Consider the following 56766-nt stretch of genomic DNA (forward strand, 5'->3'; position numbering starts at 1 on the left):
GATGACAAACACATCGTTGTTTCCAGATGTTTTCGGCAGGTACTCGAGCACCCATCGCGCGGGGAGGAGGCTCGATAGCTGCTCGTACGCCGAGCGCACGAGCGCTTCATCGGTGGCGAGTCGTAGCGTCATGTGCCTATTGTCCTACGTTTTCTCATATATTGCAAGATAAACATGTTTGCCATCGAGTGGCAAACACCAGTAACTTGCAATGATGTGATCTTTAACACCTGTCCGAAAACGAGCTGTTTCATTCTCGACGTGTTTGCCACTGTGGTGAAACAGCGGATATCTGGCAATGTACAGGGCGGGGAGTGGAGTCTACGAATGACGCAGCCGCAGATCCCTATTTCGAGGAACCTCCTTTTCGCCAAGGAGAAGTCGACTCCCTGTGGTCGACTTGGCGAAGATCGTACGGGCTGCCTGGATCCTCACGGCCCGCTACCCCGTCTCGCACACGCGTCGTGCAAGACATGATGCCTACTCGGCGATGATCGGGGAGCTAGGTCATATCGACAAGAGTCCACCCAAGTCTATCGCCGAGGACGGCGACCATCTTCTCTACGGTCGATGCCGCAGATCGACGCCTTCCCGCAAGAGCTAGATCCAGGACATAGAAACGGACTCCGGCCGGGGTCATCTGTGGTTCGTGTCTCCGAATTGTTTCCGTGAGCGGCACACGCTTCAGCCGGTGCCGCGCAGGTTTTCAGGTTGTCTCGGGCCACAGCTACTTGAAATGGTCGAACACCTGTCGTTGCAGTGCATCGAGTGGCGCATCGAATCCCTGCGAGCGGGCGTAGGATTCCAACCCGGATCCGGGTGTTCCGGTGCTTGCGCGCACAATGATGGACGACAGCAGACATCCATCGGTCTTCCTGTTGGTTTCCATCGCGAGGCGGCCGAACGAGTTGTGGCCGACCTTCATTGAAGTGGCCTCATAGGCGGCGACGCGAAGCTCGCCGTAGGTGATCGTCTCGCCCCTCTTGGCTGCTTCGATCGTGACGACCCGTGCTGCTGTGACGGCCACGTCCCATTCGTGAGGGGTTGCGATGTGGCCGAGCGCCTTGATCGAGCTATCGAAGTTAATCCCGGAGGCTAATGCAGCGGCTTCATCGGGCGTCATATTGGCTATCCGTTCACGAAGGGCGTCCTCGGCCTCCGCCCTCTCCTTGGCGCGCTCGCCGGCCCCAGCTTTGGCACGTCGTCGAGCCTCCTGGATTCGCTGCTCCCTATTCATGATGTGGCTTCCTCCCCATATGCACGGTGATCGACGTTACTCCTCAGAGTATGCGCATCGCTCGCCACCCACAGGTTCGGTTGCGCGACCGGTGGGTATCTCGCAGTGTAGAAAATTGGAGGGGTTCCCGGCAGGACTCGATGACCAAACGGAGCGACTCACGATTAGCCTGGGACTGGGCCACGTATGATCGAATACTGCGGTTTCCTTCCTGGCCACGTATAGCGGATGTTTCAACATTCACGGCTGATGGCCGAGGTGAGAGCACAGTGAGGTCGCACCGTTTTGGCAGGGACTCTGATCGCTGAGTCGCAGGGAGCAGCGCACCGGAACATTTGTGATCGGGCGTCACCCAGATATCTGTTGCGCGTAAAGCCCTTGCACCCACTCGAGGAACGTATGAAGAAGGTCTAGGTCGGAGTCCGCGAGGGGATCCGGGCTGAAATGCATGACCTCGTTGCGGATGCGTCGCACGACGTCGAGGTTCTGAATGAAGACCTTTCGGTCAGCCGCCCAACCGAGCTGGTCGAAGTGGTCAGCATCCGAGATGAAGTATTGGATCTCGCCAAGCGTCAGGGACTCTGCCCCATGAACGGCCCTGTCGTCGTTCGGGTCAAGGGCCTCCAAGAGGTCCTCTGGGTCGAAACTGCTATCGATCGCCATCCGAATGACTATCTCAATCTCGCCGAGAAGAAGGAATGGGCGTGTGAGTAGGGTGAACTGCTCCGTGAGGTCGGCGGTTGTGATGATTCCCACGATCCGGTTGTTGTCTCTGACGAAGACGTAGCCAGCCTTTGTTACCGCAGGTACGGCTTCGAGGAGCGGTTGATCCGGACGCACAACCGCAGGATTCGGATCGATGCAATCAGCCAACGTGGCCGACGGATTGACCAGCAGGGCCTTTGCCATCGACTCCCAAGAGATGGCTCCGTTCAGCTTGTATTGAGTTTCCATCACCGCGAGTTGTGAGTAGTCGTGCGCCTGCATCTCGCTGTGGGCGACGGCGAGGTCGTCGTCCGGGTTAACGGCCTTGATCCCCCCGGTCGCCGACGGGATGTTTCCCACCACGAGGCTCCTGGATTCATGGCCGTCCACGGCGGGGACGATCGCTGTTGTCGCAGCTTCAGTGGGTTGATCGTCTGTCGTTTTGGCGATGATGGACACGGTCGAATCGAGAGAGCCGATTGCAAAGTCAGGATCCGTGGTCAGGTCTGCGCCATGTAACGACTGATTGACTCTCGCAATAACGTTTGTCCGGCGTCTACTTGCTCCCCACATCTGGATCAACTCACGTACCGTCATGTGGGCCGGATCGCCGGCAAGTGATCTGTCGCGGAACGCGTCCAACGCCGCTGCCGTCGGCTGCATTTCTTCGTACGCGTCTGCCACGGCGTTTTCGAGTTCCGCAATGGCGTCGCTGTCGGGGAGTTGGGAGATCCTCTGCCCCTCGGGTGTGGATGCCCACACGCCGTGCCCTGCTCCTTCGAGTGCGCCCACACGCTTGAGCATGCTTCTCGCCCAAGCGATACGGTGCAGTATCTTTGGTCCGGATGCCTTGGCGCTTTCGCCGTAGACCACGGCGAGCTGGTCGTCGGTTATGTCCGCCTCCGCGATGGCTTTTTCGTCGATGTCCGAGTAGGAAGCGGTCCCGCCGAGCGCCACGACCGACCGTAGGGTCGGCAGCATGAGTTGTTGGGGGAGAGGAAGGGAAGGCTCAGGCACGTGGCCAGGCTAGCGGTCGATCTCTCGGGTCCCAAGAAGTCATCTGTGTCCTGGAAGACTCCCATTGGAAGGTGTGCCGGTCGTTATCTTCCTTGCTCACCAGATACCGCATGTCGTGTTCTCCCAGTGCGTCGAGGATCCTTGCGGCATCTACGTCTTCCGTAGGCATCAGTTGCCCCTGACTCGGCGAAGTCGCGCAGCTTCAACCCGTGATCGGCTCTGGTCCGCAAGCTCAGCCTGTCTGGCAGGTGGCAGTGTCTTCATGAACGCTTTCAACGTGGCGCCGTGGTCGTCGATCGGTTCGAGACGAATGCGCATCTCCAGCCCCGCCGCTGCGAGTAGGCGTTGGAGGGTGGGGAGAGTTGGTTCCTTTCGCCCGGTCTCATATGCCGAGACGGCCTGTTGAGAGATCCCGGCGTTCGATGCAAGCTCAGCTTGGGTCATGTGCGCCTTATCCCGCGCAAGTCTGAGCAAGCCGGCTGCGAGCGTGGGAGCAGGATCGAATTTGCCCATGCATGCATCGCACACAACCTTTCGGTTGTTTACAACCCTTCGTATGTAAACAACCGAAAGGTTGTGCGCCTTCCCTGGGGTCCGGCAACCACTCTGACGAGAACTTCCCGGCGCTTGACCATCGACGGTGGTGTGTCCCGACAGTTGAGCTTTGCTCAACTCTCCCGGGATCGAACGGCGTGCCGGTGCAAGGAGTAACCGACCATGCCAACCGCTTCCCGGTGCCGCAGTTGATGCCTGGGCGGTGCTGGGCCAGCGTGTCAGTTCATGTCGACAAGAGTCCACTCAAGTCGCTTGCCGAGGACGGCGGCCATCTTCGCCACGGTCGACAATCGCACATCCACGTCCCCGCTCTCGGCCCGAGCGATCTGAGACTGCGAAGTCCCCGCGGCGGCGGCGAGTTTCGTCTGCGACAGCTCCGCTGCGATCCGAGCTTCGGCCAACTCTCGCATGAGCAGTCGTTGGTCGAGCGCTGCTTGGACCTTTTGGGGGAAGGTCGGGTCCTCCAACGTACTCTCTCTAACAATGTCATCGAGGAAATCGGACATGTTGTGTCTCCGGTAGTAGTCATACCACGAAGGGTATGTGGTATATGATATGCTGAATTAGGTATAGTCGTCAAGACCGTGAACGTGATCTCCAGTCTCGTAGACGCTGCTCGGCTAGCAGAATGTCGCGCCCAGGCACGGTTCGGGTCTTCTTCACAATGGCATGTATGGCCAGGAGAACCTGCTCGGACTTGCCCTCAGTCGCATAGAGGATGCGATACTGCCGTCGGTTTGCCCGTGCCCTGACCTCGTAAATGTCGCCTCTGAGGTGATGGGCAACCGCGTTGCCATGGACTCTCACATCCTTCATGGCCGCTGCAACGGCAGCTCTATCATCCAAAGGGAGACCCATGATGAACTCTTTGACGGGGGATCGGCCAAAACTCGTGCGATAGTCGCGCCATCGGCGTCGGGCGCGGCGTGGAGGAGTCTGCATGGTTCTTTCGGATAGGCGATGTCCTGCACCGTATCAACCGCCTGCGACGACTCCAGGATGAGTATCGGTGCTTTCTGCGCTCGGCTCCTATTGCCCGTTGTGAGATCGCGGGTCGATCGTTCAGCCCCCAGCGACATGAGTTCTCGTCCGGTACATGTTCGCGTGCGCACCCGTCTCTTACTGCCGCTCGAGTTGCCTGTCTGCATCCAACGCCAGCTCGCGGTGGGCCACCCATTTATCGACACGTCTTATTGTGCGCGGCGGGCACCATCGACAGCGAGTAGTTCGTCGCGGCTGCATGGATCGCTGGCCTCCCATCAGGTCCGAGTTAGCGGTCGGTCGCCTCTATGGCGTCCAAAGGCTCGGCTTTGGCACACTGATCGTCGTGTCGCATGTCTGCCGAGTCCGCTCGACACGGTCCGTTAGTCGGTCCACTGTGGACGCATGAGCACAGTCGATATCCGCGAGGCGAAGAACAATTTGTCACGGTTGTTGCGTAGGGTTCCGGCAGGCGAGGAGATCACAATTACACGTTCCGGCGAATCGGTAGCAAAACCTTGTCGCAGTCGTTCCAGTGACGGGTCAGCGCCAATGCGTTGCCGCGGGTGAGGTTACCGACGACTTCGACGATCCCCGATGGGGTGAGCCTGCTGATTGGGCGAGTCGGTGGAGGTCAGTCGACGAAAAGTACCTAGATAATACCTCAATATTGCGGTATAGTTCACGACGCGGTGAGGTATTGATAATGACTGATGTATTAGACGCTCGGATTGCCGGCCCCGACCGTATCGCGGTCAGGGTTGCTGAGGCGATTCGTGCCGTGCTGCCGTCCTCGGTGTCGGTACGGGCGGCGAGAACCGAGGCAACGGTAGTTAACCTCGTTGTCAACGAGCAACACCTCACCGTCCGTTGGGTACGCGAAGGGTGGTTACGGGCGATCCAAGAGGTGCTCGACACGGAAACTCCTTTGCCCGACATTGTTGTGTCACGCAGGATGGGACCCGCCTCGCGCGACGCGCTGTCAGCGGCCGGTGTCGGGTGGGTTGATGAGACGGGGGCCGCCGAAGTGGTTGTGGGTCCGCTGATCGTCTCTCGAAGCGGATCTCCTGAGCACAAGAGAACGCCCCGTTGGACACGATCGGTGCTGGCCGTTGCAGAAGCCTTGCTGTGTGGCTCAAAGGCGACGGTCACAAGCATGGGTGACGCGACAGGGTTGTCGACCGGTACGTGCACCAACGCGCTGCGCTTGCTTTCCGACCTCGAGCTCCTTGAGGCATCTTCACCTCGGGGGCGCGGCTCGGCAAGGCGCGTGAGCGACGCGACGGACCTTCTGGCGGCGTACGTTGAGGAGGCCCAGTCGCTGGTCCGGCCTGTGTCACTACAGGTCGGGGTGACATGGCAGGACTCGGTCTCCGGGTTGGCGGGCATCGGCAAAACATGGGATGTTCTCGGGACCGACTGGGTGGCCAGCGCTCAGGTGGCAGCGGCAGTGATGGCACCGCTGCTCACATCGGTGAGGATGGCCATCGTCTACGTGGATGCTGACACTGTCCCAAAGCTTGTGGCTGTTGCCGGCCAGGTCGGGCTGCGCCCTATCGAGGGTGGAAGATTGACGCTCGTCCCGTTCCCAACGGTCACCACGCAAAGGCTTTCCTCCACTGTTCAGAGCCTCCGGGTAGCGCCCTGGCCGCGGGTATTTGTGGACCTTCAGATGTCGGGTGTGCGTGGGGAAGAGGCCGCGGAGCATCTTCGCGAGGTATTCAATGGCTGACGACACTCCCCGCTCTCGGGCTTGCCGGGGCCGCGGAAACGGCGTTGGTGCGGGTCGTACATCACTATGGCGCGCGTCCGGAATTCGTTGTCCTTGGTGGTCTCGTCCCTGAGCTGTTGTGCAGCAACAGTGCGTTCCACCATGCCGGCGCCACCGACGTCGATGTGCAGGTAGACCTTGAGATTGCGTGTGGATCGGTGAACACCGTTCGTCTGGAGTCGGCCCTACGCAATGCCGACTTCGTTCCTAGCGCTGACAAGGTATGGCGTTGGCAAGCTCGCGGCGGCTCGGCGGGAGTGATCGTCAAGTTTGAACTACTGGCTGATCTCGACTACTCGCCGTCGGAAGCCACGATCGCGTTCGATGGGTGCGACGACCTCGGCGCCCTCAACCTGCGCGGCACCGGGTTCGCCGCTGAAGATGTCGTCGTTCTTTCACTCGCAGCCCACATCGACGGAGTTCGCTACGACATTGAGGTCAATGTCACCGGCCTCGCCGGATTTCTTCTGGCCAAGACCGCCGCTGCGTACTCGCGGCGTTTGCCCAAGGACTGGTACGACATTGCGTTCGTGCTTCTCCACAGCAACCGAGGTGGGCCACATGCCGCTGGGAGGGAGGTGGTCGATCGCTTTGGTGATGCTCTGCGCGGCTCCGTCCGAACGGCCCTGGGTGACCTTGTTGCGAATTTTGAGACTCCGAGCGCCCAAGGCTCGCAGGCCTACGTGTCTCAGATCGCACAAGACCACCCCGAGATAGGGGCGGCAGAGGCGGCCGCAGATGCCGTAGCTGCGGTGCGCGAGTTTCATGCGACAGTGCTTCCGGAGTGATGGCAACGTTGGCGCAGTCTCGACGGTTCGCCGCAGTCGTTTCCCGGCCTTCCGCATCTCGGACGTCTCGGGTCGGGACCTGTTGCCGCTGGTGGTCGCGTCAGAACTCGATGACTTGGCGGAGGGCTTCGCCGTCGGCGAGGCGGTCTAGGGCGGCGTTGATGTCGCCGAGTTGGATGTGGTGTGAGATCAGCTTGTCGGTGGGGAGGTGGCCCTCCCGGTGTAGTTGGATGAAGCGGGGGACATCACGTTGGGTGACACACGATCCGAGATAGCTTCCTTGGATCGTGATTCCCCTCGCAACCAGAGGAGCGAGGCCGAGGTTATGAGACACACCCGGGCCCGGCAGGCCGAGCGTCGTCACCGTGCCACCCCGGCGCACCAGGCTCACGGCAAGGTTGAAACCCTCCAACGTGCCCGACGCTTCGATGGCGTGATCGACACCGCCCGGCGCCAAGTCTGCGACACGGCCCGGGGTCGCATCATCCGCCACCACGACATCGGTGGCGCCGAGCGACATCGCCGCTGCAAGCTTGTCCTCAAGCCGGTCGATCGCGACGACGCGACCCGCACCTGCAACCTTGGCGCCGAGGATCGCCGAGAGGCCAACCGCCCCCAGACCCACGACCGCCACCGACTCGCCCTCAGTAACCCCGGCGGTGTTCAGCGCGGTCCCCGCACCACACAACACGGCGCATCCGAAGATACAGGTATCGGCCGCCGCGAGACCCGCCGGCACCCTCACCGCTGACGCCTCGGCCACCAGCGTGTACTCGGCAAATGCCGCCACGCCCATGTGATGATGGATCGGTTCACCGTCGAGCGTGAGGCGGGTACCTCCGGTGAGTAGCTCACCCTTGTTGTTCGCTGCCACCCCGACGTCGCATAACCATGCCTCGCCGCTGCGACAGCGGACACAGCTTCCGCACTGGGGGAGATACACGAGCACGACATCGTCGCCCGGTACCAGGCCCGCGACCTCCGGTCCCACGGCCGCGACGGTCCCCGCAGCCTCGTGGCCGATCACCATCGGCAGTGGCCACACCCGTGCCCCCGTCACCACCGACAGATCGGACCGGCACAGGCTCGCAGCCCCAACCTTGACGAGAACCTCCCCGAGCCCCGGATCGGGGAGTTCAAGTTCGACGATCTCCAGCGGTCGAGACTCGCCATAGGGGCGTGCCAACCCAGCCTCGCGCAGCACGGCCCCACGAAACCTGGTCATCACAGAGCCCCTGCGTTGGGTTCAACGGTCATCATCAACAGTGTGGCACATCGAACCCCACCGTTCTTGTGCCGCTTAAGGGGAATAATTCTGTCGAAGCGTCACAAGAACGGGATAGTGCCGGCGGTGGCCGGAATATGATTGCATTACGACTGTGATGCTTGCATAATGCATGCATGGCTACATCCATCACCATAAGAAACGTTCCGGACGACACCAGGGACGAACTGGCGGCCAGAGCGGCGAGGAGCGGTGCGGTCGCCTGGATCGTTGGCCGAGGATTACCTGCTCTCGTCAGTGCGTGCCAGAGCAGCACAGCAGCGGTACCAGCTGGTGGTCCGCGTCGGCTAACTGATAGCGGCTGCGAGTACAGCCATGTCTTCGTGGGTGTTGTAGAGATGGACGGAGATCCGCAATTTTCCAGCACGTATCGACGCCTTGATTCCCTCGCGGGTGAGGGCGCTCATAGCCGCTTCGGGGTCCTCTAGGTCAATCGATACGATCGGGGAGCGGTTAGGAGCGTCGAATGGAATCGTGAATCCTCTCGACTCGAGGTCATCGATCAAGACCCTACCGTGCGTTTCAATGGATTCGATCCCAACGCTTTCTATGATCCTCAGACCTTCGATGTTGACGATGGGGTCGAACCACGGGACGGAGTCATCAAGTTTGCTCGCAGTCGTCGAGAGTTCGATCGTCGGCCCGTAGAAACTCTCCATTGGTCGGGCGGCTGCTTTCCATCCCGGCGTGATCGGCACGAAGGAGTCGTGCAGCTCGGGGCGCACGTACAGATGTCCCATGCCACGCATCCCAAGGATCCACTTGTGGCTGCAGCTGAAGAGGGCGTCGATTCCGTCAATGTCGATTGCGATACTCCCAAACGCTTGGGATGCGTCGATGACAAGCCAGGCCTCCGCTTCGGCGGCCTGTGTCTTGAGGGCGGCGAGGTCGATTCGAAACCCCGTTGCCGACTGAATCAGTGAGGTCGCGATGACCGCGGTATGACTGTCGATCTTTGTGGCGAAGGCGTCGGCTGAGAGAACGCCGTCCGTGTCCTTTACGAGACGGATTTGGTACCCTCGGTCTTGAAGCAGCATCCATGGGACGAAGTTTGAAGCGAACTCGTGTTCAGGGACCACGATGTTGGCACCGTTCACCCCCGGTGGAAGTTGCGCTGCAACGGTCGAGGCACCGCCGCTCACGCCGGTTACGAACGCTATGTCGTCAGGGGAGACCTGCAACTGCGAGGCCACCAACGATCGAAGGTCCTCAGCAACACCCTCCGCCTGGACCCAGTCAAAGGCACCGGCCTGCCACCGCTCTAGTGCGGATACCAGTGCCTGAGATCCCGGGAGGTTGCCAAGCGCCATCGAAGCGGTGTTCAAGTACACACCACTAGCCGCACCCGGAAACCATGAGGCTACGTCGATCACATCGACAGGTTAATAGGCTCTTGACAGCGTTCGCATCGGGATGACACCCTGGCTGCACATCGTTGGGCGCCATAAAACCCGCATCGGACGGATGGCGCGCAGAATTCGTTTCGATGGTGCACGATGCTACGCAACGCCTCTGTACCCGCGCCCGCGGCCACATACGGGTCACGATCTTCCGGCGTCGGCTAGGGCGAAGGGGTAAACCGCTGTTGCGCCTGCTTGCAATATCAGATTGCCGATGACCGTTAGGGTCCAGCGCGACTCAACAATGTCGTCGACCAGCAGAACCGGGCCTTCCGGCACTCGGCCAACATCGAAACTATCGAGCACGTTTCTTGCCTGCTGATAGCTGTTGTGCATCTCGCTTTGAGGTGGACCCTCGGCCACACGTTTCACAACGTCAACAAACTCAATGCCCAGGCCATCTGCGAGGCGGGCAGCGAAATCGACGACCTCGTTATGCTCACCTCGGTTCGGCACGGCGGTCACCCACTGCGGGAACGGACGTGGTGACCACTTGCGGATGAGGTCAACCGCTGCAGTCACCAACTCGTCGTCGAACCGGCCGGTGTGGTTCTTGCCGACCTGGACGAGCTCGCCCCAGCCCGGGTCGCCGTATCGTGCCAGCGCATGGCCCTCCTCGATGCGATACTTCCGCAGGTTGAGGCGTGGAAACGAACCGGGGGATTGTTTGCGAGGTTCGATCACGATCGGTTGCAGACGGATGAAATCGTGAGCTACCGCAATCAGCGACCGATCAACGGTGGCATCGAGCGGATCGTCAACGCAGTTCGCACACCGACCACAGTCTTCCGCCTCGTCGTCGAGCTCCGATCTCAGAAACGCCATCAGACATTCATCGGTAGCGACATACCGGGCCATTGCCTGCTGCTCAAGCCTGCGGTTTGCGTTCACTGCCTCGACCCGCTCGCTGGGATACGCCCACTCGGTGGCCGAACGAAACCACTTGCTGCCCTCGCGGTGCACCGCCATCTCGATCTCAAGAAGCTTGAGCGTTGCATCCATGCGACTCGGCTGCATGTTCACCTGCTGCGCCAGCGCACCTCGTGTGGTGCCATTCGCCTCTGCAAGCGTCTCAAGGATTGTTGTTGTGATCTCCTCAGAAGGAAACGCCGTCTCGATGAAGTAATCCTGGATACGCACGTCCTCTGCACCTGACAACGCCACGCCGTACGCCACATCGACCGCCCTCCCGGCGCGCCCAACCTGCTGGTAGTACGCAATCGGCGAACCGGGCACCTGGAAATGGATCACAAACTGGATGTGCGGGTTGTCGTACCCCATGGCAAGCGCAGACGTCGCAACCACCACTTTGAGCGTGTTCGCCGACAGGCGGTGCTCGATATCGAGCCGGTCCTCGGTCTCGCTCTGCCCCGTATACACCGCAGCGTCGACACCCTGACTCTTCAAGAAACGGGTGACACGCTTGGCGTCGGTGATGGTGAGGGCGTACACAATGCCGGCACCTGGGAGCGTTGGGATCGTCTTTGCCAACCACGCCATGCGCTCTGCCTTGTTTGGCATATCAATCACTTGGAGGCGGAGGCTGGGGCGGTCGAGCGTGCCCCGAATGACCACAAGGTCGGATCCCAACTGTTCCTCAATGTCGGCCACGACTCGGTCGTTTGCCGTTGCGGTGGTTGCCAGCACCGGTGTCGTTGGCGGGAGCGACGCAACGACACCCTGCAACCTGCGGTAGTCCGGTCGAAAGTCGTGACCCCAGTCTGAAATGCAGTGCGCTTCGTCGATGACGAGCAACCCCAGTCGGTCCAGCAAGTCTGGGAGAATGTCGCTCCTGAACGTCGGGTTGTTGAGCCTCTCGGGTGAGATCAACAGCAGGTCGATCTCGTCGTTGTCGATCGCGGCAAATACCTCTGTCCAGTCGTCCCTGTTGCTCGAATTCACCGTTTCTGCGTTGAGATCGAGTCGTGCCGCAGCCTCGACCTGGTTACGCATCAACGCCAGCAGGGGAGACACGATCACGGTGGGCCCGGTGCCGCCGGCTCGCAGAATCTTGGTCGCAATAAAGTACACCGCTGACTTCCCCCAGCCCGTGCGTTGCACCACAAGCGCCCTGCCTCCGCGTGCGGTCACGGTTTCGATCGCCTCAAGCTGACCCGGATGGAACGTCGCCGACGGGTTTGCAGTGAGGTCCCCGAGTAGTGCAACCGGGTCGAGCTGAGTGTTCATGCCCCGGACGCTAGCCCGCCTCTGTGACACCGATGCCAGGACGCCCCCGCGGCTACGGTGGCGTCGTCGATGTGTGGGCGCGGGTCTTGGCTTCGGTGTAGCCAATTTTTCGGTGCGCGAAAAGTTAGGACGCGTGGGGGTTCCCTATTGAAGTAGTGGCGCGTATGGTGAAGAGACATCGATGTGGTTGGGAGTCAAGACTTGCGTGTAGTGGGGTGGATGTTGTTCGGGATGGCGCTGGTTTTGGCTGCGTGCAGCGGCAGCAATGTCGTGCCCGCCACCGCACCACCGACGTTCGCACCAACAACGATTGTGGTCACGATCACGACGACTACGGAAGCCCCGACCATCACGACCACGACCCAGGTGACAACCACTACGGTGGACCGGGTGGCTGAGATAGAGGCGATTCTGGTCGACCTCGTGACCAGACGCACTCTTGCGCAAGTCGAGCGGGACGAAGCTGCCTACAGAGAGGTGTTCGCCAACGCCGGGTTTCTGAACGAGTCGATGATCGTTTTCGAAGCTGACCTATTCGAAGTCCTGCCCCCGCTAATCGAGGTCGACGTCTTGGCCGTGCTCAGCGACAGCCCAACGTGTATAGCGGTTTCGCGGCAGACGCGGATGGAAGGCAGGGGAGATGGAGAGTGGTTCGAGGACACGACCGTGTTAGAGCTGACGGCATTGGGGAGTTGGGGATTCTCATTCATTGGGGAAGGGTGGGTATGCGACGGACCGCATCCTTTCTCGGACTCATAGCCAGCGCTGGCTTTTTCATTCTTTTGGGCTCTATCGCTGGTGCGGCGGATCATTGCGCTTTCAGTCCAGAACTCGGCCGGATCATATGTGATGTTTCTGAGCCTCCTTCTGGGGGGCCGGTTGTTGATGATCCGGTGGTTGATCCTCCGGTTCCGCCTTCTTTGCAGTTTGTGTATACCGGGGTTGATCCGAATACGGGTGGTGATTGTTATTACTGGTCGAGCGTCCCTGGTGGCCTTGATGCGTGGGACCCGGCGAATGACCCTGCGGTGATAGCCATCACGACAAGTTTGCCGGTGTGTACTGCGGTTCCCCCAGTTGTGGTTGACGTCTTGGGGTGGGAGGTGTTCCGTTCATGGGCCTTGGGTGCGCCCGACCCGGTGTTATCACCACCAGGGTCAGGGGTAACCGGGGTTCCGACGTGGATCATTGCAACACCTGACGCAGCGATTGTCGAAGACGTGGTGTTACCTGACGGCCGGGTGTTGCAGGTGCGGGGTGAGATTGTGGTGTTGTCTGTTGATTGGGGTGACGGGGCCTTCTCCAATCATCTCCCCGGTGACTCGATCACACCTGGTGGGGTTGCTCACACATATGTGACGAAGACATGTGATGGGGAGCAGCGTTCGCGTCGTCGGGGGCATTTGTGTCACCCGTTTCTTGAGGCTTATCCGATCACGTTGGTGTATACGTGGGAGGGTGAGTACCGGGTGCTGCCTAACGTGGCATGGATCCGCCTTGGGACGTTGGATAGGGTCACGACTGTTGATTATGACGTTGACGAAATCATCGGCGTCCTCAACGGATAGAGGCATGCTGTCGACTCTGCTCCAGGGAAACATCCGTTGACTCGACACAACACAAGTTGTATGGTGTCAACACATTGAGGGTGCGACATCCCAAGAAGGAAGTCGACAAGGCCCTTGCGGACGCCCAAAATGCCGGGTGGACAGTGACCGCAACTCGATCAGGGCACCGGTGGGGAGTCATGCGTTGCGGTGAAGCCAGCCGGTCGGGGTGTCAGGTTTCGATCTGGTCAACTCCACGTAACCCGGGCAACCATGCCCGCCAGATCAGACGTGCGCTCGGGCGATGCCCGCACGAGTGGGAGACAACGGAAGTTACGAAGTGATGACTCACCAATTCACGCTCATTGTTGAAGGCCCCGACCTCCAGGCCGACGGTCGCATCGACGAATTGTCGGAAGCGGGTTGTGATGACGCGTTGGTCGGGCGCACCGACGGTGTCCAGTACCTCGACTTCGATCGAGACGCCACAAGTCTGCGAGAGGCGATCTTGTCGGCAGTCTCCGACGTGGAGCGTGTCGCCGATGTTGAGGTGGTCCGCATTGCCGATGCAGGGGTGGTGTCGATGGCTGACATCGCCAGCCGGACAGGTCGGACGCGCGAAAGCGTACGGTTGCTCGTCGCCGGCGAGCGGGGACCCGGCGGATTCCCTCCTCCACTCACCGATCCCCGCAGCCGCTACAGGTTGTGGCGTTGGTATGAGGTGGAACGGTGGTTCGCACTGCACTTCGGCTTGGCCCAACCGACTTCCGGAGCCCATGTGGTAGAAACGATCAACGCTGCCCTTGAGCTGCGCTATCACCGCCGACGTCTGGACCCGACTGACTCAGCCGACCTGAACAACCTTGTCGGACTGTGACGACGGCCGACCAACGGTCCCCGGTCTTGTCTCTGGACTTCGGCCCGCTTGTCGGTGTATTGCACGACGCTGGACCCGAACGACGGTTCTGACGACTACGGTGCCGCCGGTGAAGTCCTGAACGAAAGTACCGATAGTTTCGCCTCGGAGGCCCCGGCAGTAACAGCGTGTACTCGGCAAACGCCGCCACGCCCATGTGGTGATGGATCGGCTCCCCGTCGAACATGAGATGGGTACCTCCATTGAGCAGCGCACCCAGATTGTTCGCCGCAACCCCGATGTCGCTCATCCACGCCTCGCTATTGCGGCATCTGACACAGGTGCTGCACTGTGGGGGGATAGACGAGCAGGAAATCGTCACCCGTCCCAGATTCGTGACTGCTGGCCCCACATCCGAGACGGTCCCGGCAGCCTTTCGGCCGATCGCCTTCGGCCACACCCGTGCCCAGAGGCCGGTTTGTGGTTGCAATATGACTGTGTAGCATGCATAATGCATGCATGGCTACTTCCATCACCATAAGAAACGTCCCGGACGACACCAGGGACGAGCTGGCGGCCAGGGCGGCCAGGAGCGGTCGATCGCTTCAGGAGTACCTGCGGGGCGAGATGATCGAGCTCGCCAGAACACCCGACATTGAAACACTTGCGGCACGTGTCGAAGCACGAAAACGTGTGTCTGGCACGACGCTCTCGGCCGAGAAGATCGTCGAACTTCGAGACGCGGCTCGCAGGTGACGATCGTTGTCGATGCATCGGTAGTAGTCGCCGCGTTCGTCGACTCCGGGCCCGGTGGGCAGTGGGCTCTCGAGCAGTTGAGGCGAAGTCGCCTGGCAGCCCCCCACCTGATGCCTGTGGAAGTAGCAAGTGTGTTGCGGCGTGGAGAGTCGGCCGGTGACCTGTCGTCCGATGCGGCGGCGCTCGCCCACGCTGACGTTGTGGATCTGCCCGTGAAGCTGTTTCCCTACGAACCCTTTGCGCAGAGGATCTGGCAGCTACGCAAGACAGTCACGTCATACGATGCCTGGTACGTCGCGCTTGCCGAGGAACTCGATGCGACCCTGCTCACGCTGGATGCGCGATTGCCGGGCGCTCCCGGCCCGCGGTGCCGCATCGAGACACCACCGTCCTGACAGTCCTTGTATAACTCGGTGCCTCCGACCTTCCCTGGTCTTGTCTCTGGACTTCAGCCTGCTTGACGGAGCGTTACGCATCGTGTCTCTTGAGACGGCGAAAGGGCCGTGTCCGAAAACACGGCCCCTTTCCACGTTCCGAGAGTTGTCTGCGGCGTGAGCGTCTAGGGCAGGTCGGCGGGAACCTCGATCGGGAACAGCGCCGTGACACCCTCGGCCTCCCCGGCCTCGAACGCGACTTCGATGACATCCAACGGCACACGGAACGCCCAAATCAGTTCGATACCTTCTCCGCTCTTGAGTAGTTCGCTGGCACTGTTTATCGGTCCGATGGGCAGCCCGTCGATGACCAACCGGAACGCTGCCGTGGTCAGGACCGTCCCGCCGCAGGTCCCTCCCCCGGCAATGGCCTGCACGCGAACGCGGAGGAACCGTTCGCCAGCGACAGTCCGCATGGAGCCAGCGCCAACTATGAGCTTCCCGTTTTGGTCGACGCCGCCGTCGATGTCCCATTCCGCGTCGAGGACGTTGACGGTACCGCGCGAATCAGAGCAGCCACCCTCGTAGTCGACCTCGCCGGTACCATCGATCTGGACGCTGATCGGGTACGGATCTTCGGGTACTGGCCCATCGAGCGCAAGAACCATTGGCTCGTTGACCTCGTTGTTGTATGTCAGCACGGCCCCGGCGAGATCGATGTCGCCACCAGGGAAGGCCAGCGCGGCGGTCTTCGCGTCACCAAAGAGGAGAATCGTGCTCGAGAAATCGACTCCGTTTGCCACGATCGTCGTGCCGTCCGCAAGACGCAACGCAAACGAGGAGACCTGAAATTCCTGGCCTCTTTCGGGGAAACCCGGTTCGAAGTCCGCAACGTACCTGAGGTAGAGAAACCGCTCCTCGCCCATCTTGGGGTCATCTTCAAGATAGGTCCCGGGTTTGGCGTTGGAGAACTCCGCAGCCGTGACCTCGAAGAGAATGTGTCCGTACGTCTGCGAACGAGGCAGGTCGAGTCCGGCGTCGACCGCCGGTGGCAAGGTAGTTGTGGTCGTCGTGCTAGTCGACGTTGTCGTGGAGGTTGTCGGCGCGGTCGAAGCCGTAGGTGCTGGTGTCGCGGTGGTTGTCGTCGTGTCCGTTGTTCCGCTGCATGCCGCGACAACCAGTACGAGCACCGTGAGCATGGCCCCGATGTGCAACCGTGACTTTGATTTCTGCGACATGAACCCTCCCGATTGTGCAGACGCCGCCTGCCCACCGACACCTGCAACGCCCAAGGACACCCAGTCGGGGCTGCGCGATCCGGAAGCCGAACGCGGTCGTTAAAAAATACCACGACGCGCCCGTGCGCGTCCACCGTCGCTCGCCCACCTTCGTCGCGTTCGTGCGCGAGAAGTCGTCGGTACCGGATCCGTCACATGCGATGACGGTGATAGGGTCAGCATCATGTCAACACCTCTGAGGCTTGCGATCGTCGGTGTGGGGAGGATGGGGGAGTTCCATGCCCGCATTCTCAATGAGCTCGACCAGATTGATCTAGTCGCGATTGTCGACGGTCGGGCCGAGGTTGTCGAAAGGCTGGGGCGGGAACTTAACGTGGCGGCCCACGCCGCCATTGATGCGGTTCTCGATACGGACGATATCGAGGCTTTGCTCATCGCGACACCGACACCATCACACCCGAACATCGTGCGACAAGCGCTCGATGCGGGCAAACATGTTCTGTGCGAGAAGCCACTGGCGCTCGATCCCGTCGAAAGCACTGAGCTCGGAGATCTCGCTGCAACGTTGGGGTTGACTCTCCAAATTGGGTTCTGGCGGAGGTTCTCCCCGCCATGGGTGGCGGCAAGGCGGGCGTTGTCCGCCGGAGCGATCGGCGACCCGGTGATGATCCGGCTCAGCCAATGGGACGCCAATCCGCCGCCACCGGAATTCTGCGATCCCGCAGTCAGCGGCGGCTTAGCGATCGACTGCGGTGTTCACGAATTCGACCTTGCAGAATGGTTCACGAATTCGCAAGTCACGTCGGTGTTCGGGCGAAACCTCCGGCTCGTCGACGAGGCGGTTGGCAGCTCCGGAGACGTCGACAATCTCGTCGCGATGCTCGATCTATCAAATGGTGTTGCCGCTACCGTCGATCTCAGCCGGAACAGCCGCTACGGCGACGATGTGCGCACTGAAATTCTCGGCTCTGAGGGTGCCTTGTTGATCGATTTGCTTCCCCATGGTCAGACCCGGATCGCCACCGCATCCGGCACAAGCGTGCTTGCAGGTTCGGTCACGAACGACGCCACCGCTGCGGGTGTCGCCAACCAGGCCAAGGCGTTTGCTGCCCGGATAGCGGGCGAAGCCCTCGAAGTGCCGGGGGCTGCGGAGAGCGGCAGGGCTGTCGCGATCGGCAAGGCCGTGCAGCGTTCGGCTAGGACGGGTCTTCCCGAGGGAGTGTCAGCCTGACGGGGTGGTGCCCCTGAGCCGGTCGCGAAAACCACGCATGCCGACAATGTCGATGCCCTGGTTGGCAAGCCACTCCTGGAATGTCGCGTCGCGGAAGACCCTGTACTCGCCGATGCGCCAGGCAGCGTCTTTGGGGTGGACGGCCTCGATGTCTCCCGGCGCCGAACAGTGCAGCGACAAGTACGTGACGCCAGGCCCGACATCGGCAAGGCACTTCTTGAGCACCAATTCGTGGTCTGATCTGCCCCGGTGGATCAGCGGCATGAGAAAGGTATCGCCGACCGCGACACCATGCTTGGTCGCCCGTCTGCGGGCGGCTTCGAGTACCGCAATATCGACCTCTCCCAGCTTGACGGCCGCGAGCATGCTTGCAATGTCGCTGGCGAACAGCATCGGGAGGTTGAAATCGATAGCCAGGTCGACGGTGTGTTCGACAAATTCGGGTGCGAGCGCTGCGCCCATGTGATGGTCGAGATGCGTCACGTCGATCCCGTTGCTCATCGCCAAGTCCACCTGTCGGCGCATCTCTGCGGCAACCGCCACGGGGTCGGCCGAGTCTCGTAGCTCTCGCACGGTCGGCCACATAAATCCAGTCGGGTCGAACAACCCGGTCGCCCGGTCTGTCGTTGACACCGGTCGCCACCGTGCCGCTGCCGACTCCGAAGTCAATGTCAGGTGTACTCCAAGGTCAAGGTCCTCGGCAGATGCGATCGATGCGACGTCGGCGAACCACATTGCAGGCACCATGACAGAGCCCGATGTAACCGCCCCAGAGGCGGCGAGTTGCACCATTGCTTTGTTGGCACCACTGGCGCACCCGAGGTCATCGACGTGAGGGATCAAGACCCTCCGTCGTTCGATCACAACGGCTCAGACATTGGACGCATCCCAATCAAGAACGTCCTTGCCTTTGCGGGCTGGGTGAGGGCAAACATTACGGCGTCCGCAAGCGCACGGTCACCGTCGCCGCGACTTCTTCGATACGATCGGTGCGTCTTGTCGCCAACACCACGGTCGCCCCAGCTTCGGCCATGGTATATGCAGTGGCTCTTCCTATGCCGCTGCTTGCCCCCGTTACCACCGCTACGTTGTCGGTCAGCGTCCTGTTCATGGTGCGTCTCCGGTTTAGGTTGACCCGGCTCGAAATTTGGGATGGTCAGGGGACCTCATCTTGGCGCAGAGCAGGGGCGGGACCTGCGCCGATCACGGTTTGATCGAAATCGACAACCGCACCAGTCATCATGCCAGAGTCGTCCGAGGCAAGGAACGCAACCGCCGATGCTACTTCGTCGACTTTGAGCAATCTGCCAAATGGCGTTTTCGCCTCCGCGTCGGTCAGCCATCCGTCGTCAGCGCCGTGAAACCGCTTCTGTGTGGCGTCTTCGCCTGGTGTGTCCATCCAGCCGATCATGAGTGTGTTGATGCGGATGCGGTCCCTCGACATTGCGTATCCGACGCTTTTGGTGAACGGGATAAGCGCGCCCTTCGAGATCGAGTACGGCGTGAGTGTCGGCGGTCCCCCATAGCCAGTGACCGAGCCGATGTTGACAATGGTGCCTGGAGTCCCCTCCCGCCGCATGATCTTGATGGCGCCTTGGGTCAGGAAAAACGGCGCCCGGACATTGACGTTCATGATCGTGTCCCACAGCTCACGGTCGGTATCGATGATCGTTCCGCGCAGCGGGGTACCGGCAGAATTGACAAGAACATCGATTCGTCCAAATGCTTCATCGGTTTGTTCGATGAGCCGAAGGACGTCGTCGTGGTTGCCAAGGTCAGCGCGCACAAACACGGCGCGAGTCCCGAGCGCCTCGAGTTCCGCTACCACGGACGGTCCCCGGGTCTGGTCCCGTCCGGTGACGACGATGCCGCTGGCCCCTTCCGACGCAAATCTGCGGGCTATCGCGGCTCCGAGTCCTTGGGTGCTCCCGGTGACCAGCGCGACCTTGGTTGCGAACCTCTGTTGCAGTGCGGGAACGGGTTGGCTAGTTGTCATGGGACGCCCTTATCTATTCGATCGTGAGGTTGATCACGGATTCCCACCCGTCGGACTCCCAAGATCGGACCATCGCGTCGAGCACGCTGGCCACGGCGACTGCGTGTTGCAGACCGGGGGAGTGCTGTTCACCAGCAGCAACCGACTTGAGAAACTCAAGGGCCTCGATCACCTTCATAGCCTCAAAACCGATCGAGTTGCCTCCTCCTGGGACGAAGTTTGACTGGTGGGGAAGTCCGTCGCCTGCCAACACCTGAATGAATCCATCGGTCGGCTGTTCGTCTGGGAGGTAGAGCTTGAGTTGGTTCAGCGTCTCGTGATCCCACGATGCTGCCCCCTTCGAACCGTTCAGTTCGAACGCCATTGAGCTTTGCGGACCAAAGATGGACCGGTCAGCTTCGAGCGTTCCTCGCACACCGTTCTCGAACTCGATCAGCGCCCCGACGTAGTCTTCGTTGGTGACGGCTCCTGTAGGGTCGTCTGGCGATCCCCGGTCGTAGTGGGTGCTGTTTCCGGGCACCGGCAGTGGGCGCTCCGTTACAAAAGTATTCTTCATAGACACGACCCGCTTGATGGGGCCCGCTAGATGCAGCGCTAGGTCGACCGCATGAGACATGATGTCCATGAGAGCGCCGTATCCGGCTTCTTCTTGCAGGAACCGCCAGGACAGCACGCCGAGTCGGTCTCTGCCGTACATGGAAAAAAACCGGCCCCGGTAGTGGGTCAAATCGCCGAGCCTGCCTTCTTCGATGAGCTGCTTGGTGTATTGCACCATCGGAGCCCATCGATAGTTGTAGCCGCAGCCCGCGATGACACCCGCCTTGCGCGCGGCTAGTTCGATGGCCGCGGTCTCGGCAGGGCTTGACCCAACGGGCTTCTCACAGAACAGATGTTTTCCGGCGGCTGCGGCTGCCTCTGCAATTTCGCGGTGAAAGGATGTCGGCGCTGTGATGTCGATCACGTCGATGTCAGGTCGGGCGACGAGCTCTCGCCAGTCGGCCGTCCCTGATTCGAAGCCGAAGTTGTCGAGTGCCAACTTCACACGGTCTGGAGCATTGTCGGCCACTGCGACGAGTCTCGGCATGATCCCGGCTTCGGGGAAGTAGGTCGGGATCGAACGATACGAGCGTGAATGAGATTGACCCATCCATCCAAAACCAACGAGTCCGATACGGATCTCTTCGGTCATATGGTGACACTCCTTCGATCGTCGAACCCTGCAATGGCCGACTACGACCTGCTTGACCACTCACCGACCCGCTTCCTCGCGGTGGGCGAACTCACCCTAGCAACAATTTATTGGAACGTTCCAACAAAAATCGAAGTTCGTTCCCGCCTAGCAAGAACTGGGCGCCGCCTTCTCGGGCGTTCAGCGAGTTCCCCAGAACTCGACTACTTGCAGGTTGTGCGTCTTTCGCTCAAGTAGTTACCGCCGTCGTAGACGTCGTGGCATCACTCCGGCCTTCGTCTTATGTGGTCCGGCTGGCGTTTCGGTCACGGCTCGGTCGGTCTGGTCCGCAGTTCGTTCTAGATTCGATCTTGATCGTGCTTGACGGCTGGCTCTCTACGCGGTTACGCTCCGATTCTATTGGAACGTTCCAACCGGTCATTTTGGCCGGTGCTTCCAGTAGTTATTTCAACGAGGGTCGAGTGATCGACCCTTCGACGGAGAGGCGCGGAAAATGGCGTCTCGAGGATGAGAAGGTTCATTGCATGAAACGGACAAGACTATTCGCAGTCGCCGTTGTACTTTTGCTTGTGGCTGCCGCGTGCAGCAGTGACAGCGGAGATACAACAACCAGCGGTGCCAGCGGAGATACAACGACGACGGCTGGCGCTGACGGTGGCGACGGAACGACGACAACAACCGAGACCGTTACACTCAGTCAGGGTTCAGACCTGACGTTCTACATGGTTACGCACGCCGACGACGGCACGTTCTGGTCAGTCGTTAAGCGCGGCGCAGAGGATGCTGCCAAGGCTGTTGGTGTGAAGCTCGTGTGGAGCCCATCTTTCAACGATCCTGAGAAGCAGGTCCAGGACATCGAAGCCGCAATCGCGGCCGGTGCTGACGGACTTGGTGTTTCGTTGGCAGCCCCTGAAGCGGTTGGTCCAGCAGCGAAGGCGGCCGCTGATGCGGGAATTCCGCTCTACACGATCAACTCTGGTGTAAACCAGTACAAAGATCTTGGCGCTACGACGCACGTCGGTCAGACCGAGGTTGTGGCCGGTAACGGCGCAGGTGAGTTCTTTAACGACCTCGGCGCAACCACGGTGTTGTGTGCTCGTCAAGAGCAGGGCAATGTCGGGCTCGAGGAGCGCTGCCAAGGTCTCGGCGAGACGTTCAGCGGCACCGTGATCTCAGAGTTCGTCGGTGGCGATGATGACCCAACAGGCCAAGAGGCCTCGATTTCTGCGTTGCTCCTTGCAAACCCTGAAATCGATGGTGTTCTGGGCACGGGTCCGAACATCGCCGTGCGTGCGGTGAGCGCATGCACAACGGCTGGTCGTGACTGCTTCATCGGTGGATTCGACATCTCGAACGACATCATTGCAGCCATGGAAGCCGGCGACGTTGACTTCACGGTCGATCAGCAGCAGTACCTCCAGGGGTACCTGCCGATCATCCTGATGTTCCTTGAGGTCACAAACCTCAACACCGCTGGTGGCGGTCTGCCGATCCTCACGGGTCCAGGATTCGTTACCAAAGACAACGTTGGCGAAGTGAAGGCTCTCGTTAACGCTGGCACCCGGTAACTATTAGCGACTGATAGCATATGCATGCTGGGGTCGGGACACTCTAGTCTCGGCCCCAGCACGCTTTTACAGACCTACATATTTCACGGACCGACAAGGCAACCAACCACCGAGATATCAAGAACGCGGACCGGGGAACGGTCCATGACCGAAGGAAGGCCACGTGAGCACATCAGAAGCTGCTGCGGTCGTTGATGCGGAAAAGATCGACGAGCGACTCGCTTATCGGGGGCCGGTCCAGCGTCTCCTAACGCGGCCTGAGATTGGAGCGTTGGTCGGGGCAGCGGTCATCTGGGTGTATTTCTGGCTCGTCAGCGACGTGTTCGGCACCGCTGCCGGAACCGCAAACTTCCTCGACGTTTCGGCCACCCTCGGCATCATGGCGGTGGCAGTTTCCCTGCTGATGATCGGCGGCGAATTCGACCTCTCGGCTGGTGCCATGACCGGGGCAACGGGAATCCTGGTGGTGCTGCTCGTCAAAGACAGGGGAGAATTTGGCGGCGCCGGATTATCGCTATTCATCGCCATCCCGCTCGTACTCATCTTTGCGCTGGCGATTGGATGGTTCAACGGTACCGTCGTGGAAAAGACGGGGCTGCCTAGTTTCATAGTGACGCTTGCAACGTTTTTCGTGCTAATCGGCGCCAAGCTCGGATTCGCCAAACTGTTCACTTCCAAGGTCATCGTGGAGGGACTCAACCAGGGCTCAGGGCATGCCTTCTGGTCGAATATTTTCGGTTCGGTGTGGACTCGAAACACCCACATACTCGACACGCGGGGGACCGTGTTTGGCGTCTTAATCATCGTCGGTGCGGCGGCGACCGTGTACGGCCTTCTCGAAATGTCGTACAGACGTAAGGCTTTAGAGGACTTCAGCGGCAGGATCGTTACGGCGGTCGGCCTCGCTGTCGCGGTCGGCGGCCTAATCGGACTCGTGTCCAGCGACGGAGTTTCGTCGAACTGGCTCTACGGGGGCGTTGCAGGTGCCGGCATGATCCTTGCGTCTCTCGGTGTCGGTAGCTGGCGATTCGAGAGGGTATCAGACCGGGGGTCATTTTCTCTCACAAGTTCTGGCAAACGCAACGTCGGTATCGGCCTCGCTGCGGTGATCGCCGGCAGCATCATCGCAATCGGTGTCGACTCAACCTCGCAGGATATTGTTGGTTTCTTGCTCACAGTTCAAGGTTTGCGGGCCGCGTTGTTTGCGGCGGGCGCCATTGCCGGCATTGCGCTGCCTCTGATGGTGGCCCGTGGTTCGGCCAAGGACTCGCCGATCACGCAGTTCGTGTTGACATCGGTCGTTTCATTGGTTCTTGTCGGTCTCGCCTTCCTGATCCAAAGCGAAGCAGCGTCGCGCAAGTTCCGCTCCGAGTTCTTTGCGGTATTGCTGCTCCTTGCCTTGGCTGTGTTCCTCGCCGGACTCATGAGGCTCTTGTTTGTTGCACGCTCGAGTCAACACACGGCGGCCGACCGCCTTGGACGGACCGCCACTATGGCGGGACTATCGCTGATCGTGCTCTCGGTGGTTGTCAGGCTGATGTTTATGACAACAGAGGAGGCTGCAGCTACAAAAGCAGTGTTCAACTACCGTGTTTCGATTCTGTGGTTCGTCGGGTTTGCGGTGATCGCGGGACTCGTTTCGATGCGGACGAGGTTTGGCAACTGGACATTTGCGGTTGGCGGCAACAAAAAGGCCGCCCGCGAGGTCGGTGTCCCGGCAGCACGGACAAAAACGATCCTTTTCATGACGGTCTCGGTCGCTGCCTTTGTTGTCGGCATGTTGTTGGCATTCAGACTGAACTCTGTGCAGGCGAGCGTGGGAGACGGTCAGGAGTTCTTCTACATCATCGCCGCGGTCGTCGGCGGTAACTTGCTGACCGGTGGATACGGGTCTGTCGCCGGTGGTGCCCTCGGGGCCCTCATCATGGCAATGTCGTTTCAAGGGATTCCGTTCGCAGGATGGAACTCGGACTGGCGGTTCCTATTCGTCGGGGCGATCCTCTTACTTGCGGTCCTAGTCAATAACTTTGTGCGGAAGAAAGCTGAGGCTGCACGATGAGCACACCACTGCTTGAGATGCGCAACATCTCGAAGTACTACGGAAACATCAACGCACTCCAGGGCATCACGACTTCGGTCCTCGCAGGCGAGGTTACGTGCGTGCTCGGTGACAACGGCGCAGGCAAGTCGACGTTAATTAAGATCCTTGCCGGCGCCCACCAGCAGAGCGAGGGCGAGCTGCTTGTCGAGGGGAAAGAAGTGCACTTCGAGTCGCCTCGTGACGCTCTCGCGCTTGGCATCGCGACCGTCTATCAGGACCTTGCTGTTGTTCCACTCATGTCTGTGTGGAGAAACTTCTTCCTCGGCGCCGAACCAACGAAGAGCTTCGGCCCGATCAAATGGATCGACAAGGCCAAGGCATCGCGCATTGCGAAAGAAGAGATGGCCAAGATGGGCATCGACATTCGTGACACTGAGCAGGCCGTCGGCACGCTCTCAGGTGGCGAGCGCCAGTCCGTCGCCATTGCACGCGCGGCCTACTTTGGTGCGAAGGTCCTGATCCTTGACGAGCCGACGTCGGCACTCGGCGTTAGACAGTCAGGGATGGTGCTCAAGTACATCATCGAGGCTCGCAACCGCGGGTTGGGCGTGATCTTTATCACCCACAACCCGAACCATGCGTACCCGGTGGGTGACCGGTTCCTCATCCTGAACCGCGGAAAGTCGATGGGTGACTTCCGCAAGGATGAGATCTCGAGAGACGAACTGATCATGATGATGGCGGGCGGCGCAGAACTCGAGGCACTTACAAAGGAGCTTGAGAAGGCCAGCGCCGACGACGAGGGTATGAAAAAGGTAGCAGCAGAGTTCGCAGAAGAAGTGCACGAACTCGAGCACCGCGCCGAGGATGCAGAGTGACGATATGCGGCTACGGCGGACGAGGACGTCCCTCCGAGTTGGGCTAATTGCTCGCCAGTCCGGCACCGTTGGCGGCAGGAAGCCGCTGCAGTGCGCCGATGGTTCTGCGGTGACTGCCGACCTGTCTCCGGTCGAAGGCATTGTGTATCTTCGTACGCACCTGGTATTCGGAGAGTATGAGATCAGTGTCCAATGATGTCCGTCGTTACATCGTCTTGCTCTCTCTCGTTGTGGTGGGCGCGAGTTGCGGATCGCAACGTGCCGTTGTTGAACCGCTCGATGTCAGAGATTCCATTGTTCGGTTGGCGGGTACCGCGTGTCTCAAACCGATTCTCGCTACCGCATTCGTGGTCGCATCGGGAACAATCGTGACCGTTGCTCACGGCATCGCCGGTGTCGAAGAAGATCTGCGTGTTATCGACTCACTCGGCGGTGTGCACGACGTCGATGTCATGGCTTTCGATGATCAACTCGACATTGCCGTCCTATCTGTCGATGGCTTCGACGGCACACCGATCAACGCGGCGCAGGCGGTACCAGGAACGTCCGGCGTAGTGGCGGCGATGACGGTAGATTCCGATATCGCTCTCATCGACTACGAAGTGCTGAGAAATGTCAACGCCCGCACCGCCGACATCTACAACGATGGGACGGTCGAACGCGCAGCGGTTGACGTCCGATCGGACGTCCAACGGGGGACGTCTGGCGCGCCTCTGCTCAACGACAAAGGTGAATACATTGCAATGCTGTTCGCGATAAGCAGCGACCGCGAAAGTGGAGTGTATGCCCTTGCCGCGTCCGAGATCGTGGACTACCTCTCAACCGCGACGATGGGGACGCATGTTGACCGGGGGCGCTGCCGGTGAGACACAAGACCAACCAACCAGTGACTGGCGAGCCGGGCCCTTGGCGCGCGTTCAGAACGAAACCAATAGGAGATCATCTATGCAAGAACTTACGTTCGTAATCGGCCCAAATCGACCAGCGGCCGAAATATGGGAAGCGATCGGAAACGCTGGAGTTCCGATGGAAGCTTCGTGTACCTACCCAAGTATCGACGGTCGTAACGTTCGCATTGTCGTCACCGATGACGATGCGCCCAAAGCCCGCAGCGCTGCCACTGACGCGGGCTTCGGCCCTATCGACCAACACGAGGTGCTTATCGCTGATGTTGATGTACGGCCTGGCGGCCTCGGGGCTTTGGCCCGAAAGGTTGCTGACGCCGGCGCCAAAGTCACCATCCTCTACATGGCGACTGGAGACCGCGTAGTCATTGGTGCGGACAATCTTGTCGTAGCTGAGGAGGCAATCAGCGGCGCTTGACGTCGGACGCATCGTGAGATCCCTGTCGCCACTGCGGCACCAGTTTGTCGGGTTGGCGCCAACCTGCCGCCATTGCCTTTTCGGGCTACGGCGTGCTGACGGTCATGGTGAACATTGACGATATCGTCAGGTTCCCTGCGCTCACTTCGATGTAGTACGAGCCGGGACTCCAGATAAGGTCGGGGTCGATATCGATGGTTATGCCATGATCCGCGGCGTCGCTAGTGCCCGAGGTGCGGAGACCAACCCCACCCTTTTTGACTGTGTCGAGATCCGGGTACCCCACAAAGAGGCTGAGGTCCGCGGTCAACCCCGTGAGAGAAACCGTGAAGCTGTCGACGCCTGTTGGGACGTCCACGCAGAAGTACATGCGCGAAAGCTCGGGGTCGTCGCCCTTAACCTCCGCGTTGATAGTTGAGCCGAGTGCGACGTTGTCTACGGGGCCTTCGCATTTGGGGGTATCCTCGGGCGGTATTTCGGATGTACTGGTCCGCTGCTGCGTAGTTGCAGTGGTTGTGGTCGTCGCAGGCGGAGTGGTTGTCTGTTGGGCTACTGCGGTAGTGCTCGTGCTGCCTCCACAAGCGGCGACGATCAGCAGCGCGGCCGTTGCAGCCGCGAGCCACAGACGTCGTTTCGTTGCGCGCTTCATTTTCACCGATTGCCCGCGAGATCGTGCACGTACGATCGCAGGCTAGTACCGCGACGTGGGCGCTCGCGTTGAACGGGAGCGCGGCGACAAACCGCCCACGCGACTAGCGGGTTTGTCGCCAGGCACCTCGTCGTGCAGCAACAGACATCGACGAAGGGTTTGCCCGCATGTATTCTCAGAGGAACGAGGCCTGGCACTCTGAAGATCTCAGCTTTGTGCAGTGGCCGTATGGTGTACCGGAGTTGATGATGATGACCGATTTCTTTACCGACGTTCCCAACCGAGTCGCATTTGCGGGCACGGACCCAGGCGACGGTCTGGGCTTTCGGGTATACGACCCGGACCGCATCATTGCGGGTCGCCGGATGGAAGACCATCTGCGGATAGCGGTCTGCTATTGGCACAGCTTCAACTGGCCAGGCAATGACGTCTTTGGTGTTGGCACATTTGACCGACCGTGGCTGGAAGCGACCGATGACCCAATGGCGGCCGCGCGAGCAAAACAGAATGCCGCGTTCGAATTCTTCGAGAAGCTCGGCACTCCGTTTTACTGTTTCCACGATGTTGATATGGCCCCGCCGGGCGCCAGCCTCGATGAGTCACGGTCAAACCTCGCCATGATGGTTGATCGTGCCGCCGAGAAACAGGCAGCGACGGGTGTCGGGCTGTTGTGGGGCACTGCGAACCTCTTCTCGCACCCGCGGTACGCCGCCGGTGCGGCGACGAATCCAGATCCGGAGGTTTTCGCCCATGCAGCGGTTCAGGTCCGTGATGCGTTGAACGCTACACATGCGCTCGGCGGGCAAAACTATGTGCTGTGGGGCGGCCGCGAAGGGTATGAGACGCTGCTCAACACCGACATGAAACGTGAGAGCGACCAACTCGGGCGGTTCCTTGAGTTGGTTGCCGACCACAAACGCAACATTGGTTTCACGGGCGCGCTCCTCATCGAACCAAAACCGCAAGAGCCGACGAAACACCAGTACGACTATGACGTGGCCACTGTGCACGGGTTTCTGGAACGTTACGACCTTGCGGGTGAATACAACGTGAACATCGAGGTGAACCACGCCACTCTTGCCGGACACTCGTTTCACCACGAGGTTGCGTACGCTGTCGACAACGGGATATTCGGTAGTATCGATGCGAACCGGGGGGACCCCCAGAACGGGTGGGACACCGATCAGTTTCCCAATTCGGTCGATGAGCTGTCTCTCGGGCTGTTCGAGATCATCCGCGCCGGCGGATTCACCACCGGGGGTTTCAATTTCGACACCAAGCTGCGTCGTCAAAGCATGGACCGCATCGATCTCTTCCACGCACACATTGGGGGCATTGACACGCTCGCCCGTTCGCTGCTTGTCGCTGATGCTCTTATCACCGATGGTGCCCTCGACCGCGGACGTGCCGACCGTTACGCCGGCTGGAAGTCCGATCTTGGTCTGCTGATTTTCTCCGAGGAGGCAAGCCTCGACGTCATTGCACAAGAGACGGCTGCCGACGGTCTCGATCCGACGCCGGTGTCCGGACACCAGGAACTGCTCGAAAACGAGGTCAACAGGGTCATCTGGTCCACGAAATGACGTTGGTGGCAGGCGTCGACTCCTCGACACAGTCGACAAAGGTCGAGATCAGAGACGCAGCAACCGGTGAACTGGTGGCGACCGGTCGTGCGTCGCATCCGACGACCCAGCCGCCGATTAGCGAGCAGGACCCGGAGAGCTGGTGGGTTGCACTGTGCGAAGCCCTCGCCCAAGTCGCTGAGCATCTCGAACGTGTCGATGCAATATCCGTCGTTGCGCAACAGCACGGCCTGGTGTGTCTTGACGGAGATGGCCTCCCTCTGCGTCCGGCGAAGCTGTGGAATGACACGACATCGGCACCGCAAGCAGCAAGGCTTGTCGAACAAATCGGTACAAAGGCGTGGGTTCAGGCGTGCGGGCTGGTACCTGTAGCTTCAATGACCATCACGAAACTTGCGTGGCTTGCGGACAACGAGCCGGACATCCTTGAGAAGACGGCATCTTTCATGCTGCCGCACGACTTTCTGACATTTCGGTTGACCGGAGAGCGCATCACGGACCGGGGTGACGCATCAGGTACGGGGTGGTGGTCGCCCCTCACCGGGGCCTACCAAGGCTCGCTGTTGGGTCTCGTCGTTGGCGATCCACGGAGCATCATTGACCGTTTGCCGCGGGTGCTCGGTCCGTGGGATTCGGCAGGTGAGGTCACCGGAATAGCTGCGGTAGAGACTGGTCTCCGCCTCGGGACGTCGGTCGCTTGCGGCACCGGTGACAACATGGGTGCTGCCTACGGCCTCGGACTCGAGCCCGGCGACCTTGTCATGTCGCTTGGCACGTCGGGGACGGTGTACGCGGTGAGCGAAAATGCGATAACCGATGCGAGCGGCGTCGTCGCCGGTTTCGCCGATGCAACAGGGAGGTATCTTCCGCTCGTTGCCACCCTCAATGCCACCCGCGTGACGGACACGGTTGCTGGCTGGCTTGCGGCCGACCAGCAAGAGTTCGCCCGCCTTGCCCTCGAAACGCTGCCCGCGCCGACCGTTGTCCTGAAACCGTATTTCGATGGCGAGAGGACACCGAACCTTCCCAATGCTAAGGGCTCGTTTTTCGGACTCGACAATCTCACGACTCGTGCCGACATTGCGGCTGCGGTTCATATCGGTGTCGTTTGCGGGCTGATGCACGGCATCGAAGCTCTCGCCGCGGCTGGCGTTGACACGGCAGGTCAGCTTCACCTCACGGGTGGTGGTGCCCGCTCGGCTGCCTTTCAACAATGGGTTGCCGATCTGTGGGGTCGACCGGTGGCTGTGCATTCCATCGGAGAATGCGCCGCAGCCGGTGCCTGTCGACAGGCTGCGGCTGTTGTCGAGGGGGTGGAGCCTCCGTGGCGACTGAACCCTGACTTAACCGTCGATCCCAGGCCCGATGTCGATGGCCAGAGCTACCGTCAGGCCTACGAAACCACCACGTCGCACTGATCCAGTTAATGAATCTGGCGTTCCCGCCCGGCCCATTCCTTGTCGCGCAGCACGTATTTCTGGATCTTGCCGGTGGACGTCTTTGGCAGCTCATCCAAGACTTCGATCTCGTCGGGAGCCTTGAAGTGGGCGATACGTTCTCTGACGTGGTCGATAATCTCCTGACCGGTAACGGTCTGCCCCTCTTTTAGGACAATGAAACCCTTAGGCCGCTCCCCCCACTTCTCGTGCGGCACCGCAACGACTGCAGATTCGAGCACTGCTGGGTGAGTTTCGATCGCCCGCTCGACTTCGATGGTAGAGATGTTCTCGCCACCTGAAATGACGATGTCCTTCGACCGATCCTTGAGATCGATGTAGTTGTCCGGATGCCATACCGCAATGTCTCCAGAGTGGAACTCGCCGCCGCGGAATGCCTCCTCGGTGGCTTCTGGGTTGTCGTAGTAACCCTTCATCACGTTGTTTCCGCGCATGACAACTTCGCCCATTTCAGTCGCATCCCTGGCGACATCGTTCATCTGATCATCGACCACGCGTGTCGGGTCGGCAGTGATAAACGACACTCCCTGGCGCGCCAAGAAACTTGCCCGGTCGGCGACACTCAGCTCTGAAATACCTGGCTGAAGTTCGCACACAGTGTGCGGTCCGTACGTTTCGGTGAGGCCGTACACGTGGACGAGTTTTGCGCCGAGGCCCTCGATAGCCTCGATGACTGTCGGGCTCGGTGGTGCTCCGGCAGTCGTGATCGTTACGGACCGGGAGAAAGGGTGCGCTTCTGGCGCGTTGATGAGACCGATGAGGACGGTGGGCGCAGCGTTGAAGTGCGTCACTCCTTCGCTGTCTATCAGCGACCAGATCTGCGCAGGATCGGCCTGCCGAAGACAGACATGGGTCCCCCCGATAGCTGTCACTCCCCACGTTGTGCACCAGCCGTTGCAGTGGAACATTGGCAGCGTCCACAGGTATACCGAGTCGGGGGAGTGGTTTGAATGGATGATCTCGGCAAGCGCATTGAGGTATGCGCCGCGATGTGTGTACATCACACCTTTTGGCCGCCCCGTTGTGCCCGACGTGTAGTTGATTGAGATCGTGCGCTCCTCATCGTCAACCGTCCACGGCAGCGGGTCGGTACTGCCTCTCGTAAGAAGGTCGTCGTACGTGGTGGTGTCGAAGTCGAGAGCTGTGCCGATTTCGTCGATCGAGACGATCTCCTTCACCGTTGTAAGGTCGTCGATGACCGGTGCAAGTGGCGCTAGCAACGCCGTATCTCCAACCAACATCTTGGCGCCACAATGGTCCAGAATGTACTGGATCTCCATTGGAGCCAGCCGTGTATTGATAGCGACCAGGACACCGTGGATGAGCGGCACTGCAAAGTGGGCGATCAACAATTCGGGAATGTTGGGACTCAGAAATGCAACCCTGTCCCCTTCCGAGATCCCCGAGGCGAGCAGCGCCGACGCCAGCCGCGTTGCGTGCTCGGCCATCTCGGCATAGTTGAGTGTCCGCTCGCCGTGGACGATCGCCGTCTTTTGCGGAAAAACGATCTCGGACCGTTCGAGGAACGAGAGAGGTGTCAACTCAGTTCTGTATACAGACGTCATTGTTGGCTCCATTGCGGCTCACGCTTCTCCAGGAACGCTCCCATGCCCTCCTGCGCATCAGGGTTGGCGGCGTTGGCGGCCATCACCGGTGTGGCAATGTCGTAGGCGGCGTTCTCGGGCATCTCAGTCTGGGCGTGATAGGTGCTCTTCCCCAGAGCAATCGTGTTTTTCGAATAGCGCAAGATTTTTTCCGCCATCTCAGTCACGGCAGCGTCGAGTTGGTCAGCGGGTACCGCTTCGTTGATGAGGCCCCAGTCGACAGCAGTCGCAGCATTGATCGGCTCGCCGGTCAACAACATGTACATTGCGCGTTTGTGCCCCACTGCGCGGCTCACCGGCACCAAGGGTGTATGGCAGAACAGACCGATCTGGACGCCCGGGGTTGCAAACCATGCCGTGTCGGCCGCGACGGCCAGGTCACAGCTCGCAACAAGCTGGCAGCCCGCCGCGGTAGCGATGCCCTGCACTTTTGCGATTACGGGTTGGCGCAGATTGCGGACAGCTCGCATCATGTTCCTGGAGGTGTCGAACAATTCGGCGTAGTACTCGTCAGGTCTGTCCATCATCTCGGCCATGTCGTGGCCAGCAGAGAATGCCTTTCCCTCTCCGGTGAGGACAACGACGCCAGCCTCTACCGGCACATTCTCAAGAGTCTTGAGCATCAGACGCATCAGATCCAGGCTGAGTGCGTTCCGCTTCTCGGGCCGTGCCAAAGTGATTGTGGCGATCGATCCTTCGATGTCAAGGCGAATCTGATTCTCGTCCATACGCTCGCTCCGTGATGGGTGAAACCTCCCTGCGTGGGTCGCCACCTCGACGTCGAACAATACGGAGCAGGGCTGGTTCCGGCTTCCGAGGTGCTGACGCCTGGGGGGCACGCAGGCCCGGCCACAATACCATCGGTGGTCGTTCGACTCTATCGAGTGACCGAGCCGTGGCACGGCACAGCCCACCCGACTCGTCGCCCAGGCTTCTACGGGATGATGCCGGTCTTGCATGCCTTGGCCACGATGTCTTTGCGGCGGCTTGTACCGAGCTTGCGCGCGACGCCGTGTATGTGTGTTTTTACCGTGGAGAGGGAGATATGCAGCTCGGCCGCAATGTCCTTACGGGTGCCCGTGCCCGGCAGCATCCGCAGCACCACGACCTCGCAGTCGGTGAGTTTTTCCACCGTCTGGTCCTTGCCTGCGCAGACCTAGACCCGAAGCGAATGTCGTTGTTGACTCGGGCGAGTTCGCCCGCCTCTTCGACCGCGAAACCTAGATCAGCGATCCGAACTTCACAGGGATGGCCTCGGGCCTGCAAGCGAGGTGTTGGCAGCGCCGGGTCTTCACGAGAGGCGACCACCATCTGAACGTGGTGCGCGCCGCCGCGATATCTGCTGCTCCGAGTCCTTACAACGCGGCTGCTGCGTCTGCCAGCTGTTCAGCGTCGGTGATAATTGAGCGGCCGCTCCGGCGCATGATGACCTGTCCATCGTGGTCGGTGAGGATTGCAACGGGTAGTCCTCTGATAGGTCCCAGCGATGCCGGAGCATCTGAAATGTCGAGCACTCTCGGGGTCGCCCCGAGATTCTGCAGCGTTGAGACTGCCGGATCGCAGAGACGACAATGTGGACCCGTCACGATCGTGATTCCGGTATTGAGACCGGCATGCATCGGTCTGGTACGTCGCTCTCCAAAAGCGACGGTTAGGTATGCACCGCCAATGAGTGCGACGAGGATCAAGAGTCGTACGATCACGTTGTCAGGTCCTTACTACTCGTCGGTACAGGATGCACCCAACGCAGATCCGCGCGGTTGAGGCCAGTGTCGCAAGCACAAACACGAGCAGCGTGACCGCCCATCCCGCGACCGTGGCCCCGACGAGGAACAATACCGTGGCGAGACCGAGGAAGATCACCGCGAGAAGTTGTGAGAATCGAGGGGGTGCGGCCCACTCGGTCTCGGTGTGATCAGCGAGACGGGGTCGTATCAGGCGCAGGTAGATTTGCGTGGATATCCCGTAGCGTGGACCCGCAAACCTGGTGAGGCCGACGATTGCGAACGTGAACGCGACGAGCGGCCAGACCTGAAGCAGGAAGCCGAGACCGGTAAGGGCCGCTACGACGGCCTGGTTGAAACGTGGGATGTTGACATCGACGTACGCACGAGAAGCGGTGGTCGGTGCAGTGTTTTTTGATCTGGCGTCGCGGTCGTGAGACGCATTAACGGTGTTGCTCATTGAAGACATCCTGGTGTGGGAAAACAAGAAATCTGACGCCGCAGGGAAGGTCTCTTCGGGTGGGGGCGTCAGATCAGGAGTGCATTTGCGCAGGTCGCTACGGCACTCGGGTGAGCCACCCGAGAGGTTGTACAGCAACACATACACATAAAGCGCGTCATAAGCCGCGAAGGTACGCCACTTCGTTCACGGTGTCAAGCCCCAGCGAGAAGAACCTCCGCCGAAGCAGAGGTTCTTCTCGCTAGTTCGTGCTGTCAGATCAGGGGCTAGTTCGTGCTGTCAGATCAGGGGAGTGTCACCGGGCAGTCGGTGCCGAGGCCAGCTATATAACTCGCGATCACTGCGTCCAGGAAGTCTCGCGACTGTGCGTCGATGGACGTGTTGGGGTATCCGTCACCACCGTTCGACATGAAGTCGTTGAGGGCCACCGAATAGGTCGTCCCGGCCGTTAGATCAACGGCAGCTCCCGTGCAGGTACCGTCGGCTGCCTGCACGACTGCCCCGGTGACACGCGATCCGACTGCCGCCGAAATGTCGTACGTCACACACAGACCTGAGACCTGGGCGAACTGTCCATCCGGCGTCGGCATTTCGGCGACGCCGTTTTCAAGGTGGTCCTTCAGCAAAGCGCCCGTCATGTCGACCGTCACCACTACGTTGCCAAACGGCAGAACGGTGAGGATCTGGCCGTCGGTGATATCGAATGGCGACCCTGACTGTGATCCACAAAAGTCGCTGGGGTTATCGATCGATGGACAAGTCAGATCTGCGCGTAGCCCACCAGAATTGGTGATAGCAAAGTCGGTTCCGTATGTGGTCAGCATCGCGTCCGTGACCACGTCGCCAACGAGAGATTCACACGAACGACCGCTTGAGTGACCACACGAGTCGCTCCGGGGAATGAACACATCAGACGTTCCCACCACACCGCTGAGCAAGACATCTAGTTGCGCACGCAGAGGATCAAGGAGCGCAACGATCGCCGGATCGGGCGTTACCGCATCGCTTACTGGGTCAACGAACTCCACCGTCACGTTCTCGACTTCTGCCTTTACCTTGCCGTTCTTCTTTACTTCCTTCTCGACCTCCATCGTGATCCGGGCATACGTCCGTCCACGGCTTTCGTTTTCCACAACCGGAATACCGTTGATCACTCCCGAATACTGGACGCCGGTGTGGTCACCAAGAATCAGGTCGATCTTCTTCACCGAGTTGGCCAGATCGATGATCGGTCCCTGGGGGTTGCCGTCAACATCGAATGACGTAACACCCATGTGAGCGATTACGATGAAAATCGTGGCGCCCTCTTTCTTAGCCTGCTTGCGTGCCTTCTTAACAGCCCTTGCGGGGTCGGTTACCACAATGGTGCCGAAACTGTCTGGGAAGACCAGAGTCGGTGCTTCGGGGTTGGTGATGCCAATGACTGCGACCTTGATGCCGTCCATCTCGAAGATCTGGTACGGTTCGACACCGTCGAGTTCGTCGTTGACGTTCTTCAAGTTCGCCGAGACGTAGGGGAAATCAGCAATGTCGATCATCTGCTGAAGATGGTCGATGCCTTTGTCGAAGTTGTGGTTCCCGAGTCCGTCGACATCGAATCCCATCAGGTTCATGGCCTGCACCGCGGGTACCTCGTCGAAGAACGACGACAGCGGCAGCGATGCTCCGAACGCGTCGCCGGCCGTGAGCGTCAATGTGTTCGGGTTGTTGGTGCGTTCCTGCGCGAAGTATGTCGACAGCTCTGCCGCACCGCCAAAATTGCCTAGACCGAATACGAACAGCGGATCGAGCTGGCCATGCCAGTCCGAGATCGAGAGGAACTGCAGTTCGACGGTCTCTTCGGTTTTTCCGTTGCTGTTGTCGTCCTCGTCGTCATGCGCTTGGACGGGTCCGGTGAATGCAGCGAGCGATGCCGCTAGCAGAGCGATGCTCAAAAGCATCCTCAGTAGTTTTGTTTTCCTGTGCTCGGTATTTCTCCTCCTGTGGCGATCGCGTTGTCGCGGTCACGGCCCACGATCCGATTCTGGCAACTTTGCGTGGTAATTGCTCGCCACGCACTGTCACCACCGACTTGGTGCCTCAGATTGGTGCCGTAGTCAGTGCATTGTCCGATCGCCTGGGTCTCCGTTGGCGGGTTGAGGGTGCGACAAGAAAGTTCTCGAAACACCTTGACTTCGACCTGGGTCGTTGTGACGATCGCGTTTTCGTCGCTTCTCGATTCCTTGGGCAATCTTGTTGCGGTGCCACCGGCGCGGCCCTCGTTTGCCTTGTTGACTGGGGGTCTTGTCGGAGCCGGCTTCAAGAGTGCCGCATTTATGTTGGTGACGGTAAACCCATTGTTGTTCTTTTCGATTCCACTCGAACTCTTTGCACGCCCAACCGTGTACACCCTGTCAATGTTGGTGATGCGGCGCCAGATAGATGATGGCGATCCTGTTCCGCGGTGGCTGGTGGGCGTCGCGATGCGCGTGAGTTTGGTCGCCATGTTTGCGTTGATCACTCTTTGCACCGCCGTCGGTGGGCCCGAGGGCATACTCGATTAGTGGTTTTGTCGTGACAGGCCGGTGCTCTAGCAAGAAGCGGCTTAGCCGACCGCGTCCCATGGCGGACGGACACGTAGGACCTCTTCGCGGGTGCGTAGCGACAGCACGATCTCGTCCATTGATTCCTGGCCGATGCCGACTATTTCGCATCGCAGCAGCCGGGTGCCGTCATCCTCGGTCATCGAAATTCGGTGAACTTGTGCGCCGATCGCGTTGAGGGTCTCGAACAGCGGCGTCAGCGTGCCATGACCAGGTTTGTATTTGATCTCCAGCTCCTGCGTGGTGTTTCGCCACATCAGATGCCGGATGGGCGCAAAACCGAGCATCATCACAAGTGCAACGGCAAGCGCGCCGATGGCAAGGAAATACAGACCAAACGCGACAGACACCCCAAGCGCTGCAGAAAACCACAACGTTGCGGCTGTCGTGATGCCGGTTGTGGTGAACCCGGTTTTGATCATCCCACCGGCTCCGATGAAGCCGATCCCGGTGACCACCTGCGCGGCTATCCGGGTCGGATCGCCGACTGAGCCCTGCACACCGAACATGCCGGCGACTGTAAAAAGTGTTGCCCCGGCGGCGACGAGTGTGTGGGTTCGCAGTCCGGCAGGCTTCTGCTGTGACTCCCTTTCGGCACCGATGGCGGCGCCGAGAACTGCAGAGAGCAGTATGCGAAGGAAAAGTTCAAGTTCTGTTGGTTCCACTGTGGAAACCTCCGTTGTTGGCGGGCGGCGTTTGGATCGCGGCTCCATGTTGGCGCGGCAGGTCGTGCACCGGCGGTACCGCCCAAGCGGTGATTCTACCTGTCAAACAGAATTGCCCTTGCAAAGACCGTTCTGGCGTCCAATCGTGCAGGATCCTGCGGTGGTCTCTAGTGGTGTGCGCGACGGGGTGACTTTTTGGAGTGTGTTTATGTCTCGACCGAGGTTGGGGTGGGTAGTGACGCGGGTTGCGTTGTTTGAGTTAGCTAGGGGGGCGTCGATTGTTGACGCGGCGCGGGTTGCGGGGGTGTCTCCGCGTAGTGTTAACCGTTTTGTTCACGATTATGGTCGGATGATTATGCGTGAAACAAAACTTCGTGTCAGTGCTTTGTCTGAGGGTGAGCGTGAGGAGATTCGTTGCGGTATTGAACGCGGTGAGTCTGCACCTGTGATTGCCCAAACATTGGGGAGGCACCGTTCAACAATATGGCGTGAAATTGAGGCGAATGGTGGGCGTGACAATTATCACGCTTACCGGGCTCATAACCGCGCCCATGTCAACGCGGGACGGTCCCGGGTCACATGGGTAGAGACCCGCCCGTGGCTGTGGGATGTGGTGGTTGGGTTACTCAGACACGATAAGTGGTCACCGCAGCAGATCTCTCACCGGCTTGTCAAGGATCACCCTGATGATTCATCATGGTGGGTGTCGCACGAAACGATTTATCAAGCTATCTATGTGCAAGCCAGGGGCGGGTTACGTAAAGAACTATTGACTTGTCTGCGTTCTGGGCGGGTGAGGCGGAAAGCGCACTCACGTGAGGTGGTGTCGAGGGACAGGTTCGCGGGCATGGTGATGATTGCGGATCGGCCACCTGAGGTTGAAGACCGCGCAGTGCCGGGGCATTGGGAGGGTGACCTCATTGTTGGCAAAGACAACAAATCAGTGGTCGCAACGTTGGTGGAGCGCACTACCCGGGTGGGGATGCTGATCAAACTTGATTCCAAACACGCAGCACATGTTGCTCAACGTCTCAGCGAGCATGTTGTGAAACTGCCGGGTGAGTTAATGAAAACTTTGACGTGGGATCAAGGCACTGAGCTTGCTGACCACGCCACGTTCACGATCAAGACTGGGGTTCCCGTGTTCTTTTGTGATCCCCGGTCACCGTGGCAGCGTGGCAGCAACGAGAACTTCAACGGTCTCGTGAGACAGTTCCTCCCTAAAGGCACCGACCTGTCAGTGCCGACCCAAGACGACCTTGACAGCTATGCCCGGTTACTCAACAACCGGCCACGTAAAACGCTTAACTGGGACACACCAGCTGAGCGATACAACCAACTCGTCGCGCCCACAGCTTGAAACCACCTGCACGATTGGACGCCAGAACGGTCTATTGGACCGTGAAGGTCCATGCGAACTCGCCGGTGTCGGCGGTTCCGACGATGCGGTCGTATCTGACCGAGATCGAGTGGATACCGACGGGCCATGAGATTGCGCCGTCGTCATCTGTCGGGCGCCAGATCGTGATACTCGTAGCTTCGGTGAACTCGAGCTGTGATGCCGGGATCTCTACCCCGTCGACGATCAGGGTGATTTCGTAGCCATTCTTCATGTCGACGCTGATGTGTACTTGGCGTTGCATTGTGTCGCCATGATTCGGGCTGAAATCCTCGATGGCGTCCGGCACCACCGCAGGGCGGCCGGTCGGGGCAAGCGCCACCATTGCAATCACGACGCCCATCAGCGCAAAGCCGAGCAAGGTCAGCGTGATCCGAAACCGTGTAGGACTCATACTCTCAGTCTACGGCTCGTGACACCGATGCTCATTCGGGTCGACTACCGTTTGGGCCATGCGAATCAACCCTGTCCTTGCAGACTTGGGCGAGTACAAGATCGCGGTCGTAAAAGAGATCGCTCGGGAAATGGAACTCGCTGGCAAGAGAGTCATCGATTTTTCGATCGGCGACCCTCGCGAACCGACGCCGTCGTTCATCACGGACGCCCTGCACGATGCAATCCCAGAGGTGAGTCAGTATCCGGCGGCGGCCGGGCTGCCAGAGTTTCGTGAGGCGGTTGCTCGCTACGTCGCAGGCAGGTTTGATGTCGAGATCGACCCCGCCACCCAGGTCGTGCCGACTTCGGGGTCGAAAGAGGCGGTCTTCACAACGCCGTTTGCGTTTTGTGACGCATCTGCAGGTGACATCGTGGTGTACGGCTCTCCGGCGTATCCAATCTACGAGCGCGGCGCCAAGTTTGCCGGTGCCCAGACACATGCGGTCGAGCTTTCGGGTGATTTCGTTCTCCGCCACGACGACATCCCAGGCGCTGTGTGGGACAAGGCCCGCCTGGTCTGGACATGCACGCCGCACAACCCAAGCGGGGCAGTGACATCGGCCGAAGACCTGTTGGCGCTTCTCGAGCGATGCCGCGAAAACGACGCGCTGTTGCTTTCGGACGAGTGTTACGTGGACGTGTATGAGGAAGAACACTTCCCATCGGGCCCGACGTCGGTGCTCGAAGTCGCAGGTCCAGGGTGCAGCGGTGCGCTTGTGTATCTCTCGCTGTCGAAACGATCGGGGATGACCGGGTACCGCTCCGGTGCGATCGTCGGAGACGCCGAGGCGATTGCGGTACTGAAGAATCTTCGTTCAACGACGGGAACCGCCGCGCCAGAGCACATCCAGCGTATGGCCATTGCCGCATGGGGCGACGATGCACACCCCAAGGAACGTCGCGACGTATTCGCAGCGAAACGTGCGATTCTCCGCAAGGGGTTCGAGCCTCTTGGGTACGAAGTTGTCGCGTCCCAGGCCGGTCTATATCTGTGGATCAAAGTTGGAGATGACGTTGCCATGATGGACAAGTTGGTCAATGCGGGTGTCGTTGTTTCGGCAGGTCGCTTCTTTGGTCCCGGGGGAGAGGGATACATTCGGTTGGCGTTGGTGCCGACGCTTGAAGAATGCCACGAGGCTGTGGAGGTGGTCCGAGAATGCCTGACGTCATGAGCGACCAAGAAGCGGTGGAAGCCGCATACGCCGATCACGAACTCCTGGACGACGCCACGTCCGCCATCGAACGAACTATTGGGATGCTTGATCGGGGGGAGATCCGGGTCGCGGAGAAGGTCGATGACGACTGGGTTGTCAACCAGTGGGTGAAGCAGGCAATTTCGTTGTACTTCCGCATCGCCAAATTGGAGACCTGGAAGGTCGGGATGCTTGAGTTTCGCGACAAGATCCCACCCAAAACGGGTCTTGCGGATTTCGGCGTTCGTGTGGTCCCGCCGGGTGTCATCCGCTACGGCGCGTTCTGCGAACCCGGAGTTGTTGTGATGCCCGGCTACGTGAACATCGGCGCCTACGTGGGGTCTGGCACGATGGTCGACACCTGGGCGACCGTCGGCTCATGCGCCCAGATCGGACAAAACGTCCACCTCTCTGGTGGTGTTGGTATAGGCGGTGTGCTCGAGCCTCCCGGCGCATCTCCAGTGATTATCGAGGACGGTGCCTTCATCGGCAGCCGTTCCATTGTCGTTGAGGGCGTGCGGATTGGTGCCGGCACCGTTCTCGGTGCGAACACCACGATCACGATGTCGACCCCGATCATCGACGTCACTGGCCCAGAACCCGTGGAATCGCGCGGATTCGTCCCTCCAAACTCGGTCGTCGTTCCCGGCACCCGCCCGAAGAAGTTTCCGGCGGGCACATTCAACCTCCAGTGCGCATTGATCATCGGGAAACGGTCGGAGTCGACCGACCGTAAGACCTCGCTCAATGACGCGCTGCGCGTGTTTGGTGTTTCGGTGTGAGCCTTCTCGACACGCTGACCTGGCTGGTCAACATCCCATCGGTCACGGGCAACGAGGAAAGGATCTGCACCGAAATCATCGACCGGTTGCGAGCCACATATTCGGAGGACGAAATACTCCGAATAGGCAACGCCGTCACCATTGGTCGGCGATCTGGTCGGCCGCTCATCGTGCTGTACAGCCACATCGACACGGTGCCCGTCCAGGGCAACTCCACGGCCCGTCTCGATGGAGGTCGGCTGTTCGGGCTTGGCACGTCGGACATGAAGTCGGGTGTCGCGGTTCAGATCGAACTCCTTGAAAACGCACAGGTGCTCGCAGGCCAGTACGACGTTGTCGGCGTGTTCTATGACAAGGAGGAAGGCCCGTCTGTCGAGAACGGACTCGGTGCGGTTCTTGATTCGGTGGCTTGGCTGGCGGATGCTGTGCTTTCGATCGTCTTGGAGCCGACCGACCTGCGAATCGAGCTTGGTTGTAACGGCGTGCTCAACGCGGATGTGATATTTAGGGGTGTCGCCGCGCATTCCGCACGACCATGGCGTGGCGAAAACGCCATTACGAAGGCCGGCGAGTGGTTGGCGAAGCTCCACACAACGGAGCCCGAACCGGTCGAGATCTCGGGTCTGACTTACAGCGAAGTGTTTTCGGTCACCAAGATCAGCGGCGGTATTGCGAACAACGTCATTCCGTCAGAAGTGGTGATCAACCTAAACCACCGGTTCCCTCCGATCTACTCAATCGATCAAGCGATCGAACGGCTGCGGGCAGTGGCGGCAGACGCTGACGAGGTGATCATCCGCGACAGCGCAAGCGCCGGACTGATTCCTGACGGCAACCCACACCTCGATCGTCTCGCCGCGATTTCCGGCGGCCAGCTGTCCGCCAAACAGGGTTGGACCGACGTCGCCCGTCTCACCGGCCGAGGCATCGACGCTGTGAACTTCGGACCGGGTGAGGTGGCGCAGTGTCACCAGGCAACCGAGTCCGTTGAGGTCGCGGCGTTATCGACCGGTTATTCCGTGATGGTTGATTTCTTGACCGGCGCGGTCGAGTAGTCGGTCCTTTCGAAAGACAGCAGCCGCAGGAAGATCTGCACAAGAGGGCCGATGCCGACCAGGAACACGACCGTACCGATACCCGCCTGACCACCGAGCAGCACACCGACCGACAGAGCGGTCGCTTCGACGATGGTTCTGGCCATGCGAATCGAAAGCCCCTTGCTGGCAAGGCCTGTCATGATCCCATCCCTGGGGCCCGGTCCGAGACCCGCCCCGATGTAGAACCCGGAGCCGATGGCGACGGTCACGACCCCGCCGACCATGAGCCCCACGCGACCCGGTAGAGCTTCCACGTTCGGGACGGCGTTCAGAAACATATCGACGACGACGCCGACCCACATGGCGTTGGCGACCGTGCCGAGGCCCAGCCGCTGCTTCAGTGGAATCCACGCAATCAGGACTGCCAGGCCCGTGAGAATGACAACCGTCCCGAATGACAGGCCGGTGCGGTCCGACACTCCTTGATGAAACGCACCCCACGGTGGCAGACCCAGTTCCGCTCTCACCATCATTCCCACACCGACGCCGAACAGCGTAAGACCGAGGAAGAGACGCCCGAGCCGCTTCGGTAGGTCGCCGTGTCGCGGCATCGGCAAAAGGAATGTCGACGTGTCAATAGCCATGACAGCGAGCTTAACCGACCCCAACATGCCCTAAGGCGCCATTGAACCTTACGGTATCGACCCGCTGGCTGATCACGGGTCTCGTTGAGGTTAGCTACCGTCTGACTGTAAACGAGGGAGAACTTCTGTGGTTGATTTCACGATCCGTAATGAGGATTACGTCACGAGGGTGCGTGATAGTTTCGGGCGTCAAGGGTTCATGGCTTCGCTCAATGCAACGTTGAGCGCGGTGGACCCGGGACGAGTCGAGATCCAAGTTCCGTTCGAGACGGTGCTCTCCCAGCAGCATGGGTACTTTCACGGCGGCGTCATCGGGGCTGTTGCCGACAACGCCGGTGGTTACTCTACGTTCACGCTGCTCGCAGCATCGGACTCGATCCTGACGGTCGAGTACAAGCTGAACATCGTTGCTCCAGCAGACGGTGACACGCTGATAGCCCGGGGGCAGGTGCTACGTCCCGGTCGGACCCTCACGGTCAGCGAAGCGAAAGTCTTTGTGGTGCGCGATGGAGTCGAACGCCTCTGTGCCGTGATGCTTGGCACGTTTATGACTCTGCCCAATACATCCGACGAGCCGGCGCAGCCGCGTTGATCGGGTGCCTACAGATGTGGTTCGACTCGAAGCGGACCAGCTAGCATTTCGCCCATGCCAGTTGAAATAGATATTGCAAAGGTCGCTCATCTTGCCCGAATCGACCTGTCAGATGCAGAATTGGCGCAGTATGGCGAGCAGCTAGGTGTCATTCTTGAACACGCCAAACGTGTCCAGGCTTTGCCGACCGAGGGTGTGGAGCCGACGTCTCACCCGCTGCCCGCAACGAACGCCTTCCGGCCAGATGTGGTCATCCCCTCTCTCACAAATGAAGAAGCCTTGGCCATGGCACCCGAAGCCGAAGATGGCTACTTCCGGGTTCCCCGAATTATGGGTGAACCGTGACGGATCTTGCAGATCTTTCGATAACCGAGGCGGGGCGTCAGCTTCGCTCCGGTGACATCAGCGCGGTTGACCTTTGGGAAGCGACTGTGACCCGGCTCGCGTATACGGAGCCCCACCTCCACGCGTTCCTTCAGGTTGATCGGATCAGCGCCCGTGCCGGCGCGCACGCGGCTGACGCCGCGTTCAAAGCCGGGGAAGATGCAGGACCCCTCCAGGGTATCCCCATCGCGCTTAAAGACAACATGTGCACCAAGGGTCTCGCGACAACCGCCTCATCGAAGATGCTTGAGGGGTGGGTGCCACCGTACGACGGAACCGCAGTCGCGAAGTTGCGTAGCTGCGGCACCGTATTCGTCGGGAAAACCAACCTCGACGAGTTCGCCATGGGCTCCTCGACCGAAAACTCGGCGTTTGGGACCACACGAAATCCGTGGAACACCGACCGTGTACCCGGGGGGTCATCGGGCGGGTCGGCTGCAAGCGTCGCGGCCGGCGCCGCGTTCGGTGCGTTTGGTTCAGACACCGGAGGTTCAATCCGTCAACCTGCCGCGTTCTGCGGTGTCATCGGGATGAAACCCACCTATGGCCTCGTGTCCCGTTACGGGTTGATAGCGTTCGCCTCGTCACTGGACCAGATTGGGCCGTTTGCGCGGTCGGTCGAGGATGCGACGTTGCTCCTTGGTGCGGTGGCGGGCCAAGACATTCGTGACGCAACTTCATACAGAGGCGAGTATCCCAAACTCGACGACGGCCTGAACCTTGGGGTCAAGGGGTTGCGAATCGGCATCGTCAAGGAACTGATGGTCGATGAAATCGACGTCGAGATTCGCGACGCCACCCTGGCAATGGCGGACAAGCTTTCCGACGCTGGCGCCGAAGTTGTCGAAGTTGGACTCCCGTCGAGCGAGTATGCGTTGTCGGCCTACTACATCATTGCGCCAGCTGAGTGTTCTGCAAACCTTGCCCGTTTTGACGGCGTGCGGTACGGGAATCGCGTCGATGGCGCCACGACCGAAGAGATGATGGGCAAGACACGAGCTGCCGGGTTCGGTCCCGAGGTCATCCGACGCATCTTGCTCGGCACTTACGCACTTTCTGCCGGGTATTACGACGCGTTTTACGGCCAGGCACAACGTGTCCGGACCTTGGTCAGACGAGATTTTGCCAAGGCGTATGAGCAGACGGACGTTTTGATCTCGCCGACCACACCATCGACGGCGTTTGCGGTAGGCGCAAAGTCCGACGATCCAATGGCGATGTACTACTCCGATGTCTGCACGATTCCGTCGAACCTTGCGGGCGACCCGTCGATCTCGATTCCGATCAGCCTCGACAGCCAAGGTCTGCCGGTCGGGTTCCAGGTGATGGCTCCGGCACTCGCCGAGTCGATGCTGTTTCGGGTGGCTGCCGAGGTCGAGAGACTCGCCGAATTCTCTGATCGCCCGGCGCTCGCAGTATCAAAGGAGGCCGTGTAGTGGTCGCCTGGGAAGCCGTTATCGGCATTGAGACTCACGTCGAGTTGCAGACAAAGTCAAAGATGTTCTGCGGGTGCGCTGTCTCGTTCGGCGATGCGCCGAACACGAATACTTGTCCGGTGTGTCTGGCCTTGCCGGGCGCGATTCCTGTGCCCAACAAGGAGGCGATCGAGGGCATCGTCAAGATCGGGACCGCGCTCGATTCCACGATCAACAAGGATTCACTGTTCTACCGCAAGAACTACTTTTACCCTGACCTGCCGAAGAACTATCAGATCAGCCAGTACACGTTTCCGGTGTGCGAGTTCGGCAAACTCGAGATTCAGGTGGATGGAGAGCCGTTCACCGTCGGTATCACGCGGGTCCACATGGAGGAGGACACCGGGAAGAGCCGCCACGTTGGTGAGGGCGGCCGCATCCACGAGGCCAGCCATTCGTTGCTTGACTTCAACCGATCCGGCGTCCCGCTCGTCGAGATTGTGACCGAGCCCGACATTCGTACCGCCGAACAGGCCAGGGCGTACGGTGCTGAGATTCAGAGAATCGTTCGCACCCTCGGTGTCTCAGACGCACGCCTTGAGGAGGGTTCGATGCGGTTTGATGCCAACGTCTCGGTGCGGCGCGGACCAGACGCCGAGCTCGGCACAAGAACAGAGACGAAGAACGTGAACTCTCTGCGGTCGCTCCAGCGGGCGATCGAGTTCGAGATTGATCGGCAGATCAAGGTTCTCGAGGACGGCGGGTCGATCATTCAAGAGACACGTCATTGGAACGAGGACAAGGGCGTCACGATCAGTATGCGCATCAAGGAGGAGTCCGAGGACTATCGGTACTTCCAAGAGCCCGACATGCTGCCGCTCGAGATCGACGAACAGTGGCAGGCAAGGGTGAAGGCCGGCCAGCCAGAACTTCCCGCCGAGACACGTATGCGCCTTGTTGAGCTCGGCACCGATCTGCATACCGCAGAGTTGCTTGCCGACGACCCAAGTCTCAGGACTCTCTTTGATCGTGCGGTAAATGAGGGTGCTGATGGCAAGCAAACGGGGATTTGGTTAACCCAGGAAGTGGTTGCGTACCTTCGCCGTGAGGAGAAGTCGTTGGGCGGGACCTCTCTGTCGAGCGCCCACTTGGTGGAGCTGGCAGCCATGGTGTCCGCTGGCGACCTCTCGTCGACGGCCGCAAAAGAAGTACTCATCGGGGTGCTTTCCGGTGAGGGGACACCTCGAGCGATCGCCGAGGCAAGGGATCTCATCCAGATTTCGGACACGGGCTTCCTCGAAACCGAACTCGACAGCGTGATCGCCGACAACGCAGATGCGTTTGCGAAGCTGTTGCACGGTGACTCGAAGATGATCGGCTTCTTTGTCGGCCAAATCATGAGACGCACCGGTGGCAAGGCCGACCCCCGCATGGTATCCGAGATGGTCAGGAACCGGGCCAACGGATAGTGCTTACCGGCGTCATCTTCGACTGTGACGGGGTGCTCGTCGACTCAGAGCCGTTGGCCGAGGAGGCCTGGGCACATGTGTTGAGTACGCATGGCGCAACTATGACGACCGACGACGTGAGAGCCGTTGCCGGCACAAGTTCGACCGATACTTACGACTATTTTGCTCGTTCCACCAACCTTCCGCCATATTCCGAAGTAGCGTCAGCGGTGGACGCGTATCTCCTTCCGGCGCTGGCGGACCGCCTCGAGCCTTTTGCTGATGCGGTTGCGACCGTGCGAGCACTCGCTGCCGAAGGTGTCCCTCTGGCAGTCGCATCGTCGTCGAACCGTCGCGAGCTCGACATGAAGTTGGCAAAATTCGATCTTGCCAGACACTTCGATTACGTGATCGCGGGTGACGAGGTTGCATTCGGGAAACCCGCCCCTGACCTGTATGTGGGCGCGGCCTCCGGCCTCGGCGTTGACCCGCGTTCATGCCTCGCGGTCGAGGATTCGGTCCACGGCGCAAAGGCCGCCCACGCTGCGGGGATGCGGGTCGTGCTCATCGATCGCGTCGGCATCATTCCCGCCGACTGGTCGACGGTTTCGTCCATCGATCCCGAATTCATAAAAACCTGGTTGGGCCTTGCGTAAGTGCCGGCTTCGATGTTCGGCACACCTTGGAATCAGGCACAACATTTCGTATCACGAGGGGCCAGAACATGTTTGGCTAGCCGGTGTTGCGGAGGCCTGCAGCTAGGCCGTTTACTGTCAGCAGCAGGGCGCGCCTCAGGTCGGGGTCTACGACGTCAGATTTGCGAACACGCTGGAGCAGCGACACCTGTAGGTAGCTGATGGGGTCGAGGTAGCGATCTCGCACCGCAAGCGTGTGACGTAGCGTCGGGTATCGGTCAATCAGAGCATCCCCGCCGGTGATGAGGAGAATCTGCTCGAGTGTCTGGTTGAACTCGTGCTCTATCACATCGAACAGACCCGCCGACTCGGGTTTTGCGAGCGCGTCGACGTAGCGGGCTGCAATCGTAAGGTCGGTCTTGGCCACCGTCATCTCGACGTTTGAGATGAACGCCTGGAAGAAGGACCACTCTCGATACATTTCGTCGATAAGGTCGCCGTGGCCTGCCTCGCGAGCCGCGCTCAGGCCCGCTCCGACCCCAAACCAACCGGGAATGATTTGACGTGACTGCGTCCAGCCGAACACCCACGGGATCGCCCTCAGTCCGCCAAGGCCGACGTTGTCCGTGCCGCCGCCGGGGCGCTTCGATGGGCGCGACCCAATGTTCATCGAAGCGAGTTCGTTCACGGGTGTCGATGTCAAAAAGTAATCAACCAGACGGGGGTCGTCGATCAGCGACCGGTACGCTTCGTATGCGGGATCGCTAATCGCGGACATGGCGGTGTCCCAGCGCTCGAGAACGTCCGGCTCTCGTCGAGAACTTTGATGGAACACCGTTGCTTCTAGTGTTGCCGCAAGCGCAAGTTCCATGTTGTCAGCGGCGAGCCTGGGAAGGCCATATTTGTCGGCGATGACCTCACCCTGCTCGGTGATCTTGATGCGGCCGTGGATGGTGCCCCACGGCTGCGCCATGATCGCCTCACCTGTGGGGCCACCCCCGCGGCCAACAGTTCCACCGCGACCGTGGAATAGCACGAGCTCGATTCCGTACTTGATCGCGACATCGCGAAGGGAACGTGAGCACCGGTACAGCTCCCACTGGGACGTTGTTATGCCACCGTGTTTGTTCGAGTCTGAATAGCCGAGCATGACCTCCTGGCGATCTCCGCGCAGGCGAACCAATTCACGGTACGGCGCCGCAGAAAGCAGCTTGTCCATGATGAGGTGGGCGTTGCGTACCTCATCGATCGTTTCGAACAGTGGGACGAATCCGATGGATGCGACACCCGCTGTGAGGTCAACGAGTCCTGCATCGCGGGCCAGCACCGCAGCAGCGAGCACGTCGTCCGCCCCGCGCGTTTCCGAGATGATGTACGACTCGATCACGTCAGGTCCGAAACGTTTTAGTGCGCGCCGTACGGTGTGAAAGATCTCCAAAGTCCTCGCAAGGTCATCCGGTAGTTCTGAGGCAAGCGTGCTCAATGGTCTTCCGCCTGCGAGTTCATGGGTGAGGAGGGCGACCCTATTGTCGAGGTCCATATCGGTGTATCCGGGCTGGCCGACGCGGTCGAGTAGGTGGCTGATCAGTGCAGTGTGGCGGTCGGCATGCTCGCGAATGTCCATGGTGGCGAGTCGGAATCCGAAGGCGGCTGTCCGTCGCATGAGGCGGGCGACGAGTCCTCCAGCTATCAGTTCGCCGTTGTTTTCCATCAGGCTGTCGTGCATCAGCTCGAGGTCAGAGAGAAATGCTCCGGCCTCTAGGTAGTCGACACCGGGCTCGTGTGTGCCGTCGGTTGCGATTCGATGTCGGGTATTGAGCAGTCGCTGATAGATAAACGCACACTTCTGGCGGTATGGCTCTCCGGCGGACAGCGCTTGATACTTGCGCGCGGTCTCGGGGAGCGCAACTGAGTCAGTAACCAACGATTCCGTAAGGCTGCTGCTGACCTCCGTGTGGAAGTCGGAGGAACTCAACGCGGCGGAGAGTTCTTCGACGGCTTTGGTGAGGCCACGCAGCGCTCGATCGTGCTGAAGAACAAGGATCTCGAACGTCACCGAAGGTGTCACGTTGGGGTTGCCGTCGCGATCCCCGCCAACCCAAGTGCCGAACGACACGGGTGCGAGCGTAGGCGGGTAGTCGAGGTCGAGGCGCGTCATCTGGTGTGCGAACTCGTCGAATAGGTCGCCCGCAACCTGGCTGAAAATCTGGTCGAAGTAGTAGATCGCTGAACGGGCCTCGTCGACCGGTGTCGGCCGCTCATCGCGGAGTTCATTGGTTTGCCAAATGAGGTCGATGTGCTCGGCGATTCGTCGGACTAGCCGTGCCTTGTCCGTTGCGGAGAGCCGGGCGTCAGAGCGTTTGTTGAGAAGGACCGCGATGGCTGTTGTCTTGGAGAGAATTGACCGCCTCGCAGCTTCTGTGGGATGGGCGGTGAACACCGGCCGGAGATCGAGACTCTCTACGGCAGCTTGAAGGTTGTCGTTCCCAACATGATCTGAATCTAATATCGCATCGACTACTCGCTCGAGTTGACCGCTACCTGCAGAGCCCCGCTGGGTGTCTTCGTCGAGGCGGTGTGTTTGCTCGGCAACGTTGGCGAGGTAGAAAAATACAGTGAACGCACGGACGAGCGACATTGTTGTGTCGATATCAAGATCGGCGAGGAGGTCGGTGAGATCCTTTGTTGCGGACAGGTCCGCCGGCTGGTCTCCGGCTCCGCGGATCAGCTTGGTGTACTTGCGAACTTCCTCGACGAGCGCCAGCAGTTGCGGGCCTTCTTGGCGCACCAGCGTCTCACCTAGGAGGTCTCCGAGCAGTCTGATGTCAAGGCGAAGTGACGCGTCCCGGCTCTCGCTTGTGTCTTCCATGAGCTAGGAGCGTAGCCTGCGTCAACGCTCAGGAATCCTCGTTGTTCTTCAGATAGAAGTGCCGTTCTGCCGCAACCCAGAGAGTGCGTGAGAAGGGCCAGAAGAGTAGAGGAACTGCAAGGTTCGTGGCCAGCATTATCGCTGTGAGTTTCCCGACAGGGATGTCTGGCCAAGTGATGACAAGGGATGTGAGCAATACCACCAGGAATACGGCTTCGGTCACGCCGAAGTTAATCATCATCGCGCCCAGGAAGTAGCCGTTCTCGCGTTCGAAGTGGAGACCGCAATTCGGGCAGTCTTCGTGTTGCTCGAACCAGCGGGGGAACAGTCTGCCACCTCCGCACCGCGAGCACTTCTTACGAATCCCGCGAGTGATTTTACGGGTAAGGGATGGGGGATCGGTGAACGATGTCGTAGCCATCGAGTGCACGATAGCTTCTATCCAATGCGTCCCACGATTGTTCGGTTACGATGTGGAAATGCAAACCTTATGGTTCCATCTCGAAGATCTGCCCCCAGAAGTAGTTGAGAATTTGTCAGACGACATCGTTCAGCGGTTCAAGAGCGGCGTGATTCACAAAATCCCCAAGGACGCGTTCGATCTCCTGCCTGATCGCGCGCAGAACCTTGTGCCGGCGGGTCTCGTTGAGACGAACCCGAAGTTCGCCCTGGTCCTTGCAGCCATAGGTGTTCTTGGTGTCATTGGGCTCGTCTATTCGATCGTGAAATCGACGATCAAGATCGCGGTTCTCTCGGGGGTTGTCGCTTTCGGAGCTTGGTACTTTTTCTTCCAGAGCCAGTAAACATGGGTTTTCTCGGTGACGTTCTCCGGGAGACCCTCGACTTCTTCCGAGGATCGGGGGCGGATCTCACCTCGGTTGTGATAAGAACCGTATGGATCGCCATATCGGCAACGCTCGGTGCCGTTGTGTTGGGTGTGCCGCTCGGTGTGATTCTCGGGAGGACCCGGTTTGTCGGCCGGACGCTTGTGATGACCCTCGTTAACACGGCCATGGCCCTTCCGCCGGTGTTGGTTGGGCTGGTTCTGTTGCTGCTGATTTGGCCCGCCGGTCCCCTCGGTGGTCTGAACATTTTGTTCACGCCCGCCGCAATGGTGATCGCCCAGGTAGTACTGGCCACACCGATCGTGATTGGGCTCACTGCTGCCGCAGTAGGTTCGCTTCCGGCTCCTGCCGTCGAGTTCGTGAGTTCGCTGCAGCTGAACGCAGTGACACGATTCAGGGTGTATGTAACGGAGGCCTGGCCGCAGATCTTGGCGGCAGTCGCAACTGGGTTTGGCCGCGTGATCGCCGAGGTTGGCGCTGTGCTGCTTGTTGGCGGAAACATCGTTGGCGAGACGCGTGTTTTGACCACGGCGATTGTTCAAGAGACACGTCAGGCGAGGTTCGGTGCTGCTCTCGCGCTCGGCGGGGTGCTCCTTGTGGTTGCATTGTTTACGAACGGTGTACTGACGTGGTTGCAGGTAAAGGGAGAGCGCGATGGCTAGATGCGGAGCGGTCGCTGTACCGAATATCTCGATTCCGCCATTCGGACGACTGGTTCTTTTCGGCGCCAACGGCGCTGGAAAGACCACGCTCCTCCGACACCTGTTCGACACGCGGAGCGATGTTGCATATCTACCGCAGCACACGTGGATGCTGCGCGGTCCTGCGATCCGCACGCTGGCCGTCGGTTTATCCGAAACGAAGACGTCACGTGCGAAACATTGGGCCGCGTTACTCGGTGTCGCGGACGTTCTTGACGTACGGGGGCGAAGTCTGTCCGGTGGCGAGCAGAAGCGCGTCAACCTAGCTCGGGTGCTTGCTTCGGAGGCCAAACTGCTGCTACTTGACGAACCTCTTGCCCCGATTGACCAGCGAGATCGAGGGTTAGTAATCCGCGCCATTGCGGAAGCCTCAGAGGAACGGTCGGCGGTGATCGTGGCCCATGACCGCGACGTTGTCGCGATGTTGGCGACTGAGGTTGCGATCTTGGTTGATGGCGAGATTTTGCAGCAGGGTCCGGTCGCCGACGTTATGCATTCACCTGTTTCTGAAGACGTTGCGCAAATCATCGGGGTGGAAAATGTGCTCGTAGGAGCTGTAACCGAGGTGCGCGCCGACATGTGCACCGTTGCGTGCGGTCCCGTGTCGATCAACGCTCGCCTTGCCGAAGGCCTCGACGTCGGCGACAAGGTTGCTGTCCTATTCGGCGCTGAGGCTGTGCTCGTTTCGCGCGGAGACACAACAACATCGGCCCAAAACAACTGGCGGGGCTCCGTCTCTTCAAGTGTCCGTCTCGGCTCTCTAATACGGCTCATCGTCGATGTTGGTGTGCCGATCGTCGCTGTCATCACACCGGCGGCTCGGGATGCTCTCGGTATTGAAGTCTCTGCCGAGGTGTTCGTGAGCGTGAAGGCGACAGCGGTCCGGGCGGTGGAGAGAGCGTGAGGAAGGTAGCGATGCTAGCCGTGCTGGTGGTTGCGACTGGAGCGTGTGGAAGTTCGGTCTCACCATCCGCGCCGGTTGTTGCTGCCGGCACCACTGTGGTGGACAACGGTGTTGTCAAGTACTTGGTCGAAGCTTCTCCGGGGCTAGGCGCCGCTCGCGTTGTGGCTGCAACATCGGCGGAGGCGCTAGAACTGTTACAGCAGGGCGCTGCCGACCTGGCGATCGTGCACGCTCCGGATCGGCTGGCGGCGTTTACGCAGCGCCACGAAGACGCCTCCACCGGCACTCTGTTTGGGACGAGGTTCGTGCTTGTCGGTCCGCCCGAAACCGCAAGTGCCTATGACGGACTCACCGCACCCGAAGCATTTGCCGCGATCGCTCGCGACGGCGCGCCGTTCGTTACTCGTGCCGACGGGTCGGGGACGTATGAGTCTGAGATCGGTGTGTGGGCAGCATCGGGTATCGATCCAGCCGGCGCTCCTTGGCTCATCACCACAGGTCAGGGCATGGGTTTCACTCTGCAGGTCGCCCTCGTGCGCAAAGCCTTCGTATGGGTCGAAGAGGGGACGTTGGCGGCATCATCGCTTGCCGAGACTCTGCGTATCGTCCAGATCGCCGACGCTGACAGGTACGACAATGTGTACACCGCCGTGTGGCTTGTCGACACGTCCGACCGACTCGCCGATTTTGTTGGATGGGTGGGGTCGAACGCAGGTACCGCCGCCATCAGCGCAATGAACAGCTCCCTATTTGGGCGCGGTGTCGTCGTGCCGCCTACGGAATGAGCAATACCGCGCTCGGGGCCTTGTGCGAGACTCGGTTAGCCACCGAGCCGATCATGATCCTCTCCAGCAATCCGGCTCCTTGGCGTCCGAGGACGATAAGGTCGACGTCGTTGGCAAGCGCGTAGTTGGTCAGCACCGCCGCGGGATCGCCGATCTCTTCCACAAGCTGATATTCGATATCGCTGAGATTGACGGTCTCCTCGGCAGCGTCGAGGACCTCACGCTGTGCGGACTCGAGCATCCGCGCCAACGCTGCTGCGGTTGGCGGAGCGCCAACAATCCCCCACCAGCCTTCAGGTGGTCTCACGACTGTGATGATTGTCAACCTGGCTCCGTTTGTCCGCGCCATGTCGGCGGCGGTCTCGGCTGCGCGGGTCGCTTGTTCGGACCCGTCGATGCCAACAAGGACGTGTCTCGGTGGCCAATAGGTGGTTGTCATGGCATCTCCGATTGTCGGCTACAACCCAAGCGTACGGACTTATTGCTGCAAATCAAGGGGCGATCAGAAATCGCGGACGTGCCAGGGTCGCTCGATTTTTAGGCTCGGTCGACTAGTGCAATGATGGCGCCTTGCGAGACCAGGATGGAAGCGTGAAGCCAAAAGTCGTTGTCGCCGAAGAGATCGCCGCCGCGGGCATAGCGGCACTCTCCGAGCATTGCGAAGTCGACCTTGCGGTGGGTGTCGATCGCGAAGAGCTGAAACGTCGCCTTGTCGACGCGCGCGGACTTCTTGTCCGGTCGGCTACGACCGTGGATGCCGAGTTGATCGCTGCCGCACCGAATCTCGACGTGATCGGTCGTGCGGGGATCGGCGTGGATAACATCGATCTCGACGCAGCGACCGCAGCGGGTGTGCTCGTCGTCAACGCTCCCAACGCCAATGTCATCAGCGCTGCCGAACACACGATGGCGCTCATCCTCGCTCAGGCACGCCGCATCCCCGAGGCGGACGCATCACTCCGCAAAGGGGAATGGAATCGCTCGAAACTCGGGGGTGTCGAACTGCACGGAAAAACCCTCGGCATATTGGGTCTCGGCAAGATCGGATCGCTGGTCGCAGAACGTGCCAGAGCGTTTGGCATGTCGTTGGTTGCGTACGATCCGTTTGTGTCTGAGGAGCGGGCTAGCCGCATGGGCGTCAGCCTCGTCTCCAAGGACGAGGTGCTCGCAGCGGCTGATTTCCTTACGATTCACCTCCCCCGTAACCGCGAGACAGAAGGATTGCTCAACGCTGCGGCCTTTCGTCAGATGAAGTCAACAGCAGTCGTAGTGAACGTTGCCCGCGGGGGCATTGTTGTAGAGAGCGACCTCGCCGACGCCGTCGCCAATGGTGTGATTGCGGGTGCGGCGATCGATGTGTACGACGTCGAACCGACTACTTCGTCCCCAGTTTTTGAACAACGGGCGATCGTTGTGACGCCGCACCTTGGCGCTTCAACGGTCGAGGCTCAGGACAAAGCCGGGATTGCCGTGGCGGAATCGGTCGCTGCAACGTTGCGCGGGGAACTGGTGTTGACCGGTGTGAACCTCGATCTCGGCCCGAATGTACCGAGCGAGCTCATCGCCTTTCTCCCCCTTGCCGCCCAGTTGGGCCGCGTGTTTGTAGCGCTTGCACGGGGTGTCCCGCAGGACTTCACAGTCATAGCTGAGGGGGCAATCAGCGAGTTTTCCGTCAAGCCGCTCGTGCTGGCAGTGTTGAAAGGCGCACTCTCAACCGTATCTGAACGCCCGGTCTCCTACGTCAATGCGCTATCAATCGCGGCGCAACGTGGTGTTGTGGTGCGTGAAATGGCGCGCGCTTCGACCGATGCGTATCAATCGAGCATTCGGATCACGGGAACGTTGGATGGCCGCGACCGCGTTGTTGCGGGTTCGATCAGCACGCACAAGGGTCCTGTTCTTACCGAGATCGACGGCTATTACATCGAGGTCCCATTGGGTGGCAACATGCTGATGCTTCGCAACGATGACACTCCAGGCGTGATCGGACGTGTCGGCGGTTATCTGGGCAAGCAGGGGATCAACATTGCCGACATGGTCGTCGGTCGCACGCCCGTGGGCGCCGCGATGATGGGCTTGTGTCTCGATCAGCCCGTCTCAGAGGAGCAGCTGGCAGATATTCTGAGCCTTGCGGGTGTGCTCTCGGTCCGCTACTTCGAACTTGGATAGGCTTCTTTGGCGAAGGTCGGTCCGTCAAAATACAAGAGTGAGTGCCCACCCGGCTGCGAGACCATAGAGGCCCGCAAGCAAGTCGTCCATTGTGATGCCCACTGCCCCTGGCAGGGATTCGGCCTGTCGTATTCCAGGTAACACCTTGTAGATGTCGGCAAGCCTGGCGACAACAAGCGCGCCGAACCACGGGACTCCACCGACCGACAGACCGACGAGGGCGATCAACGTTCCCGCAACCTCATCGATAACAACCCACCCCGGGTCAGCGTGGTCGTCTGCGAACGGGCGCGGCGACCACAGCGAAAGCCCGATCGCAATCACGACAAGTGTGATCTGAACTCCGACACCCGATGACCACGTCACCCATGCCAGTGCCGCGGCGAGCATTGCCCCAAATGTGCCGGCGCCGTTGTCGGATCCCCAAAGCCTTTGCGGGATAAGCCCAACGCCGAAACCTGACGCGATGAATCGATGCATGCGCGGAGGCTACAGGAAGCGGCCGTGTGGCGCCGTACTCGTTATCCTGGTGCCGATCCTCGAAGGGACCCTTCGCAATGAAACCCGAACAGCTCGGCGACTTCAGAGTGCCTTCGGATCCGCAGATGCACCCCGATGGCGACCGCGTCGCTTTCGTCGTTTCGCAGATGGATCTTCAAGACGACGAGCACCGACGGCAGATCTGGGTCTGGCACGATTCTCATTCTTCTCCTTTTACATCAGGCCTTTCGGACACCTCTCCGCGTTGGTCCCCAAATGGTGACCGACTTGCGTTCATGCGGAAAGCGCAGGGGAAAGAAACCGTCGGTCAGATCGCGGTGATGCCGGCCAGCGGGGGCGAGGCGGCCGTTGTTTCGGAGTTTGAACTCGGTGTTCGTGAAC

60 protein-coding genes (1 of these 60 only partly in view) are annotated in these 56766 nt (G+C 60.0%); 33 read left to right on the forward strand and 27 right to left on the reverse strand.

The window, feature by feature from the left end:
• Positions 1-727 precede the first annotated feature (727 nt).
• The 5 genes from IIC71_06710 to IIC71_06730 form a co-directional block, all read right to left on the reverse strand.
• Positions 728-1237 carry a hypothetical protein gene (locus IIC71_06710; protein MCH7668876.1) on the reverse strand — a complete coding sequence of 170 codons (510 nt, stop codon included), beginning with the start codon at positions 1235-1237 and terminating at the stop codon, positions 728-730.
• Positions 1238-1585: 348 nt separating this feature from the next.
• On the reverse strand, positions 1586-2959 hold the full coding sequence (locus IIC71_06715) for a CBS domain-containing protein (protein ID MCH7668877.1): 1374 nt from the start codon (positions 2957-2959) through the stop codon (positions 1586-1588).
• 168 nt (positions 2960-3127) lie between these two features.
• Complete coding sequence (locus IIC71_06720; protein ID MCH7668878.1) at positions 3128-3472, reverse strand: helix-turn-helix transcriptional regulator; 345 nt, start codon at positions 3470-3472, stop codon at positions 3128-3130.
• Positions 3473-3732: 260 nt separating this feature from the next.
• Positions 3733-4020 carry a helix-turn-helix transcriptional regulator gene (locus tag IIC71_06725; GenBank protein ID MCH7668879.1) on the reverse strand — a complete coding sequence of 96 codons (288 nt, stop codon included), beginning with the start codon at positions 4018-4020 and terminating at the stop codon, positions 3733-3735.
• 70 nt (positions 4021-4090) lie between these two features.
• Positions 4091-4456: a type II toxin-antitoxin system RelE/ParE family toxin gene (locus tag IIC71_06730; protein ID MCH7668880.1), complete on the reverse strand. Its 366-nt coding sequence runs from the start codon at positions 4454-4456 to the stop codon at positions 4091-4093.
• Positions 4457-4900: 444 nt separating this feature from the next.
• Here IIC71_06730 and IIC71_06735 point away from each other — a divergent pair, with 444 nt between their 5' ends.
• The 3 genes from IIC71_06735 to IIC71_06745 all read left to right on the forward strand — a co-directional run bounded on the left by IIC71_06735 (position 4901) and on the right by IIC71_06745 (position 7054).
• Complete coding sequence (locus IIC71_06735; GenBank protein ID MCH7668881.1) at positions 4901-5065, forward strand: type II toxin-antitoxin system prevent-host-death family antitoxin; 165 nt, start codon at positions 4901-4903, stop codon at positions 5063-5065.
• A gap of 136 nt (positions 5066-5201) precedes the next feature.
• The gene (locus IIC71_06740) at positions 5202-6227 is read left to right on the forward strand and encodes a hypothetical protein (GenBank protein MCH7668882.1); all 1026 of its coding nucleotides are present in this window, start codon (positions 5202-5204) and stop codon (positions 6225-6227) included.
• A 47-nt stretch (positions 6228-6274) separates the two neighbouring features.
• Positions 6275-7054 (forward strand): hypothetical protein, encoded by a 780-nt coding sequence (locus IIC71_06745; GenBank protein ID MCH7668883.1) that lies wholly within the window; start codon positions 6275-6277, stop codon positions 7052-7054.
• 100 nt (positions 7055-7154) lie between these two features.
• Here IIC71_06745 and IIC71_06750 read toward each other — a convergent pair whose 3' ends face one another.
• The 3 genes from IIC71_06750 to IIC71_06760 form a co-directional block, all read right to left on the reverse strand.
• Entirely contained in the window at positions 7155-8279 is a 1125-nt protein-coding gene (locus IIC71_06750; GenBank protein MCH7668884.1) for a zinc-binding dehydrogenase, read from the reverse strand.
• 347 nt (positions 8280-8626) lie between these two features.
• Positions 8627-9712: an aminotransferase class V-fold PLP-dependent enzyme gene (locus tag IIC71_06755; protein MCH7668885.1), complete on the reverse strand. Its 1086-nt coding sequence runs from the start codon at positions 9710-9712 to the stop codon at positions 8627-8629.
• Between the two features lie 168 nt (positions 9713-9880).
• Positions 9881-11926, reverse strand: coding sequence for a RecQ family ATP-dependent DNA helicase (locus IIC71_06760; protein MCH7668886.1), 2046 nt, complete (start codon positions 11924-11926; stop codon positions 9881-9883).
• Positions 11927-12145: 219 nt separating this feature from the next.
• Here IIC71_06760 and IIC71_06765 point away from each other — a divergent pair, with 219 nt between their 5' ends.
• The 5 genes from IIC71_06765 to IIC71_06785 all read left to right on the forward strand — a co-directional run bounded on the left by IIC71_06765 (position 12146) and on the right by IIC71_06785 (position 15480).
• Positions 12146-12685 carry a hypothetical protein gene (locus tag IIC71_06765; protein ID MCH7668887.1) on the forward strand — a complete coding sequence of 180 codons (540 nt, stop codon included), beginning with the start codon at positions 12146-12148 and terminating at the stop codon, positions 12683-12685.
• Entirely contained in the window at positions 12652-13494 is an 843-nt protein-coding gene (locus IIC71_06770; protein ID MCH7668888.1) for a hypothetical protein, read from the forward strand. Before IIC71_06765 ends, IIC71_06770 begins: the two co-directional genes overlap by 34 nt.
• Before the next feature lie 283 nt (positions 13495-13777).
• The gene (locus IIC71_06775; GenBank protein ID MCH7668889.1) at positions 13778-14350 is read left to right on the forward strand and encodes a hypothetical protein; all 573 of its coding nucleotides are present in this window, start codon (positions 13778-13780) and stop codon (positions 14348-14350) included.
• 498 nt (positions 14351-14848) lie between these two features.
• Positions 14849-15085 carry a hypothetical protein gene (locus tag IIC71_06780; GenBank protein MCH7668890.1) on the forward strand — a complete coding sequence of 79 codons (237 nt, stop codon included), beginning with the start codon at positions 14849-14851 and terminating at the stop codon, positions 15083-15085.
• A complete protein-coding gene (locus IIC71_06785; protein MCH7668891.1) occupies positions 15082-15480 on the forward strand; it encodes a type II toxin-antitoxin system VapC family toxin in 399 nt (132 codons plus the stop codon). Before IIC71_06780 ends, IIC71_06785 begins: the two co-directional genes overlap by 4 nt.
• 164 nt (positions 15481-15644) lie before the next feature.
• Here the strand turns inward: IIC71_06785 and IIC71_06790 are convergent, their stop codons facing one another.
• Positions 15645-16697, reverse strand: coding sequence for a hypothetical protein (locus tag IIC71_06790; GenBank protein ID MCH7668892.1), 1053 nt, complete (start codon positions 16695-16697; stop codon positions 15645-15647).
• 223 nt (positions 16698-16920) lie between these two features.
• Here IIC71_06790 and IIC71_06795 point away from each other — a divergent pair, with 223 nt between their 5' ends.
• Positions 16921-17928, forward strand: a complete 1008-nt coding sequence (locus tag IIC71_06795) for a Gfo/Idh/MocA family oxidoreductase (GenBank protein ID MCH7668893.1) — start codon at positions 16921-16923, stop codon at positions 17926-17928.
• Here the strand turns inward: IIC71_06795 and IIC71_06800 are convergent.
• The 4 genes from IIC71_06800 to IIC71_06815 all read right to left on the reverse strand — a co-directional run bounded on the left by IIC71_06800 (position 17920) and on the right by IIC71_06815 (position 21113).
• Positions 17920-18792 carry a ChbG/HpnK family deacetylase gene (locus IIC71_06800; protein MCH7668894.1) on the reverse strand — a complete coding sequence of 291 codons (873 nt, stop codon included), beginning with the start codon at positions 18790-18792 and terminating at the stop codon, positions 17920-17922. The genes IIC71_06795 and IIC71_06800 overlap by 9 nt on opposite strands.
• Positions 18793-18862: 70 nt before the next feature.
• Positions 18863-19039: an SDR family NAD(P)-dependent oxidoreductase gene (locus tag IIC71_06805; protein MCH7668895.1), complete on the reverse strand. Its 177-nt coding sequence runs from the start codon at positions 19037-19039 to the stop codon at positions 18863-18865.
• A 45-nt stretch (positions 19040-19084) separates the two neighbouring features.
• Positions 19085-19924, reverse strand: coding sequence for an SDR family oxidoreductase (locus tag IIC71_06810; GenBank protein MCH7668896.1), 840 nt, complete (start codon positions 19922-19924; stop codon positions 19085-19087).
• A gap of 13 nt (positions 19925-19937) precedes the next feature.
• On the reverse strand, positions 19938-21113 hold the full coding sequence (locus IIC71_06815) for a Gfo/Idh/MocA family oxidoreductase (protein MCH7668897.1): 1176 nt from the start codon (positions 21111-21113) through the stop codon (positions 19938-19940).
• Here IIC71_06815 and IIC71_06820 point away from each other — a divergent pair, their 5' ends adjacent.
• The 6 genes from IIC71_06820 to IIC71_06845 all read left to right on the forward strand — a co-directional run bounded on the left by IIC71_06820 (position 21114) and on the right by IIC71_06845 (position 26923).
• The gene (locus tag IIC71_06820) at positions 21114-21350 is read left to right on the forward strand and encodes a hypothetical protein (GenBank protein MCH7668898.1); all 237 of its coding nucleotides are present in this window, start codon (positions 21114-21116) and stop codon (positions 21348-21350) included.
• Between the two features lie 287 nt (positions 21351-21637).
• Complete coding sequence (locus IIC71_06825) at positions 21638-22681, forward strand: substrate-binding domain-containing protein (GenBank protein ID MCH7668899.1); 1044 nt, start codon at positions 21638-21640, stop codon at positions 22679-22681.
• 163 nt (positions 22682-22844) lie between these two features.
• The gene (locus IIC71_06830) at positions 22845-24740 is read left to right on the forward strand and encodes a hypothetical protein (GenBank protein MCH7668900.1); all 1896 of its coding nucleotides are present in this window, start codon (positions 22845-22847) and stop codon (positions 24738-24740) included.
• On the forward strand, positions 24737-25600 hold the full coding sequence (locus IIC71_06835; GenBank protein MCH7668901.1) for an ATP-binding cassette domain-containing protein: 864 nt from the start codon (positions 24737-24739) through the stop codon (positions 25598-25600). Before IIC71_06830 ends, IIC71_06835 begins: the two co-directional genes overlap by 4 nt.
• Positions 25601-25776: 176 nt before the next feature.
• Positions 25777-26466 carry a trypsin-like peptidase domain-containing protein gene (locus tag IIC71_06840; protein ID MCH7668902.1) on the forward strand — a complete coding sequence of 230 codons (690 nt, stop codon included), beginning with the start codon at positions 25777-25779 and terminating at the stop codon, positions 26464-26466.
• A 79-nt stretch (positions 26467-26545) separates the two neighbouring features.
• A complete protein-coding gene (locus tag IIC71_06845) occupies positions 26546-26923 on the forward strand; it encodes a hypothetical protein (GenBank protein MCH7668903.1) in 378 nt (125 codons plus the stop codon).
• Positions 26924-27008: 85 nt separating this feature from the next.
• Here the strand turns inward: IIC71_06845 and IIC71_06850 are convergent, their stop codons facing one another.
• Positions 27009-27572: a PPC domain-containing protein gene (locus tag IIC71_06850; protein MCH7668904.1), complete on the reverse strand. Its 564-nt coding sequence runs from the start codon at positions 27570-27572 to the stop codon at positions 27009-27011.
• A 248-nt stretch (positions 27573-27820) separates the two neighbouring features.
• Here IIC71_06850 and xylA point away from each other — a divergent pair, with 248 nt between their 5' ends.
• Together xylA and xylB are read left to right on the forward strand one after the other, a co-directional pair.
• The gene (xylA, locus tag IIC71_06855; GenBank protein ID MCH7668905.1) at positions 27821-29155 is read left to right on the forward strand and encodes a xylose isomerase; all 1335 of its coding nucleotides are present in this window, start codon (positions 27821-27823) and stop codon (positions 29153-29155) included.
• Positions 29140-30573 carry a xylulokinase gene (gene xylB, locus IIC71_06860; protein ID MCH7668906.1) on the forward strand — a complete coding sequence of 478 codons (1434 nt, stop codon included), beginning with the start codon at positions 29140-29142 and terminating at the stop codon, positions 30571-30573. The genes xylA and xylB overlap by 16 nt, the downstream gene beginning before the upstream one ends.
• A gap of 5 nt (positions 30574-30578) precedes the next feature.
• Here the strand turns inward: xylB and IIC71_06865 are convergent, their stop codons facing one another.
• From IIC71_06865 to IIC71_06890, 6 genes are all read right to left on the reverse strand, one after another.
• Complete coding sequence (locus IIC71_06865) at positions 30579-32177, reverse strand: AMP-binding protein (protein ID MCH7668907.1); 1599 nt, start codon at positions 32175-32177, stop codon at positions 30579-30581.
• Entirely contained in the window at positions 32174-32944 is a 771-nt protein-coding gene (locus IIC71_06870) for an enoyl-CoA hydratase (GenBank protein ID MCH7668908.1), read from the reverse strand. Before IIC71_06870 ends, IIC71_06865 begins: the two co-directional genes overlap by 4 nt.
• A gap of 206 nt (positions 32945-33150) precedes the next feature.
• Positions 33151-33348, reverse strand: coding sequence for a hypothetical protein (locus IIC71_06875; protein ID MCH7668909.1), 198 nt, complete (start codon positions 33346-33348; stop codon positions 33151-33153).
• A 223-nt stretch (positions 33349-33571) separates the two neighbouring features.
• Positions 33572-33919 (reverse strand): hypothetical protein, encoded by a 348-nt coding sequence (locus IIC71_06880; GenBank protein MCH7668910.1) that lies wholly within the window; start codon positions 33917-33919, stop codon positions 33572-33574.
• A 4-nt stretch (positions 33920-33923) separates the two neighbouring features.
• Positions 33924-34400: a DUF4395 domain-containing protein gene (locus IIC71_06885; protein ID MCH7668911.1), complete on the reverse strand. Its 477-nt coding sequence runs from the start codon at positions 34398-34400 to the stop codon at positions 33924-33926.
• Between the two features lie 284 nt (positions 34401-34684).
• Positions 34685-36334: a 5'-nucleotidase C-terminal domain-containing protein gene (locus tag IIC71_06890; protein MCH7668912.1), complete on the reverse strand. Its 1650-nt coding sequence runs from the start codon at positions 36332-36334 to the stop codon at positions 34685-34687.
• Between the two features lie 234 nt (positions 36335-36568).
• On the opposite strand from IIC71_06890, the gene IIC71_06895 reads away from it, so the two are divergent.
• Positions 36569-36943 (forward strand): hypothetical protein, encoded by a 375-nt coding sequence (locus IIC71_06895; GenBank protein MCH7668913.1) that lies wholly within the window; start codon positions 36569-36571, stop codon positions 36941-36943.
• 41 nt (positions 36944-36984) lie between these two features.
• On the opposite strand, the gene IIC71_06900 is transcribed toward IIC71_06895, so the two are convergent.
• On the reverse strand, positions 36985-37647 hold the full coding sequence (locus IIC71_06900; protein ID MCH7668914.1) for an MgtC/SapB family protein: 663 nt from the start codon (positions 37645-37647) through the stop codon (positions 36985-36987).
• A gap of 208 nt (positions 37648-37855) precedes the next feature.
• Here IIC71_06900 and IIC71_06905 point away from each other — a divergent pair, with 208 nt between their 5' ends.
• Positions 37856-39007, forward strand: a complete 1152-nt coding sequence (locus IIC71_06905; protein ID MCH7668915.1) for an IS30 family transposase — start codon at positions 37856-37858, stop codon at positions 39005-39007.
• A gap of 31 nt (positions 39008-39038) precedes the next feature.
• Here the strand turns inward: IIC71_06905 and IIC71_06910 are convergent, their stop codons facing one another.
• The gene (locus IIC71_06910; GenBank protein ID MCH7668916.1) at positions 39039-39440 is read right to left on the reverse strand and encodes a hypothetical protein; all 402 of its coding nucleotides are present in this window, start codon (positions 39438-39440) and stop codon (positions 39039-39041) included.
• A gap of 58 nt (positions 39441-39498) precedes the next feature.
• Between IIC71_06910 and IIC71_06915 the strand changes: the two genes are divergently transcribed.
• Genes IIC71_06915 through dapE form a run of 3 tightly spaced genes read left to right on the forward strand, consistent with a single transcriptional unit; the run spans position 39499 to position 42511 of the window.
• A complete protein-coding gene (locus tag IIC71_06915; GenBank protein MCH7668917.1) occupies positions 39499-40653 on the forward strand; it encodes an aminotransferase class I/II-fold pyridoxal phosphate-dependent enzyme in 1155 nt (384 codons plus the stop codon).
• The gene (locus tag IIC71_06920; GenBank protein ID MCH7668918.1) at positions 40650-41456 is read left to right on the forward strand and encodes a 2,3,4,5-tetrahydropyridine-2,6-dicarboxylate N-succinyltransferase; all 807 of its coding nucleotides are present in this window, start codon (positions 40650-40652) and stop codon (positions 41454-41456) included. Before IIC71_06915 ends, IIC71_06920 begins: the two co-directional genes overlap by 4 nt.
• Entirely contained in the window at positions 41453-42511 is a 1059-nt protein-coding gene (gene dapE, locus IIC71_06925) for a succinyl-diaminopimelate desuccinylase (protein MCH7668919.1), read from the forward strand. Before IIC71_06920 ends, dapE begins: the two co-directional genes overlap by 4 nt.
• Here dapE and IIC71_06930 read toward each other — a convergent pair.
• On the reverse strand, positions 42469-43104 hold the full coding sequence (locus IIC71_06930; GenBank protein MCH7668920.1) for a hypothetical protein: 636 nt from the start codon (positions 43102-43104) through the stop codon (positions 42469-42471). The two genes, dapE and IIC71_06930, sit on opposite strands and share 43 nt — an antisense overlap.
• Before the next feature lie 232 nt (positions 43105-43336).
• On the opposite strand from IIC71_06930, the gene IIC71_06935 reads away from it, so the two are divergent.
• The 5 genes from IIC71_06935 to IIC71_06955 are packed head-to-tail and all read left to right on the forward strand — an operon-like array spanning position 43337 to position 47632.
• Positions 43337-43729, forward strand: a complete 393-nt coding sequence (locus tag IIC71_06935; protein ID MCH7668921.1) for a PaaI family thioesterase — start codon at positions 43337-43339, stop codon at positions 43727-43729.
• 54 nt (positions 43730-43783) lie between these two features.
• Positions 43784-44074 (forward strand): Asp-tRNA(Asn)/Glu-tRNA(Gln) amidotransferase subunit GatC, encoded by a 291-nt coding sequence (gatC, locus tag IIC71_06940; protein MCH7668922.1) that lies wholly within the window; start codon positions 43784-43786, stop codon positions 44072-44074.
• Positions 44071-45549: an Asp-tRNA(Asn)/Glu-tRNA(Gln) amidotransferase subunit GatA gene (gatA, locus tag IIC71_06945; protein MCH7668923.1), complete on the forward strand. Its 1479-nt coding sequence runs from the start codon at positions 44071-44073 to the stop codon at positions 45547-45549. Before gatC ends, gatA begins: the two co-directional genes overlap by 4 nt.
• Complete coding sequence (gatB, locus tag IIC71_06950; GenBank protein MCH7668924.1) at positions 45531-46997, forward strand: Asp-tRNA(Asn)/Glu-tRNA(Gln) amidotransferase subunit GatB; 1467 nt, start codon at positions 45531-45533, stop codon at positions 46995-46997. Before gatA ends, gatB begins: the two co-directional genes overlap by 19 nt.
• A gap of 32 nt (positions 46998-47029) precedes the next feature.
• Positions 47030-47632, forward strand: a complete 603-nt coding sequence (locus IIC71_06955; protein MCH7668925.1) for an HAD family phosphatase — start codon at positions 47030-47032, stop codon at positions 47630-47632.
• Positions 47633-47708: 76 nt separating this feature from the next.
• On the opposite strand, the gene ppc is transcribed toward IIC71_06955, so the two are convergent.
• Both ppc and IIC71_06965 read right to left on the reverse strand, forming a co-directional pair.
• Entirely contained in the window at positions 47709-50480 is a 2772-nt protein-coding gene (ppc, locus tag IIC71_06960) for a phosphoenolpyruvate carboxylase (GenBank protein MCH7668926.1), read from the reverse strand.
• Positions 50481-50508: 28 nt separating this feature from the next.
• Positions 50509-50901: a DUF983 domain-containing protein gene (locus IIC71_06965; protein MCH7668927.1), complete on the reverse strand. Its 393-nt coding sequence runs from the start codon at positions 50899-50901 to the stop codon at positions 50509-50511.
• Between the two features lie 58 nt (positions 50902-50959).
• Here IIC71_06965 and IIC71_06970 point away from each other — a divergent pair, with 58 nt between their 5' ends.
• From IIC71_06970 to IIC71_06985, 4 genes are read left to right on the forward strand one after another with little or no spacing between them, the layout of a single operon-like run.
• Entirely contained in the window at positions 50960-51283 is a 324-nt protein-coding gene (locus IIC71_06970; protein ID MCH7668928.1) for a hypothetical protein, read from the forward strand.
• Between the two features lie 2 nt (positions 51284-51285).
• Positions 51286-51987: an ABC transporter permease gene (locus IIC71_06975; protein ID MCH7668929.1), complete on the forward strand. Its 702-nt coding sequence runs from the start codon at positions 51286-51288 to the stop codon at positions 51985-51987.
• Positions 51980-52930, forward strand: a complete 951-nt coding sequence (locus IIC71_06980) for an ATP-binding cassette domain-containing protein (protein ID MCH7668930.1) — start codon at positions 51980-51982, stop codon at positions 52928-52930. The genes IIC71_06975 and IIC71_06980 overlap by 8 nt, the downstream gene beginning before the upstream one ends.
• The gene (locus tag IIC71_06985; protein MCH7668931.1) at positions 52927-53715 is read left to right on the forward strand and encodes a substrate-binding domain-containing protein; all 789 of its coding nucleotides are present in this window, start codon (positions 52927-52929) and stop codon (positions 53713-53715) included. Before IIC71_06980 ends, IIC71_06985 begins: the two co-directional genes overlap by 4 nt.
• On the opposite strand, the gene IIC71_06990 is transcribed toward IIC71_06985, so the two are convergent.
• The gene (locus tag IIC71_06990) at positions 53705-54154 is read right to left on the reverse strand and encodes a universal stress protein (GenBank protein ID MCH7668932.1); all 450 of its coding nucleotides are present in this window, start codon (positions 54152-54154) and stop codon (positions 53705-53707) included. The two genes, IIC71_06985 and IIC71_06990, sit on opposite strands and share 11 nt — an antisense overlap.
• A gap of 152 nt (positions 54155-54306) precedes the next feature.
• Between IIC71_06990 and IIC71_06995 the strand changes: the two genes are divergently transcribed.
• On the forward strand, positions 54307-55884 hold the full coding sequence (locus tag IIC71_06995) for a phosphoglycerate dehydrogenase (protein MCH7668933.1): 1578 nt from the start codon (positions 54307-54309) through the stop codon (positions 55882-55884).
• A gap of 24 nt (positions 55885-55908) precedes the next feature.
• Here IIC71_06995 and IIC71_07000 read toward each other — a convergent pair whose 3' ends face one another.
• Positions 55909-56364 (reverse strand): phosphatidylglycerophosphatase A, encoded by a 456-nt coding sequence (locus tag IIC71_07000; protein MCH7668934.1) that lies wholly within the window; start codon positions 56362-56364, stop codon positions 55909-55911.
• A 77-nt stretch (positions 56365-56441) separates the two neighbouring features.
• Between IIC71_07000 and IIC71_07005 the strand changes: the two genes are divergently transcribed.
• Positions 56442-56766 carry the start of a S9 family peptidase gene (locus IIC71_07005; protein MCH7668935.1) on the forward strand. Its footprint extends 1601 nt past the window's final position, so the window shows 325 of its 1926 coding nt (coding positions 1-325); the start codon lies at positions 56442-56444; its stop codon lies off the right edge, out of view.

It is taken from the genome of Acidobacteriota bacterium (assembly GCA_022562055.1).
In the GTDB taxonomy this organism is placed as follows: domain Bacteria; phylum Actinomycetota; class Acidimicrobiia; order Spongiisociales; family UBA5794; genus BMS3BBIN02.

Bases quoted from the DNA above. Each gene is read 5' to 3' on its own strand.
- IIC71_06930 (MCH7668920.1), bottom strand. From the start codon at position 43,104: ATGCCGCGACACGGCGACCTACCGAAGCGGCTCGGGCGTCTCTTCCTC.
- IIC71_06710 (MCH7668876.1), bottom strand. From the start codon at position 1,237: ATGAATAGGGAGCAGCGAATCCAGGAGGCTCGACGACGTGCCAAAGCT.
- IIC71_06885 (MCH7668911.1), bottom strand. From the start codon at position 34,400: ATGAGCAACACCGTTAATGCGTCTCACGACCGCGACGCCAGATCAAAA.
- IIC71_06740 (MCH7668882.1), top strand. From the start codon at position 5,202: ATGACTGATGTATTAGACGCTCGGATTGCCGGCCCCGACCGTATCGCG.
- IIC71_06865 (MCH7668907.1), bottom strand. From the start codon at position 32,177: ATGACGTCTGTATACAGAACTGAGTTGACACCTCTCTCGTTCCTCGAA.
- IIC71_06965 (MCH7668927.1), bottom strand. From the start codon at position 50,901: ATGGCTACGACATCGTTCACCGATCCCCCATCCCTTACCCGTAAAATC.
- IIC71_06780 (MCH7668890.1), top strand. From the start codon at position 14,849: ATGGCTACTTCCATCACCATAAGAAACGTCCCGGACGACACCAGGGAC.
- IIC71_06805 (MCH7668895.1), bottom strand. From the start codon at position 19,039: ATGAACAGGACGCTGACCGACAACGTAGCGGTGGTAACGGGGGCAAGC.
- IIC71_06915 (MCH7668917.1), top strand. From the start codon at position 39,499: ATGCGAATCAACCCTGTCCTTGCAGACTTGGGCGAGTACAAGATCGCG.
- IIC71_07000 (MCH7668934.1), bottom strand. From the start codon at position 56,364: ATGCATCGATTCATCGCGTCAGGTTTCGGCGTTGGGCTTATCCCGCAA.
- gatC (MCH7668922.1), top strand. From the start codon at position 43,784: ATGCCAGTTGAAATAGATATTGCAAAGGTCGCTCATCTTGCCCGAATC.
- IIC71_06725 (MCH7668879.1), bottom strand. From the start codon at position 4,020: ATGTCCGATTTCCTCGATGACATTGTTAGAGAGAGTACGTTGGAGGAC.
- IIC71_06765 (MCH7668887.1), top strand. From the start codon at position 12,146: ATGTTGTTCGGGATGGCGCTGGTTTTGGCTGCGTGCAGCGGCAGCAAT.
- IIC71_06870 (MCH7668908.1), bottom strand. From the start codon at position 32,944: ATGGACGAGAATCAGATTCGCCTTGACATCGAAGGATCGATCGCCACA.
- IIC71_06905 (MCH7668915.1), top strand. From the start codon at position 37,856: ATGTCTCGACCGAGGTTGGGGTGGGTAGTGACGCGGGTTGCGTTGTTT.
- IIC71_06775 (MCH7668889.1), top strand. From the start codon at position 13,778: ATGCCCGCACGAGTGGGAGACAACGGAAGTTACGAAGTGATGACTCAC.
- IIC71_06840 (MCH7668902.1), top strand. From the start codon at position 25,777: ATGAGATCAGTGTCCAATGATGTCCGTCGTTACATCGTCTTGCTCTCT.
- IIC71_06720 (MCH7668878.1), bottom strand. From the start codon at position 3,472: ATGGGCAAATTCGATCCTGCTCCCACGCTCGCAGCCGGCTTGCTCAGA.
- IIC71_06730 (MCH7668880.1), bottom strand. From the start codon at position 4,456: ATGCAGACTCCTCCACGCCGCGCCCGACGCCGATGGCGCGACTATCGC.
- IIC71_06795 (MCH7668893.1), top strand. From the start codon at position 16,921: ATGTCAACACCTCTGAGGCTTGCGATCGTCGGTGTGGGGAGGATGGGG.
- IIC71_06790 (MCH7668892.1), bottom strand. From the start codon at position 16,697: ATGTCGCAGAAATCAAAGTCACGGTTGCACATCGGGGCCATGCTCACG.
- ppc (MCH7668926.1), bottom strand. From the start codon at position 50,480: ATGGAAGACACAAGCGAGAGCCGGGACGCGTCACTTCGCCTTGACATC.
- IIC71_06820 (MCH7668898.1), top strand. From the start codon at position 21,114: ATGGTGACACTCCTTCGATCGTCGAACCCTGCAATGGCCGACTACGAC.
- IIC71_06825 (MCH7668899.1), top strand. From the start codon at position 21,638: ATGAAACGGACAAGACTATTCGCAGTCGCCGTTGTACTTTTGCTTGTG.
- IIC71_06845 (MCH7668903.1), top strand. From the start codon at position 26,546: ATGCAAGAACTTACGTTCGTAATCGGCCCAAATCGACCAGCGGCCGAA.
- IIC71_06810 (MCH7668896.1), bottom strand. From the start codon at position 19,924: ATGACAACTAGCCAACCCGTTCCCGCACTGCAACAGAGGTTCGCAACC.
- IIC71_06935 (MCH7668921.1), top strand. From the start codon at position 43,337: ATGGCTTCGCTCAATGCAACGTTGAGCGCGGTGGACCCGGGACGAGTC.
- IIC71_06970 (MCH7668928.1), top strand. From the start codon at position 50,960: ATGCAAACCTTATGGTTCCATCTCGAAGATCTGCCCCCAGAAGTAGTT.
- IIC71_06990 (MCH7668932.1), bottom strand. From the start codon at position 54,154: ATGACAACCACCTATTGGCCACCGAGACACGTCCTTGTTGGCATCGAC.
- IIC71_06815 (MCH7668897.1), bottom strand. From the start codon at position 21,113: ATGACCGAAGAGATCCGTATCGGACTCGTTGGTTTTGGATGGATGGGT.
- IIC71_06910 (MCH7668916.1), bottom strand. From the start codon at position 39,440: ATGAGTCCTACACGGTTTCGGATCACGCTGACCTTGCTCGGCTTTGCG.
- IIC71_06735 (MCH7668881.1), top strand. From the start codon at position 4,901: ATGAGCACAGTCGATATCCGCGAGGCGAAGAACAATTTGTCACGGTTG.
- IIC71_06920 (MCH7668918.1), top strand. From the start codon at position 40,650: ATGAGCGACCAAGAAGCGGTGGAAGCCGCATACGCCGATCACGAACTC.
- IIC71_06760 (MCH7668886.1), bottom strand. From the start codon at position 11,926: ATGAACACTCAGCTCGACCCGGTTGCACTACTCGGGGACCTCACTGCA.
- IIC71_06750 (MCH7668884.1), bottom strand. From the start codon at position 8,279: ATGACCAGGTTTCGTGGGGCCGTGCTGCGCGAGGCTGGGTTGGCACGC.
- IIC71_06975 (MCH7668929.1), top strand. From the start codon at position 51,286: ATGGGTTTTCTCGGTGACGTTCTCCGGGAGACCCTCGACTTCTTCCGA.
- xylA (MCH7668905.1), top strand. From the start codon at position 27,821: ATGATGACCGATTTCTTTACCGACGTTCCCAACCGAGTCGCATTTGCG.
- IIC71_06850 (MCH7668904.1), bottom strand. From the start codon at position 27,572: ATGAAGCGCGCAACGAAACGACGTCTGTGGCTCGCGGCTGCAACGGCC.
- IIC71_06980 (MCH7668930.1), top strand. From the start codon at position 51,980: ATGGCTAGATGCGGAGCGGTCGCTGTACCGAATATCTCGATTCCGCCA.
- IIC71_06770 (MCH7668888.1), top strand. From the start codon at position 12,652: ATGCGACGGACCGCATCCTTTCTCGGACTCATAGCCAGCGCTGGCTTT.
- IIC71_06835 (MCH7668901.1), top strand. From the start codon at position 24,737: ATGAGCACACCACTGCTTGAGATGCGCAACATCTCGAAGTACTACGGA.